The sequence below is a fragment of the Methylobacterium sp. P1-11 genome (assembly GCF_008329595.1).
GTDB lineage: Bacteria > Pseudomonadota > Alphaproteobacteria > Rhizobiales > Beijerinckiaceae > Methylobacterium.
This window is the reverse complement of record NZ_NPKS01000003.1, coordinates 167,962-223,357: the sequence shown is the minus strand read 5'-3', so window position 1 is coordinate 223,357 and position 55,396 is coordinate 167,962. Positions and strand designations below refer to the sequence as shown.

General features: G+C 72.2%; 54 protein-coding genes (2 of these 54 running past the window's edge). 29 read left to right on the top strand and 25 right to left on the bottom strand.

Annotated elements, in window-relative coordinates; genetic code table 11:
- The 4 genes in view from CIW48_RS05105 to bchF are tightly spaced (at most 4 nt apart) and all read right to left on the bottom strand, a layout consistent with a single transcriptional unit that may run on beyond the window.
- Positions 1-358, bottom strand: the beginning of a protein-coding gene (locus CIW48_RS05105; protein WP_149309633.1) for a magnesium chelatase subunit H. Its footprint begins 3,347 nt before the window's first position; 358 of the gene's 3,705 nt are visible here — the first part of the coding sequence; it begins with the start codon at positions 356-358; its stop codon lies off the left edge, out of view.
- The gene (gene bchB / locus CIW48_RS05100) at positions 333-1,931 is read right to left on the bottom strand and encodes a ferredoxin:protochlorophyllide reductase (ATP-dependent) subunit B (protein ID WP_149309630.1); all 1,599 of its coding nucleotides are present in this window, start codon (positions 1,929-1,931) and stop codon (positions 333-335) included. Before bchB ends, CIW48_RS05105 begins: the two co-directional genes overlap by 26 nt.
- Before the next feature lie 4 nt (positions 1,932-1,935).
- On the bottom strand, positions 1,936-3,210 hold the full coding sequence (locus CIW48_RS05095; RefSeq protein WP_149309627.1) for a ferredoxin:protochlorophyllide reductase (ATP-dependent) subunit N: 1,275 nt from the start codon (positions 3,208-3,210) through the stop codon (positions 1,936-1,938).
- Positions 3,207-3,713 (bottom strand): 2-vinyl bacteriochlorophyllide hydratase, encoded by a 507-nt coding sequence (gene bchF / locus CIW48_RS05090; protein ID WP_149309625.1) that lies wholly within the window; start codon positions 3,711-3,713, stop codon positions 3,207-3,209. The genes CIW48_RS05095 and bchF overlap by 4 nt, the downstream gene beginning before the upstream one ends.
- A gap of 315 nt (positions 3,714-4,028) precedes the next feature.
- On the opposite strand from bchF, the gene CIW48_RS05085 reads away from it, so the two are divergent.
- The 9 genes from CIW48_RS05085 to CIW48_RS05045 all read left to right on the top strand — a co-directional run bounded on the left by CIW48_RS05085 (position 4,029) and on the right by CIW48_RS05045 (position 13,163).
- Positions 4,029-4,919 (top strand): cobalamin B12-binding domain-containing protein, encoded by an 891-nt coding sequence (locus CIW48_RS05085; protein ID WP_149309623.1) that lies wholly within the window; start codon positions 4,029-4,031, stop codon positions 4,917-4,919.
- A gap of 29 nt (positions 4,920-4,948) precedes the next feature.
- On the top strand, positions 4,949-6,394 hold the full coding sequence (ppsR, locus tag CIW48_RS05080) for a transcriptional regulator PpsR (RefSeq protein WP_149309621.1): 1,446 nt from the start codon (positions 4,949-4,951) through the stop codon (positions 6,392-6,394).
- Between the two features lie 511 nt (positions 6,395-6,905).
- Positions 6,906-7,790, top strand: a complete 885-nt coding sequence (gene chlG / locus CIW48_RS05075; RefSeq protein WP_149309619.1) for a chlorophyll synthase ChlG — start codon at positions 6,906-6,908, stop codon at positions 7,788-7,790.
- Positions 7,790-9,121 (top strand): BCD family MFS transporter, encoded by a 1,332-nt coding sequence (locus CIW48_RS05070; RefSeq protein WP_149309617.1) that lies wholly within the window; start codon positions 7,790-7,792, stop codon positions 9,119-9,121. The genes chlG and CIW48_RS05070 overlap by 1 nt, the downstream gene beginning before the upstream one ends.
- Before the next feature lie 4 nt (positions 9,122-9,125).
- Positions 9,126-10,352, top strand: coding sequence for a geranylgeranyl diphosphate reductase (locus tag CIW48_RS05065; RefSeq protein ID WP_149309615.1), 1,227 nt, complete (start codon positions 9,126-9,128; stop codon positions 10,350-10,352).
- A 5-nt stretch (positions 10,353-10,357) separates the two neighbouring features.
- Positions 10,358-10,849 (top strand): TspO/MBR family protein, encoded by a 492-nt coding sequence (locus CIW48_RS05060; RefSeq protein WP_149309734.1) that lies wholly within the window; start codon positions 10,358-10,360, stop codon positions 10,847-10,849.
- On the top strand, positions 10,849-11,199 hold the full coding sequence (locus tag CIW48_RS05055) for a hypothetical protein (protein ID WP_149309732.1): 351 nt from the start codon (positions 10,849-10,851) through the stop codon (positions 11,197-11,199). The genes CIW48_RS05060 and CIW48_RS05055 overlap by 1 nt, the downstream gene beginning before the upstream one ends.
- Before the next feature lie 31 nt (positions 11,200-11,230).
- Complete coding sequence (locus tag CIW48_RS05050) at positions 11,231-12,832, top strand: c-type cytochrome (protein ID WP_149309613.1); 1,602 nt, start codon at positions 11,231-11,233, stop codon at positions 12,830-12,832.
- A gap of 157 nt (positions 12,833-12,989) precedes the next feature.
- Positions 12,990-13,163, top strand: a complete 174-nt coding sequence (locus CIW48_RS05045; protein WP_012318839.1) for a YqaE/Pmp3 family membrane protein — start codon at positions 12,990-12,992, stop codon at positions 13,161-13,163.
- A 4-nt stretch (positions 13,164-13,167) separates the two neighbouring features.
- Here CIW48_RS05045 and CIW48_RS05040 read toward each other — a convergent pair whose 3' ends face one another.
- Together CIW48_RS05040 and CIW48_RS05035 are read right to left on the bottom strand one after the other, a co-directional pair.
- Positions 13,168-14,661, bottom strand: a complete 1,494-nt coding sequence (locus CIW48_RS05040) for a murein L,D-transpeptidase family protein (protein WP_149309611.1) — start codon at positions 14,659-14,661, stop codon at positions 13,168-13,170.
- A 160-nt stretch (positions 14,662-14,821) separates the two neighbouring features.
- Positions 14,822-15,997, bottom strand: a complete 1,176-nt coding sequence (locus CIW48_RS05035; protein WP_149309609.1) for an MFS transporter — start codon at positions 15,995-15,997, stop codon at positions 14,822-14,824.
- Positions 15,998-16,389: 392 nt separating this feature from the next.
- Between CIW48_RS05035 and CIW48_RS05025 the strand changes: the two genes are divergently transcribed.
- Positions 16,390-17,310, top strand: coding sequence for a LysR family transcriptional regulator (locus CIW48_RS05025; RefSeq protein ID WP_149309605.1), 921 nt, complete (start codon positions 16,390-16,392; stop codon positions 17,308-17,310).
- Positions 17,311-17,404: 94 nt separating this feature from the next.
- Here CIW48_RS05025 and CIW48_RS05020 read toward each other — a convergent pair whose 3' ends face one another.
- The 5 genes from CIW48_RS05020 to CIW48_RS05000 form a co-directional block, all read right to left on the bottom strand.
- Positions 17,405-18,136 (bottom strand): DUF1796 family putative cysteine peptidase, encoded by a 732-nt coding sequence (locus CIW48_RS05020; RefSeq protein ID WP_149309603.1) that lies wholly within the window; start codon positions 18,134-18,136, stop codon positions 17,405-17,407.
- Entirely contained in the window at positions 18,133-19,095 is a 963-nt protein-coding gene (locus CIW48_RS05015; protein WP_091775941.1) for an acetyl-CoA carboxylase carboxyltransferase subunit alpha, read from the bottom strand. The genes CIW48_RS05020 and CIW48_RS05015 overlap by 4 nt, the downstream gene beginning before the upstream one ends.
- A 126-nt stretch (positions 19,096-19,221) precedes the next feature.
- Entirely contained in the window at positions 19,222-20,430 is a 1,209-nt protein-coding gene (locus CIW48_RS05010) for a DUF2252 family protein (protein WP_149309601.1), read from the bottom strand.
- Between the two features lie 136 nt (positions 20,431-20,566).
- Positions 20,567-21,940, bottom strand: a complete 1,374-nt coding sequence (locus CIW48_RS05005; RefSeq protein WP_149309600.1) for a PleD family two-component system response regulator — start codon at positions 21,938-21,940, stop codon at positions 20,567-20,569.
- Between the two features lie 170 nt (positions 21,941-22,110).
- Positions 22,111-22,482 (bottom strand): response regulator, encoded by a 372-nt coding sequence (locus tag CIW48_RS05000; protein WP_007560977.1) that lies wholly within the window; start codon positions 22,480-22,482, stop codon positions 22,111-22,113.
- 74 nt (positions 22,483-22,556) lie between these two features.
- On the opposite strand from CIW48_RS05000, the gene CIW48_RS04995 reads away from it, so the two are divergent.
- The gene (locus CIW48_RS04995) at positions 22,557-22,859 is read left to right on the top strand and encodes a DUF3572 domain-containing protein (RefSeq protein ID WP_348645121.1); all 303 of its coding nucleotides are present in this window, start codon (positions 22,557-22,559) and stop codon (positions 22,857-22,859) included.
- 57 nt (positions 22,860-22,916) lie between these two features.
- Here the strand turns inward: CIW48_RS04995 and CIW48_RS04990 are convergent, their stop codons facing one another.
- Positions 22,917-23,816, bottom strand: a complete 900-nt coding sequence (locus tag CIW48_RS04990) for a cell envelope integrity EipB family protein (RefSeq protein ID WP_149309597.1) — start codon at positions 23,814-23,816, stop codon at positions 22,917-22,919.
- A 312-nt stretch (positions 23,817-24,128) separates the two neighbouring features.
- Entirely contained in the window at positions 24,129-25,985 is a 1,857-nt protein-coding gene (locus tag CIW48_RS04985) for an ABC transporter ATP-binding protein (protein WP_149309730.1), read from the bottom strand.
- 359 nt (positions 25,986-26,344) lie between these two features.
- On the opposite strand from CIW48_RS04985, the gene CIW48_RS04980 reads away from it, so the two are divergent.
- Positions 26,345-26,659, top strand: coding sequence for a helix-hairpin-helix domain-containing protein (locus CIW48_RS04980; protein WP_149309595.1), 315 nt, complete (start codon positions 26,345-26,347; stop codon positions 26,657-26,659).
- A 123-nt stretch (positions 26,660-26,782) separates the two neighbouring features.
- On the opposite strand, the gene trpB is transcribed toward CIW48_RS04980, so the two are convergent.
- Positions 26,783-28,024 (bottom strand): tryptophan synthase subunit beta, encoded by a 1,242-nt coding sequence (gene trpB / locus CIW48_RS04975; protein ID WP_149309593.1) that lies wholly within the window; start codon positions 28,022-28,024, stop codon positions 26,783-26,785.
- 139 nt (positions 28,025-28,163) lie between these two features.
- On the opposite strand from trpB, the gene msrA reads away from it, so the two are divergent.
- Positions 28,164-28,880: a peptide-methionine (S)-S-oxide reductase MsrA gene (msrA, locus tag CIW48_RS04970; protein ID WP_149309591.1), complete on the top strand. Its 717-nt coding sequence runs from the start codon at positions 28,164-28,166 to the stop codon at positions 28,878-28,880.
- 168 nt (positions 28,881-29,048) lie between these two features.
- On the opposite strand, the gene CIW48_RS04965 is transcribed toward msrA, so the two are convergent.
- Positions 29,049-29,993 carry a prephenate/arogenate dehydrogenase family protein gene (locus tag CIW48_RS04965; protein WP_149309589.1) on the bottom strand — a complete coding sequence of 315 codons (945 nt, stop codon included), beginning with the start codon at positions 29,991-29,993 and terminating at the stop codon, positions 29,049-29,051.
- On the bottom strand, positions 29,986-31,101 hold the full coding sequence (locus tag CIW48_RS04960; RefSeq protein ID WP_149309587.1) for a histidinol-phosphate transaminase: 1,116 nt from the start codon (positions 31,099-31,101) through the stop codon (positions 29,986-29,988). The genes CIW48_RS04965 and CIW48_RS04960 overlap by 8 nt, the downstream gene beginning before the upstream one ends.
- A gap of 327 nt (positions 31,102-31,428) precedes the next feature.
- Between CIW48_RS04960 and CIW48_RS04955 the strand changes: the two genes are divergently transcribed.
- The 7 genes from CIW48_RS04955 (at position 31,429) to cysC (ending at position 37,140) form a co-directional block, all read left to right on the top strand.
- Positions 31,429-31,725 (top strand): hypothetical protein, encoded by a 297-nt coding sequence (locus CIW48_RS04955; protein ID WP_149309585.1) that lies wholly within the window; start codon positions 31,429-31,431, stop codon positions 31,723-31,725.
- Positions 31,726-31,882: 157 nt separating this feature from the next.
- Positions 31,883-32,050, top strand: coding sequence for a hypothetical protein (locus CIW48_RS33115; protein ID WP_173009179.1), 168 nt, complete (start codon positions 31,883-31,885; stop codon positions 32,048-32,050).
- A gap of 81 nt (positions 32,051-32,131) precedes the next feature.
- Positions 32,132-32,311, top strand: coding sequence for a hypothetical protein (locus CIW48_RS04950; RefSeq protein ID WP_012318859.1), 180 nt, complete (start codon positions 32,132-32,134; stop codon positions 32,309-32,311).
- A gap of 440 nt (positions 32,312-32,751) precedes the next feature.
- Positions 32,752-33,957 carry a homoserine O-acetyltransferase gene (locus CIW48_RS04945; RefSeq protein WP_091775909.1) on the top strand — a complete coding sequence of 402 codons (1,206 nt, stop codon included), beginning with the start codon at positions 32,752-32,754 and terminating at the stop codon, positions 33,955-33,957.
- Between the two features lie 5 nt (positions 33,958-33,962).
- Positions 33,963-34,667 (top strand): methionine biosynthesis protein MetW, encoded by a 705-nt coding sequence (gene metW, locus CIW48_RS04940; protein WP_091775906.1) that lies wholly within the window; start codon positions 33,963-33,965, stop codon positions 34,665-34,667.
- 621 nt (positions 34,668-35,288) lie between these two features.
- Positions 35,289-36,410, top strand: coding sequence for a hypothetical protein (locus CIW48_RS04935; protein WP_173009178.1), 1,122 nt, complete (start codon positions 35,289-35,291; stop codon positions 36,408-36,410).
- Positions 36,411-36,480: 70 nt separating this feature from the next.
- A complete protein-coding gene (gene cysC / locus CIW48_RS04930; protein ID WP_149309726.1) occupies positions 36,481-37,140 on the top strand; it encodes an adenylyl-sulfate kinase in 660 nt (219 codons plus the stop codon).
- 70 nt (positions 37,141-37,210) lie between these two features.
- Here the strand turns inward: cysC and CIW48_RS04925 are convergent, their stop codons facing one another.
- From CIW48_RS04925 to CIW48_RS04915, 3 genes are read right to left on the bottom strand one after another with little or no spacing between them, the layout of a single operon-like run.
- Complete coding sequence (locus tag CIW48_RS04925) at positions 37,211-38,572, bottom strand: sensor histidine kinase (RefSeq protein WP_149309583.1); 1,362 nt, start codon at positions 38,570-38,572, stop codon at positions 37,211-37,213.
- Positions 38,569-39,237 carry a response regulator transcription factor gene (locus tag CIW48_RS04920; protein WP_149309580.1) on the bottom strand — a complete coding sequence of 223 codons (669 nt, stop codon included), beginning with the start codon at positions 39,235-39,237 and terminating at the stop codon, positions 38,569-38,571. The genes CIW48_RS04925 and CIW48_RS04920 overlap by 4 nt, the downstream gene beginning before the upstream one ends.
- 12 nt (positions 39,238-39,249) lie before the next feature.
- Positions 39,250-39,567, bottom strand: a complete 318-nt coding sequence (locus tag CIW48_RS04915) for a PepSY domain-containing protein (RefSeq protein WP_149309578.1) — start codon at positions 39,565-39,567, stop codon at positions 39,250-39,252.
- Between the two features lie 112 nt (positions 39,568-39,679).
- Between CIW48_RS04915 and CIW48_RS04910 the strand changes: the two genes are divergently transcribed.
- Positions 39,680-40,258, top strand: a complete 579-nt coding sequence (locus tag CIW48_RS04910) for a thermonuclease family protein (protein ID WP_149309576.1) — start codon at positions 39,680-39,682, stop codon at positions 40,256-40,258.
- A gap of 85 nt (positions 40,259-40,343) precedes the next feature.
- Positions 40,344-40,598 carry a hypothetical protein gene (locus CIW48_RS04905; protein WP_149309574.1) on the top strand — a complete coding sequence of 85 codons (255 nt, stop codon included), beginning with the start codon at positions 40,344-40,346 and terminating at the stop codon, positions 40,596-40,598.
- Positions 40,599-40,784: 186 nt separating this feature from the next.
- Here CIW48_RS04905 and CIW48_RS04895 read toward each other — a convergent pair whose 3' ends face one another.
- Together CIW48_RS04895 and CIW48_RS04890 are read right to left on the bottom strand one after the other, a co-directional pair.
- Complete coding sequence (locus CIW48_RS04895; protein ID WP_149309572.1) at positions 40,785-41,771, bottom strand: catalase family peroxidase; 987 nt, start codon at positions 41,769-41,771, stop codon at positions 40,785-40,787.
- Positions 41,772-42,172: 401 nt separating this feature from the next.
- A complete protein-coding gene (locus CIW48_RS04890; protein WP_149309569.1) occupies positions 42,173-44,512 on the bottom strand; it encodes a lytic transglycosylase domain-containing protein in 2,340 nt (779 codons plus the stop codon).
- Positions 44,513-44,712: 200 nt separating this feature from the next.
- On the opposite strand from CIW48_RS04890, the gene dapA reads away from it, so the two are divergent.
- The 3 genes from dapA to CIW48_RS04875 all read left to right on the top strand — a co-directional run bounded on the left by dapA (position 44,713) and on the right by CIW48_RS04875 (position 46,770).
- A complete protein-coding gene (dapA, locus tag CIW48_RS04885; protein ID WP_149309567.1) occupies positions 44,713-45,612 on the top strand; it encodes a 4-hydroxy-tetrahydrodipicolinate synthase in 900 nt (299 codons plus the stop codon).
- A 15-nt stretch (positions 45,613-45,627) separates the two neighbouring features.
- A complete protein-coding gene (gene smpB / locus CIW48_RS04880; RefSeq protein ID WP_020095208.1) occupies positions 45,628-46,101 on the top strand; it encodes an SsrA-binding protein SmpB in 474 nt (157 codons plus the stop codon).
- Between the two features lie 99 nt (positions 46,102-46,200).
- Positions 46,201-46,770 (top strand): peroxiredoxin, encoded by a 570-nt coding sequence (locus CIW48_RS04875; protein WP_149309565.1) that lies wholly within the window; start codon positions 46,201-46,203, stop codon positions 46,768-46,770.
- A 4-nt stretch (positions 46,771-46,774) separates the two neighbouring features.
- Here the strand turns inward: CIW48_RS04875 and CIW48_RS04870 are convergent, their stop codons facing one another.
- The 3 genes from CIW48_RS04870 to rpoZ all read right to left on the bottom strand — a co-directional run bounded on the left by CIW48_RS04870 (position 46,775) and on the right by rpoZ (position 50,632).
- Positions 46,775-47,416, bottom strand: coding sequence for an NYN domain-containing protein (locus tag CIW48_RS04870; protein ID WP_149309563.1), 642 nt, complete (start codon positions 47,414-47,416; stop codon positions 46,775-46,777).
- A 341-nt stretch (positions 47,417-47,757) separates the two neighbouring features.
- The gene (locus CIW48_RS04865) at positions 47,758-50,016 is read right to left on the bottom strand and encodes a bifunctional (p)ppGpp synthetase/guanosine-3',5'-bis(diphosphate) 3'-pyrophosphohydrolase (RefSeq protein WP_091775869.1); all 2,259 of its coding nucleotides are present in this window, start codon (positions 50,014-50,016) and stop codon (positions 47,758-47,760) included.
- A gap of 205 nt (positions 50,017-50,221) precedes the next feature.
- Positions 50,222-50,632, bottom strand: coding sequence for a DNA-directed RNA polymerase subunit omega (gene rpoZ, locus CIW48_RS04860; protein ID WP_010685409.1), 411 nt, complete (start codon positions 50,630-50,632; stop codon positions 50,222-50,224).
- 283 nt (positions 50,633-50,915) lie between these two features.
- Here rpoZ and fabD point away from each other — a divergent pair, with 283 nt between their 5' ends.
- The 4 genes from fabD to fabF all read left to right on the top strand — a co-directional run bounded on the left by fabD (position 50,916) and on the right by fabF (position 54,632).
- The gene (gene fabD, locus CIW48_RS04855; RefSeq protein ID WP_149309561.1) at positions 50,916-51,860 is read left to right on the top strand and encodes an ACP S-malonyltransferase; all 945 of its coding nucleotides are present in this window, start codon (positions 50,916-50,918) and stop codon (positions 51,858-51,860) included.
- A 17-nt stretch (positions 51,861-51,877) separates the two neighbouring features.
- Positions 51,878-52,615 (top strand): 3-oxoacyl-[acyl-carrier-protein] reductase, encoded by a 738-nt coding sequence (gene fabG, locus CIW48_RS04850; RefSeq protein WP_149309559.1) that lies wholly within the window; start codon positions 51,878-51,880, stop codon positions 52,613-52,615.
- Positions 52,616-52,947: 332 nt separating this feature from the next.
- Entirely contained in the window at positions 52,948-53,187 is a 240-nt protein-coding gene (locus CIW48_RS04845; protein WP_007559070.1) for an acyl carrier protein, read from the top strand.
- A 182-nt stretch (positions 53,188-53,369) separates the two neighbouring features.
- Positions 53,370-54,632, top strand: a complete 1,263-nt coding sequence (fabF, locus tag CIW48_RS04840) for a beta-ketoacyl-ACP synthase II (protein ID WP_149309724.1) — start codon at positions 53,370-53,372, stop codon at positions 54,630-54,632.
- Between the two features lie 676 nt (positions 54,633-55,308).
- Here the strand turns inward: fabF and CIW48_RS04835 are convergent.
- On the bottom strand, positions 55,309-55,396 hold the 3' portion of the coding sequence (locus tag CIW48_RS04835; RefSeq protein WP_149309557.1) for a YidB family protein. It continues 623 nt past the right edge of the window; only the last 88 of its 711 coding nucleotides appear in the window; its start codon lies off the right edge, out of view; it ends in the stop codon at positions 55,309-55,311.

The window sequence follows — 55,396 nt, the reverse complement described above, 5'->3', positions numbered from 1 at the left end:
TCATGTCGAAGCGGCCGAGCCGCGTCGTCTTCACCACGTCGCTCGCCGAGAGGCAGCCGATCATCGCGTCGCAGGCCTCGCGCCGGGCCGCGAGCGCCGGCAGGATCGCCCGGACATGCTCGTCCATGAACAGCATGGCAGAGAGCACGATGTCGGCCTGCGCGATGTCGGCCCGGCAGGCTTCCAGCGTCGACGGGTCGGTCTCCCACTCGGCCGCCGCGTGGAAGCCCAGTACCAGTCCGGGCATCTCGGACCGGAGGCGCAGGCGCGCCCGTTCCACCGCGCTCGCCAAGTGATTGTCGAGCGTGACGATGACGATGCGGATCGGCGGCCTAGCGGCCGTAATGCGCTTTGGCATCGTAGAGGGTCTCGATCGTGATGAGCGGCAGGTGCCGCTCCCGGGCGAAGGTCTCGGTGTTGGTGCGCGCCTTCCCGCGCACGAAGAACGGGATCTTCTTCAGCTCCTTCTCGGCCTCGGGCGACCACGCGGTCGCGGCCGGCCGCTCAAGCAGGATCGGACCGGGCGCCGGCGTCGGAGGGGTGTCGGCCCGCGCCCGGTCCGCGGCCTCGAACGCCTCGTCCGCCGGAGTCCCGAAGGACTTGCCGCCGAGATGCGAGGGGCCGACACCGTCGTGGAATTCGGGATCCTCCCGGAACATTCCGAGGAGGTGCTCTTCGAGGCCCATCATCAGCGGATGGACCAGGGTGTCGAACAGGACGTTGGCGCCCTCGAAGCCCATCTGCGGGGCGTAGCGGGCCGGGAAGTCCTGGACGTGGACCGGGGCAGAGATCACCGCGCAGGGGATGCCGAGTCGCTTGGCGACGTGGCGCTCCATCTGGGTGCCGAGCACCAGTTCCGGCGCGGCCGCGCGGATCGCCGCCTCGACGTCGAGGTAATCGTCGGTGATCAGCGCCTCGATGCCGTGCTCGGCCGCCTCGGCGCGGACCTCGCGGGCAAATTCCCGGCCGTAGGTGCCGAGTCCGACGAGTGTGAAGCCGAGTTCCTTGGCGGCGACCCGGGCGATGCCGATGGCGTGCGTGGCGTCGCCGAACACGAAGACGCGCTTGGCCGTCAGGTAGGTCGAATCGACCGAGCGCGAGTACCAGGGCAGCCGCGAGCCGGGGCCGTCGAGCACCGGTGCCGCATCGATCCCGGCGAGGCCTGCGACCTCCTCGACGAACCGGCGGGTGCCGCCGACGCCGATCGGCAGCTCTTTCGTGAACGGCTGCCCAAAGGACTTCTTTAGGTACTCCGCGGCCGAGCGGGCGGTCTCGGGATAGAGCACCACGTTGAAGTCGGCGTCCCGGAGGCGGCCGAGATCGGCGGGCGTGGCGCCGAGCGGCGCGACGACATTCACGGCCACGCCGAGGGTGTCGAGCAGGCGGCGGATCTCGATCAGGTCGTCCCGGTGGCGGAAGCCCAAAGCCGTCGGCCCGAGGATGTTGCAGAGCGGGCGCCCGCTTGGCTCCCGCGCGGGGCGCGCGCCAGGTGCTCCGGCGAGCGCCCGGACGAGTCGATAAAAAGTCTCTGACGCGCCCCAGTTCTCCTTCTTCTGGTAGGCAGGCAGCTCCAGCGGGATCACCGGGATCGGCAGGTCGAGGGCCTTGGCGAGGCCGCCCGGATCGTCCTGGATCAGCTCCGCGGTGCAGGACGCGCCGACGATCATCGCCTGGGGCTGGAAGCGCGCATGCGCGGCGGCGACCGCCGTCTTGAACAGCTCGGCCGTGTCGCGGCCGAGATCCTGGGCGCGGAAGGTGGTGTAGGTGACGGGCGGGCGGGCATCCCGCCGCTCGATCATCGTGAACAGCAGGTCCGCGTAGGTGTCGCCCTGCGGCGCGTGCAGCACGTAGTGCAGCCCGGACATCGCCGTGGCGACGCGCATTGCGCCGATATGGGGAGGACCCTCGTAGGTCCAGAGGGTGAGCTGCATAGCGCTACACCTCCAGCAGGGCGCGGCGGCGGAGCGGGCGCACGAACAGCTCGGCGAGGTCGCCGGCCTGCTCGTAGCCCTGCACGGGCGTGAACAGCAGCTCGATCGACCACTTCGTCGAGAGCCCCTCGGCCTCGAGCGGGTTGGCCAGCCCGAGGCCGCAGATCGTGAGATCCGGCCGCGCCGCCCGGCAGCGATCCATCTGGTCGTCGAGGCTCTGGCCCTCGGTGACTCGCGTACCCAGGGGCAGCCACTCGATCTCGGCGGCGAGATGCCCCCGGTGCAGGTAGGGCGTCCCGACCTCCACGAGCTCCGCGCCGAGCTCCCGGGCGAGGAAGCGGGCGAGCGGCACCTCCAATTGCGAATCGGGGAAGAAGAACACGCGCTTGCCGGCGAGGCGGTCGCGGTGGGGCGCGACGGCGGTGCCGGCGCGGGCGCGGCCCGGCGCGGTCGCGGCCTCAAAGGCTTCGTCGGAGACGCCGAACGCCTCGGCCGCCGCCCGCAGCCAGCCGGTGGTGCCCTCGGCGCCCAGCGGGAACGGCGCGGGGAGCCGGCGGGCGCCGCGCTCCTCGAGGGCGCGCGCCGTGTCGGTCAGGAAGGGCTGGGCCAGCAGGTAGCGGGTGCCGCGCCCGATGGCCGGCATCGCGCCGGACCGGCGGGCGGGCAGGAACCGGACGTCCACGATGCCCATCGCGGCGAAGATCCGAAGAAACTGGTCCTCCACCACGTCGGCCAGCGCACCGACCACGAGGAGAGAGGGCACCGCCGCGTCGGCCTCGCGGGGCAGGTCCGGAACCAATGCGGCGAGGCAGGCATCCTCGCCCTGCGTGAAAGTCGTCTCAATGCCGGATCCCGAATAGTTCAGCACCCGCACCGGGTTCAGGCGCCCCGACAGGCGCTGCGCGGCCCGGGACAGGTCGAGCTTGATCACCTCGGACGGGCAGGAGCCCACCAGGAACAGGAGCTTGATGTCCGGCCGCCGCTCGATCAGCCGGGTGACGACCCGGTCCAGTTCCTCGTTGGCGTCGGCGAGGCCGGCCAGGTCGCGCTCGTCGATGATCGCGGTGGCGAAGCGCGGCTCGGCGAAGATCATCACGCCGGCGGCGGACTGGATCAGGTGCGCGCAGGTGCGCGAGCCGACTACGAGGAAGAACGCGTCCTGGATCTTCCGGTGAAGCCAGACGATGCCGGTGAGGCCACAGAACACGGCCCGCTGACCCTGCTCCTGGCGCAGATCGATGCCGCCGCAGGGCGGCTGGTGAGCCACAGGAGCGTTCATGGCAGCGCTTCCGCGAGACGCGGCGCGTGGCCACCAGCACTCTCCAGCCGCGCTGCCCGGAGCTTCAGAAGGAACTGGGCGGCGTTGACCACGTAGGCCACGTAGGCCGCCAGCGCGAGGAGCAGCAGCGCCTGCCCGCTCATGGCGCCCGTGGCGAGGGCCGCGAGATAGGCGGTGTGGAGGGCCAGCACGAGCATGCTGACCACGTCCTCCCAGAAAAAGGCCGGGGCAAACAGCCAGCGGCCGAACACGACTTTTTCCCAGATCGAGCCGGTGACCATGATCGCGTAGAGCGCCAAGGTCTTCACGACGACCGAGATCTCGGCCGCGAACTGACCTTCGCCGGTGACCAGAGCACGGAGCACCAGGACAAGACTGATCAGGAAAATCGCGAACTGCACCGGTGCCAGCACCCCTTGGACCAGGGTCCAGGGTGAGGAATCACGCCGGCGCCGTTCGGCGAACGTGTAGAGCGGTTGTGCCGGTCGGCCCTCGGGGCCCATGCATCCGCTCCCTCGTGCTCGGCGCCACCGGTGGCTCCGTCGTTGACAGAGGCTAGGGCGGAGGTGCCAGAAGTGTCAAGTGTACTTGACGGTTTTGGGACATGACAGCGCGTGAGACATTTTTTCTTTCAATAAGATCATTGCCAAGATCGCCAGGAAGCGTATCGTCGGCTCTACGGCAGAGATTGCCGCAGTTTGGCTTGTCAGCCCCAGGAACTGACGGACACGAAGAATAGGCAGGCGAGCAACGCCTCACCGAATGCACGCACGGTGCTGCCGGTCCTTCCGGGCCGGGATCGTCTCAGGGAGGGGCCGATGGGAAACTGGAGGCATTTCGGTCACCGCCTGGATTACGATGCGCCGGCGGCCGGCTGCAGCCCGGTGAGCGATGGTCTGGCCGTGTTCCGCAACGCTCCCCTCGGCTGGTCCGAGCCCAGGCGGCCTGTTCCGGATACGCTCGCCAAGGTCGTTGAGGCGGAGATCCTGCCCCGGCTGATGCTCGCCCACCGGCCTGCCGGGCGCCGCGTCCAGGCGGACCGTGCGCCGAGCCCGCAGGAAATCGCCGATTTCAGCACCCTGCTCCTGACGGCCGGTCCGGTCGATCTCGACGCCCGGGTGGAGGCGTTGCGCAACGGCGGCCTGCCCCTGGCGCGCCTGCTCCTCGACCTGCTCGCCCCGGCCGCCCGGCATCTCGGCGCGCTCTGGGAGGAGGATGCCTGCGACTTCCTGGCGGTGACGGAGGCGCTCGGGCGCCTCCACGCCATCAGCCGCCGCCTCTGCGCCGAGCTGGAGAACGAATCGGTTCCGGCCAACGGGCGCAGCGTGCTGCTGCTGCCCTGCCCCGGCGAGGCCCATGTGTTCGGCCTGTCGCTCGTCGCGAGCTTCTTCCGGGAGACCGGCTGGGACGTGACCACGGCGGTGCCGGGGCCGGGGGTCGATCCCCTGGACCTGCTCCGCATCGACTGGTTCGACGTGGTCGGCCTGTCGCTCTCCTGCGATGTCCTGCTGCCCGCCCTGGCGACGACGGTGGCGGAGGTGCGCCGCCACTCCCGCAACCGGGAGATTCGCGTGCTGGTTGGCGGTCCCTTTTTCGCCCGCTACGGCGGCGAGGCAGGGATCGTCGGAGCCGATGCCTGCGCGTCGGATGCGTGCCTGGCGCCCGCCGCGGCGGAAGCTTTGCTGGACAGACAGGCATTGGCCTGCTGAAAGGGGCCTAACCCGATTTTCACATTGCGGTGACCGTGACGCCTCAGCCTCGCCCCTCCCCGCAGCAGCCGCCCGCGGCCCTGCAGCAGGTGGCCGGCCTCCTCCAGGGCGAGGCGGTCGGACGCATCGTCGCGGCGTCCGCGGATCTGTCGCTCGTCATCGATGCCGACGGTGTGATTCGGGACGCCGTGGTCGGCGCCGAACTCGAGGCGGAGACCGTGGCGGGCTGGCTGGGCCGCCGCTGGATCGACACCGTGACGGTGGAGAGCCGCCCGAAGATCGACGCCCTCCTGCGCGACGCCCGGGCCGAGGGCGTCACCCGATGGCGTCAGGTGAACCACCCCTCGCCCGACGGCGCCGACCTGCCGATCCGGTACGCCTCGATCCGCCCGTCGGAGGATGGCCCGATCCTCGTGCTCGGTCGCGACATGCGGGCCGTGGCGGCCCTGCAGCGCCGCCTGCTGGAGACCCAGCAGGCCCTGGAGCGGGATTACGAGCGGCTGCGCGCCGCCGAGACCCGCTATCGGCTGCTGTTCCAGATCTCCGGCGAGCCGGTGCTGGTGGTCGATGCCGGGACGCGCCGGGTGGCCGAGGTCAATCCCGCCGCGGCGCGGCTGATCGGGCGGCCCGCCAAGCGGATCACCGGTCAGGACGCCGTCGACCTGTTCGATGCCGGCAGCGCCCGGGCCCTGGAGGCGCAGTTCGCTGCCCTGCGGGCGACCGGGCAGGCCGCGGAGATCCGGGCGACCCTGCCCCACGGGCGCGGAGAGGTCACGGTCTCGGCCTCGCTGTTCCGGGGCGAGGGCGGCGCGAGCGTCCTGCTGCAGCTGGTCGCCGACCCCGTGGCCGCAATGGCCGGGCCCGATCAGGAGGCCCCCACCGCCGCCGTGCTGGAGGCGATGCCGGAGGGATTCGTGGTCACCGACACGTCGCGGCGCGTCCTCATGGCCAATGCCGCCTTCCTGGAACTGGCGCAGCTCGCCACCGCCGGGCAGGCCCGTGGCCGTACCCTCGACCAGTGGCTCGGCCGCGACGAGACGGAGGCGCAGGCGCTGTTCGCGACGCTCGTGGACCACGGCGCCGTGCGCCGCTTCGCCACCGTCATCCGCGGCGCCTATGGCGGCGTGGAGGATGTGGAGGTCGCCGCGGTCTCGGTGGCCGGCCCCCGCCCCTGTCTCGGCTTCGCCATCCGGCCCGCCCCGCGGCGGATCCCCGAGGGGCGCCCGGGTGTCGGGCGGGAGGTGCCGCGCTCGGTGGAGCAGATGACCGAGCTGGTGGGCCGGGTTTCGATGAAGACCCTGGTGCGCGAGACAACGGACCTGATCGAGAAGCTCTGCATCGAGGCGGCCCTGCGGATTACCCGGGACAACCGAGCCTCGGCGGCCGAGATGCTCGGCCTCAGCCGGCAGGGCCTCTACGTCAAGATGCGCCGCTACGGCGTCGGCGATCTGGACGATCCGGTCGAGGACGTCTGAGGCGGGGCGATCGGGACCGGGCAGGCGGCTGCCCTGTCCTGCCCTGCCCACGGGTTAAGGCGCTGCGCCCGTTCGACGATTCGGCGCCGCGCCGAGCCGCGCCGTCCCTGATCCAGGCGCTCCCTCCAGAACCCGCAAGGCGCGCTCGCCATCCGGTGCCGCCGGCGCTTCGGCGCTTCGGCGCTCCTGGACCCCGGGCTCCGCTGCGCGCCCCCGGGATGACGGGCCGGGGCTGTCCCGGCGGCCTGCTTCGTCCGGGTGCGTGCGTCAGGCTGCGCCGCGCCGGCTCCCCCTGCATCCGGCCGCGCATCAGGGCGGATGGGACGCAGCGCCGCCGTCGCCTGCGTGCCGGATCCGTCCGCCGCGGAGGCGCGAACCGGTATAGTTGTCCCGGGAGTCGGATAATGTATTTTCGTCCTGCCGTTGTATTCGTCCGACAAGCGCCGCGCACATTCTACCGCCCGGTGTAAATCTGTCTTGACACTCGGGCGGAGCTCGGTAGCCTCCTGCCATGACCGCCACGCCCGCCCCGAGCGCCGTCATCGAGCTGCTGAAGCCGCTGACATGGTTCGCGCCGATGTGGGCCTTCGCCTGCGGGGTGATCTCCTCGGGCCAGCCGGCGAGCGGCCAATGGCCGGTGATCGCCGCCGGGGTGCTGCTGGCCGGCCCTCTGGTCTGCGCCACCAGCCAGGCCGCCAACGACTGGTTCGACCGCCACGTCGACGCGATCAACGAGCCGGACCGGCCGATTCCCTCCGGGCGCATCCCGGGCCGCTGGGGCCTCTACCTCGCGCTCGGCTGGACGCTGCTGTCGCTGGTGGTGGCCGCCGCCCTCGGACCGTGGATCCTCGGAGCCGCCCTGTTCGGGCTGGTGCTCGCCTGGATCTACTCGGCCCCGCCGGTGCGGCTGAAGCGGAACGGCTGGTGGGGCAACGCCGCGGTGGCGCTCTGCTACGAGGGGCTGCCCTGGTTCACCGGCGCCGCCGTCATGGCCGCCGCCCTGCCCGACCGGCGGGTGCTCCTGGTGGCCCTGCTCTACGCCGCCGGCGCCCACGGCATCATGACGCTCAACGATTTCAAGTCGGTGGAGGGCGACCGGCGCATGGGCCTGCTGTCCCTGCCGGTGCAGATGGGCTCGGAGCGCGCCGCGCGCTTCGCCTGCCTGGTCATGGCCCTGCCGCAGGTGGCGGTGATCGCGCTCCTCGTCGGCTGGGAGCGGTACTGGCATGCCGGCCTCGTCGCGGCGCTGCTCGCCGGCCAATTCGCCCTCATGGCCCGGTTCCTCGAGAATCCCCGGGAGCGGGCGATCTGGTACAACGGCACCGGCACCACCCTCTACGTCCTCGGCATGCTGGTCGCGGCCTTCGCGCTGCGCCCGCTGGTGGGAGGGGCGTGATGGCACCGGACCCGAGCGCAGGCCTCGGCTGGCCCCAGATCGTCCGCCTCGGCCTCGTCCAGACCGCGCTCGGCAGCGTCGTCGTGCTGATGACCGCCACCCTCAACCGGGTAATGGTGGTGGAGCTGGCGCTCCCCGCCGTCGTGCCGGGCCTGCTGGTCGCCCTGCACTATGCGGTCCAGGTCCTGCGCCCGCGCTGGGGCTACGGGTCCGACCGCAGCGGCCGGCGCACCCCCTGGATCGTCGGCGGCATGGCGGCCCTCTGCCTCGGCGGATTCGGCGCCGCCTGCGGCACCGCGCTGGCCGCCGAGAACCTCGCTCTGGGGCTGGCGCTGGCCGCCCTCTCCTTCCTGTGCGTCGGGATGGGCGTCGGCGCGGCCGGGACCTCGCTCCTCGTCCTCCTGTCGGGGGGCGTCGCGCCGTCCCGGCGGGGTGCGGCCGCCACCATCGTCTGGGTGATGATGATCGTCGGCTTCGCCGTCACGGCGCCGCTCGCCGGACATTTCCTGGATCCGTTCTCCGGCCTGCGGCTCGTCGCGGTCTCGGGCACGGTCTCGCTCGTCGCCTTCGGCGTGGCGGCGCTCGCGGTCGCCGGCATCGAGCGCCGCCTGCCGGTCCGGGCCCCCGAGGCCGCGGAGGCGCGCCGCCCGTTCCTCGCCGTGCTGGGCCAGGTGCTGGCCGACCCCGTGGCCCGGACCTTCACGATCTTCGTCTTCGTCTCGATGCTGGCCTACAGCGCCCAGGAGCTGATCCTGGAGCCCTATGCCGGCCTCGTCTTCGCGATGAGCCCCGGCGCCACCACCAAGCTCGCCGGCCTCCAGCACGGCGGCGTGCTCGCCGGCATGCTGCTGGTGGCGGCGGTGACGCTCGCCGCCCGCGGGACCGCCCTCGCCTCCCTGCGGCTCTGGATCGGGATCGGCTGCGCCGGCTCGGCCGCCGCCCTGTTCGCCCTGGCGAGCGGCGCGGCGTCGGGATCGGACGTCCCCCTGCGCGCGACGGTGTTCGCGCTCGGCGTCGCCAACGGTGCCTACGCGGTCGCCGCCATCGGCTCGATGATGGCGCTCGCCGGCCGCGGCGACGCGCGGGAGCGCGGCACCCGGATGGGCGTCTGGGGCGCCGCGCAGGGGGTCGCCTTCGGCGCCGGCGGCTTCCTCGGGGCCGTGGCGGTCGACGCCGTCCGGCTCGTCACCGCCGAACCCGTCCAGGCCTACGCGGCCGTCTTCGCCGCGGAAGGGCTGCTGTTCCTCGTCGCGGTCGTCCTGGCGGCGCGGCTCGAACCCGCTCCGGCACCTGATTCGGTGCCGCTCGAACCTGCCTTCAGCGCGAGGTGAGGCCATGGCCCGGTTGGACGATGGCGGCTCCGGCCGCGACAGCTACGACGTCGTCGTGGTCGGCGGCGGGCCGGCCGGCGCCACGGCGGCGACCGACCTGGCCCGGGCCGGCCACGCGGTGCTGCTCCTCGACAAGCCCGGCCGGATCAAGCCCTGCGGCGGCGCGATCCCGCCGCGGCTGATCCGCGACTTCGCGATCCCCGATGCGCTCCTAGTCGCGAAGATCCGGTCCGCCCGGATGGTGGCGCCGAGCGGCAAGGCCGTCGACATGCCGGTTGGCGAGGGCTTCGTCGGCATGGTCGACCGCGAGCATTTCGATCCCTGGCTGCGCGCCCGCGCGGAGGAGGCCGGCGCCGAGTTGCGCGCGGCCGCCTATGACCGCATCACCCGGCCCGATGACGGGCTGCCGCTCGTCCACTTCACCACCGGGACCGGGGCGGACCTCGCCCACCATGCCGTCCGGGCCTGCCTCGTCGTCGGGGCCGACGGGGCCTGCTCGCCGGTCGGCCGGGCGGAGGTGCCGGGCCACGCCAAGATGCGGCAGGTCTTCGCCTATCACGAGATCCTGCGGGTGCCGGAGGCCGGCACCCCCGGGGCTGCTTCGGTCGAGCCGACACGCTGCGACGTCTATTACCAGGGCCGCCACTCGCCGGATTTCTACAGCTGGATCTTCCCCCACGGAGACACGCTGAGCATCGGCACCGGCAGCGCCAAGAAGGGCTTCTCGCTGCGCTCCTCGATCCGGGCCCTGCGCGCCGCCACCGGCCTCGATCACGCCGAGACCGTGCGCCGCGAGGGGGCACCGCTGCCGCTCAAGCCCCTGAAGCGCTGGGACAACGGCCGGGACGTGCTGCTCGCGGGCGACGCCGCGGGTGTGGTCGCGCCGGCCTCCGGCGAGGGGATCTACTACGCGATGCTCGGCGGCCGGCTTTCGGCCGAAGCGGCCCGGGCCTTCCTGACCTCCGGGGACGCGCGCGCCCTCGCGGGCGCGCGGAAGCAGTTCATGAAGCTGCACGGCCGCGTGTTCTGGATCCTCGGGATGATGCAGTGGGTCTGGTACCGCAGCGACGGGTTGCGGGAGCGCTTCGTCTCGATCTGCCGGGACAAGGATGTCCAGCAGCTCACCTGGGACAGCTACATGAACAAGGAGCTGGTCCGGGCGAAGCCCGCCGCCCACGCGCGGATCTTGTTCAAGGACCTCGCCCACCTGTTCCGCTGGGTCTCGCCGTGAGCGTCCTGGCCGGCGCCGGCTGGGGGCCCCCCGCGGTCGCGGCCGTGGCTGCCGTGCTGGTGGCGGTGGCCGGTGCCTTCGCGACCACCACGGACGGCTGGTACCGGGGCCTGCGCGTGCCGGCCTGGAAGCCGCCGGACTGGGCGTTCGGGCCGGTCTGGACCGTGATCTTCGCGCTCACCGCCACCTCCGGGGTGCTCGCCTGGACCGGCAATGCCGACCCCGTCGCCCGGGGCGTGCTGCTCGCCGCCTTCGTGGCGAACGGCGTGCTCAACATCGCCTGGAGCGTGCTGTTCTTCCGGTTCCGCCGGCCGGACTGGGCGCTGGCCGAGGTGGCGGCCCTGTGGCTGTCGATCCTCGTGCTGGTGCTGGTCACCGGCCGGGTTTCGGGTGCGGCGGGGCTGATGAACCTGCCCTACCTCGCCTGGGTCAGCGTCGCCGCCTGCCTGAACCTGCGGATCGTGCGCCTCAACGCACCCTTCGGGGAGGCCGCGTGATGGAGGGCGTGTTCGCCTCGGGACGGATCGTCGACGGCATCCTGCTGCTGGTCGCCCTGGAGGCGCTGCTGCTGCTCTGGCTGAGCCGGCGCACGGCCCCGTTCGCGGGCCTGTCCCGGCCGGCGCTGCTCGCCACCCTCGCCTCCGGGGCGGCCCTGATGCTGGCCCTGCGCGCCGCCCTGGCCGGTTCCCCCTGGAGCGTCATCGCCGCCTGGATGCTCGCTGGGCTCGTCGCCCATCTCGTCGATCTCGGCCTGCGGATCCGCACCGCCATGGCGCATCGCCGCAGGTCTCCGGCACCAGGAACAACGCCGAGAACGGATGCGTTCACGCGCGTCACTACTTTCTAATGACTGTAATGTTCGCTGGGGAGACGTGATCATGCAGCGCACGAGGCAGCGCACGAATTCCCCCGCATCCGGCTGGGCCTCGGCCCCGTTCCTGGCGGGCCTCCTCCTGACCGTTCCGGCCCACGGGCAGGACGGGTCGGCCGACCAGATCGAGCGCGGCCAGTACCTCGTCACGATGGGCGATTGCGCGGCCTGCCACACGGCGCCGGGCGGCAAGTACCTCGCCGGCAATTACGCGCTGAACATGCCCTTCGGCGTGATCATGACCCCCAACCTCACCCCCGACAAGGAGACCGGGCTCGGCAACTGGAGCTACGACGACTTCGATAAGGCGTTCCGGCACGGCTACAGCAAGAATGTCGGCTACCTCTACCCGGCCTTCCCGTTCGGCTGGTTCACCAAGGTCACCGACGACGACACCCAGGCGATCTGGGCCTACCTGCGATCGGTCCCGGCGGTGAGCGAGAAGCGGCAGGAGAGCCAGATCCCGTTCCCGTTCAGCGTCCGCACCGCGCTGGTGACGTGGCGGACGGCCTTCTTCACCGACGAGCGCTTCAAGCCCGACCCGAAGGCCAGCGCCGAGGTGAATCGCGGCGCCTACCTCGTGGAGGGGCTCGGCCATTGCGCCATGTGCCACAACGAGAACAAGCTCGTCGGCAATTCGAGCTTCGCGGGCCGGTTCGGCGGCGGCGTGATCGACGGCTGGTACGCCCCCAACATCACCCCCGACGGGCACCAGGGCATCGGCGCCTGGACCGACGAGCAGGTGGTCACCTACCTGAAGACCGGCACCGCCCCCGGCGACCGGCCGGGCGTCGCCGCCGGCCCGATGCGCCAGACCATCATGGAATCCCTCTCCAAGGTGAAGGAGGAGGACCTGAAGGCCATGGTCGCGTATCTCCGCACCGTGCCGGCCAAGCAGACCTACAAGCCCAAGGACCTCGCGGTCTTCGACGCGGCCGGCGCGCCCGGCGCCTCGACCTACCTGACCTACTGCTCCTCCTGCCACCAGCCCGACGGCAAGGGCATCGAGGGCGCGGTTCCGGCGCTCGCCGGCAACACCTCGGTGATGTCGGAGGGGCCCGAGACGGTGCTGCGGGTGATCTACGGGGGGCTCGCCGCCCAGAGCGGGCTCGCCCCGATGGTGGCGATCGGTCAGCAGATGACCGATGTCGAGGTGAAGAACGTCACCGACTACATCCGCAATTCCTGGGGCAACAAGGCGCCGCCGGTGACCGGCGACAAGGCCTCGGAGGCGCGTGCCGCCACCAAGACCATGCTGGCCGGCACCGCGCCCTGCGCGGAGATCGAGCAGGACAAGCTCAAGGCCGCCTTCGACAGGATCGGCATCCAGGCGAGCCTGACCGGGTTGAAGCAGCAGGATTTCGTGCCGACGCTCGTCCGGCTGGTGCAGCAGGTGAAGGCGGAGCCGACCGGCGTCACCGACGACGACATCGTCAACGGCCTGACCACGGCCTTCTGCAAGGTCGGCCGCGACGACCCGCAATACGGCAAGCCGAGCTGGCCCGCGGTGATCGGCACCTTCGCCAACGTCGCCTACAGCCAGGTGAAGCACCCGGAGAAGCAGGCGGCCAACGTCCCCTCCGCAACCACGCCGCCGGCGAAGAACTGAGGGGCTGCCGGTCCGCTCGGGCGCGCCCGAATGGACCGGCGCGTCCGGGCTCCGCTGCGCGGCCCCGGAATGACGGCCCGGGCTCGGCCTTGTCGGGAACGGATAAAAACGTGTTTCGTTGGAGCGGGGACGTGCCTACCTCACGCTCGGAGTACCCGTGTCCAGCCTCGTCCGCATCCTGCTCGCGATCTTCTTCCCACCGATCGCGGTTCTCGTGACCACCGGCTTCGGCCTGCAATTCCTGCTGAACATCCTGCTCTGGATCCTCGGCTGGCTGCCCGGCACGGTCCACGCCCTGTGGCTGATGAACCGCGACCGGCCGCTGGTCTGAGCCGTCAGGGCTTCCGGCCCTCGGGCTCGCCCTTCCGGAGGGCGGGCTTCGCCTCCGCCTTCGCGTCGCCCTTGCTGTCGACCTTGGCGGTCTTCACCGCATGGGTCTTGGCGACCTTCGGGGCGACCGTCTCGGCGGCGTGGGCGAGCTTCACCGGCTCGGGCACGACCGCGGCGTCGACTGCCGGGGTCGGGGGCGCTGCCGGGGCTGGCTTGTCCTTGGCGAAGAGCTGGCCGAACAGCTTCTGGTAGCTGCTCGAATCGCCGTCCGCGTCCGCGACCGCGATCCGGGCGGGCTTGTCGGGCAGGGCCGCCGTGGTCTCGACCTGCGGGACCGGATCGGCGCGGTTCGCCATGAGCGTCGCGGGCGCCGGCTTGGCGGGCTCCCGCCCATGCCCCTTGCCGCCGGCCTTCGCGGCCTTCAGCGGCGCCGCCGGCTCGGCGCCGGCCATCATCACCGGCTGCCCCTTCGGCGTGACCTCGATCTCCTGCGGACCCGCCGCCAGGGTCTCGGGCCGGCTCACGTCGCCGAGATTGTGCCGGCCGTATTCCTTGGCATCGTAGGGCAGAACCGTCTCGGTGCCGCCGAGGCTCGCGAAGGCGCTGGCGTTCTGCGGGCGGAAGACCGGGTTCTGGCCGCCATCCTGGTAGACGACCCGCACCGCCGGCGTGCCCTTGGCGACGAGTTCGGCGACCGCGCGCGTGTCGCGCTCGCTCTTCTCCGCCACCAGCGGATCGACCCGCGGCTTGCACGAGCCCGCCGCCGCGTCGGCCCCGCCGAACACGTACTTGGTCCCGCACTGGCCGACCTTCGGCTCCTCGCGCAGGGCCTCGAAATAGTCCGACCCCTCCTTGAGGTTCTGCCAGAAGGCGATGTTCGGGTCGTTGCGGAACTTGGCCATGTTCTCGGCCGTCATCCGGAACGGGTAGGACTGGAACTGGAAGCTGCGCTGGCCGCCGATGAACGCGTCGCGGGCGACGGCGTAGATCTCCGCGATGGTGGCGTCGGTCATGGCGAAGCAGCCCGCCGACGAGCAGGTGCCGTGCACCATCAGGTACTTGCCGGTGCGCCCGTTGGCCCGGTCGACGGCGTTCGGGAAGCCCGTGTCGAACGAGAGGTAGTACGCGGAGTTCGGGTTCATCAGGCCCGGGGTGATCGTGTAGAAGCCCTCCGGCGCCTGCCGGTCGCCCTCGCGGGACTTGGGGCCGAGCTGGCCGGACCAGCGGCAGATCGGGTAGGTCTTCAGCAGGGCGTAGCGGCCGTCGTTCCCCCGCTTCCAGATCTCCATCTCCGCCTCCTTCTTGAAGGTGCGGATCAGGATCGGGTCGGAGGGCTGCATCCCCTTGGACTGCATCAACGCGACGGTCTGGGGGGCGATCGGCGCGAGGCTGCGCGCGCTCGGCCCGTTGATCCCGGAACCGTCCTGGCAGGCGGCGAGCGACAGGGCCAGCAGGGACGCTGCCGCCAGCAGTCGCGCGGTCGCGAGACGCGCCGTCATGGGGAACCTCGATCGTCTTACGCGCGCCCGCGGGCCTTGCCGGCCGCGTCGGGTGCCACTCCCCAACCCAATAGGCTCGTTAAGCTTGCGCCTTCCTTACCGCAAGGACCCGGCTGCAACACTGGATTGTTCTCTGGTGTGGAGAGCCCGCGGACGAGCCCTATCCACAGGCCGCCGCGATCGCGGCGGCCCGCGCCCTGCCGCGGCCGAGCCCCAGGACGAGGACGAGCCCGGCCAGCGCCAGGGCGGCCCCGGCCAGGGACACCGCCGGGTAGCCGAGCCCGGCATCGATCACGGCGCCGCCGACGGCCGCCCCGACCGCGTTGCCGAGGTTGAAGGCGCCGATATTCATCGCGGAGGCGAGGTTCGGCGCGTCCGCCGCCTGCTCCATCACCCGCATCTGGAGCGGGGCCACGCTGGCGAAGCTCGCCACGCCCCAGAGGACGATCAGCAAAGCCGCGGCGGCCGCACCGTGCATGCCCCAGGCGAACAGGGCGAGGATGACGAGCTGCGCCGCCAGCGCGCCGATGATCGTGCCGTCCACCGAGCGGTCCGCGAGCCGGCCGCCAAGCCAGTTGCCCGCGGTCAGGCCGAGCCCGAACAGGACCAGCATCGCCGTGACGTAGGGCGCCGGCGCGCCCGTCTCGGTCCGCAGGATCGGCGCGATGTAGGTGAACACCGTGAACATCGCGCTGAACCCGACCGTGGTCAGCGCCAGGGCCGCCAGGACGGGGCCGCGGCGGAGGACGCGCAGCTCGGCCCACAGGTCGGCCCCCGCCTCGGCCTTCAGCTCCGGCAGGGCGAGGCGCAGCGCCAGCATGGCGACGGCGCCGATCGCGGCGATTCCCCAGAAGGCCGCGCGCCAGCCGAGTATCGCGCCGGTCCAGGCGGCGAGCGGCATGCCGCCGATCGTCGCGATGGCGAGGCCCGAGAACATGGCCGCCACCGCGGCGGCGCGGCGCTCCGGCGGCACGAGGCCGGCGGCCACCACCGCGCCGACGCCGAAGAAGGCGCCGTGGTTCAGCGCGGTCACGAGCCGGCCGGCGACCAGCATGGCGTAGCTGTCGGCCAGGGCCGCCATCAGGTTGCCGAGGGTGAAGATCGCCATCAGCCCGACCAGCAGGCGCCGCCGGGACACGCGCGCGGTGGCGAGGGTCACGAGCGGCGCGCCGATCAGCACGCCCAGCGCGTAGGCGCTGACGACGAGGCCCGCCGCCGGGATCGACACGTTCAGATCGCCCGCGATTAGGGGCAGCATGCCCATCGGGGTGAACTCGGTCACGCCGATGCCGAAGGCGCCGACCGCGAGGGCCAGCAGGGGTGGGTTGAGCGCCATGGGATCCGCCTCTCCGTTCGTTCCGCGGAAGCAGGTGGCGGATTCGTCTTCAGGGCAGTAGTCCCCGCAGCGGACCAGGATCTGTGCGCCTGCGGCACGAATGCGGGCTTGCCGAAAGACGGGAGACCGGGGCAGAGTCTCGGCCGGAATGGCCCGCGGGACCCGCCGACCGGACGGGAGGGAGCGCAGGTCCCCTCTCCCGTGCGGGAGAGGGACAGGGCGAGGGGCGTGGCCTGTCCGGAGAGTTCTCCTCCCTCACCCCAACCCTCTCCCGAACGGGAGAGGGGGCAGGTTGCGTTCCGAAGAGTGGTGCGCGGGCTCGGACGCGCGCACCGCCTTCAAGCGGCCGCTGACCGCCGGGAGCGCCTCCGGCTCTCGAGAGGACGGGCACCATGCTGCGCGACAAGGTCGACCGGGCGGGCGAGATGGCGGTGTTCGTGGCGGTGGCGGAGGCCGGCAGCCTGTCGGGGGCGGCGCGCCGGCTCGGGCTGACGCCCTCCGCGGTCAGCCGGATCGTCGCCCGGACCGAGGCGCGGCTCGGCGCGCAGCTCCTCGTGCGGACCACCCGGACCCTCCGGCTCACCGCGGAGGGCGAGACCTACGGGCGCGCCGCGCGCCGCATCCTGGCGGATCTCGACGAGACCGAAGCCGCTCTGGCCGACCGGGGCTGCCCGCGCGGGCGGGTCCGGGTCAGCGCCGCCACCGCCCATGGCCGGCTCGTGATCGTGCCGCTGCTCGCCGCATTCGTCGAGCGCCATCCCGGCATCACGGTGGAGATCGACCTCAGCGACGAGCTCGCCGACGTGGCCGGCGGCCGGGCCGACGTGGCGATCCGGTTCGGGCCGCTCGCCGACAGCCCGCTCACCGCCCGCCGCCTTGGAGAGACCGGCCGGACCGTCGTGGCCTCGCCCGCCTACCTCGCCCGGGCCGGCACGCCGCGGCGGCCCGCCGACCTTGCCGGCCACAACTGCCTGGATTTCAGCTTCCGCCGCTCCGAGCCCGGATGGCCGTTCCGGATCGACGGGCACGACAGCGTCCTGCCGGTCGGCGGCAACGTCGCCGCCAACAACGGCGAGACCCTGGTCCAGCTCGCCCTGCGGGGCACCGGCATCACCCGGGTGGGCCATTTCCACATCGCCGAGGACCTCGCCGCCGGCCGGCTGGTGCCCCTGCTGGAGCCGTTCAACCCGCAGGACCGCGAGGCGATCCACGCGGTGTTCGTGGGCGGCCCCGCCATGCCGGCCCGGGTGCGCGTGCTGGTGGATTTCCTGGCAGAGCGCATGCGCGGGGCCGCGCCGGGCGCCCAATTTTGAGCGGCCTGCCTTCGCGGGATGGCGGCGCCACGTTCGCGGAGGCGGCCCTCGCGCGACACGCACTGACGGCCGCGTCGCCCCCGGGTCCGCCCGCTCAGCCGAACAGGACCGGCCGCCGCGCCGCCTCGGTGCGGATGATCGCCACCAGCGCGGCGTCGTCGGCCGGATCGGCCAGCCGCAGGCCGACCGGCTCCGAGGGCGTGTGCACGGTCAGCCAGCGCAGGGTGGGCCGGAGGTCGACCGCCTCGACCACCGCCATGTGCGGATGCCCGGTCTCGAGCTGCACGAAGGTCAGGTGGTTGCGGCTGGCGCGCTGCCCGAGCAGGTCGTCGATCGCCTCGACCACGTTCCGGGGCGTGTGGAGATGGGTCATCATCCACAGCCGGTTGTCGGTGCCCTGCGTGTCGAGGGCCGTGCGGATCCGGCGCACCCCCTCGGTCAGGAAGGCGTAATCCGCCTCGTTCGTCGCCGGGTCGTGGTGGTTGAACACGCATTCGAGCCCGTGCCGCTCCCGGTAGAGGCGGTGGCGCCCGCGCCAGATGTCGGGGCCGCGCCGCTCGGCCTCCGGGATGCTCTCCAGCTGGCTCCGGTCGATGAGCGCGGCGAAATCGTCGGCGAGGCAGTCCCGGGCCATGCCGGGCATGGAGAAGATCCAGTCCAGCGGACCCGACCAATGGCGCAGGTCCAGGGTCTTGAGCACGTGCGCCATCTGGCAATTGCAGCCGAGGGAGACGTGGTTGTGACGGCCCGGCTCCCGTGCGTCGCGCCGCCCCAGCAGCCGCCCGATCGCGCCGAACAGGCCGCCCGTCGCCCCGGGCTCGCTCACAGGGTCCGGCCGATCGCCAGGAACTTCTCCGCGCGCCGGTCGCGGACCTCGACGGGGGAGAGGCCGTCGAACTGGGCGAGGGCGTCCGCGACGGCGTCGCCCGCGGCCCGGATCGCCGCCTCACGGTCGCGGTGCGCCCCGCCGGTGGCCTCCGGGATGATCCCGTCGATGACGCCGAGCCGCAGCAGGTCCTGGGCGGTGATCTTCATGGCGGTGGCGGCGTCGGAGGCGCGGCCCTGGTCGCGCCACAGGATCGAGGCGGCGCCCTCCGGCGAGATCACCCCGTAGATCGCGTGCTCCAGCATGAGCACCCGGTTGGCGGTGGCGAGCGCGATGGCGCCGCCCGAGCCGCCCTCCCCGATCACCACGGCGACGTTGGGCACGCCCAGCGCGAGGCAGGCCTCGGTCGAGCGGGCGATGGCCTCGGCCTGGCCGCGCTCCTCCGCCTCGATGCCCGGATAGGCGCCGGCCGTGTCTACGAAGGCGAGGACCGGCAGGCCGAACCGGTCGGCGGTCTCCATGAGGCGGACCGCCTTGCGGTAGCCCTCGGGCCGGGCCATCCCGAAATTGTGGCGCAGCCGCGCCTCGGTGGTGGCGCCCTTCTCCTGGCCGAGCACCAGAACCGGGCGGCCGCGGAACCGGCCGAACCCGCCCAGGATCGCCTCGTCCTCGCCGAAGCTGCGGTCGCCGGCCAGCGGCGTGAACTCGGTGATGAGCCCGCCGCAATAATCCACGAAATGCGGCCGCTGCGGGTGGCGCGCCACCTGGGTCTTCTGCCAGGGGGTGAGATTCGCGTAGATCTCGGCGAGCGCCTGGCCGGCCTTGGCCTCGAGCCGGCCGACCTCTTCGGCGATGGAGACCGCGCCGTCGCGCGCGCTCACGGCGCGCAGTTCCTCGAGCTTGGCCTCCAGCTCGGCGACCGGCTTCTCGAAGTCGAGGTAGGTGCGCGTCACCGCCATCGTATCTCAGGTCTTCCCGGAATCCGCCGCGCGGGGGCGGCGGGCGCGAGGTGTTGGCGATGGCGGGGGTGGTGTCAACCGGCGTCGTGGCGGAAGCGCCCCGCTTCCGGAGCGGCTGAGCCTGCCTCAGGCGGCCTCCAGCTCCTCCCGGGCGATCCGGTGGCAATGCTCCAGGTAGCCGCGCTGGTGCGCGCCCATCAGGTCGGTGACCGCGGACCAGAGCCAGCCGGGGGCGTCGGGGCCCGGTCCGGGCGTCCGCACGGCGTCGATCCAGGTCCGGCGGTCGGCCTCGCCCATCTGGCGGCCATGGGCCCGTCCCAGGATGGCGGCGAGGTGGCGGGAGACCCGCACTGCCTCGCCGCGGGAGAATTGCTCGGCATCGATCTTGAGATCCTGCGGCATCAGTTCCCGGACCGTGACGGGCGTGCCGCGGATATGACCGGCGACCATCCGGTCGCCGAGATTGGGCGACAGCGCCCGGGCGCCGGCGACCACCCGCTCGGCATGGTCGTCCGGCACGGCGATCCCGGCGGCGGCCGGCGCGAGGTGGGGCACCGCCTCCTTGACGTCGAGGAGGGCGAGCTGCGGACGGTCCCCGCCCAGAACCTCCACGAGGCCGGCGTAGCGCAGCCGTCCGAGGGAGCTGCAGCCCTTGATCCAGTAGGCGGCGTCGAGCAGCCGGATCTCGGCATCGGTCGCGGCGCCGCCCAGCGCCAGGACGAGGCGGCGGACCTCCGGGTCGCGGGTCAGCGCCGCGACGGCATCCAGCTCCTCGGCGTCGAGGTCGAAGAACCGGCTGCCCCGCGGCAGCCGGGCGGCCTTGCCCTTCAGGCGCTCGCGCGAGAGATGGCGCCAGCGCCGGCCGAGCGCCCGGCGCTTGGTCGTGACGACGATCTCGGACGGGTCGAGGTCCCGCTCGGCGCCCTCGGGATCGGCGATCCCGTCGGCATAGCCGTCGGCCATGGCGTCCATCATCCGGGCGGTGACGATGCCGGGCAGCGTCGCGTTGAGCGCCGCGGTGACCAGGGAGAGCGCGAGCCGGACGAGGTCGAAGGCCGGGTTCGCCACCACGGTCTGGTCGAGGTCGCGGATCTGGATGTCGATCCGGCCGTCCGGGGCGGCAACCGCGCCGAGGTTGCCGAGATGGGCGTCGCCGCAGATCCAGACCGGCGGACCTTCGGGCAGGGCGCCGGCCGGCATCCCGGCGATCAGTTCGTAGAACCGCGCCGTGCTGCCGCGGACATAGGCGTGCGGCGAGGAGGCGATCTTGCACAGGCGACGGTGGTTGAGCACGCTCGCGTCGCGACCGGATCGTGCCGGCACCTGCATCTCCATCCGCCCTGTCCGATTCCCTGAAGCGCTCCGCCGGCCCCGGCGGGCCGGCCCTGTCGGATAACACGCCGAGCTTGGGGTTTTCATCCTTGCCGGCATGCGCGCGTTTTGACGCGGGGACGGCCCGCGGATCGGGGCCTCAGGCCGCCTGCGACTCGACCCGGTTCCGCCCGGCCGCCTTGGCCCGGTAGAGGGCGAGGTCGGCGCGCCGGAGCATGTCGGCGGGGTCGAGATCCTCGATCCGGCGGACCGCGACGCCGATCGAGACGGTGACCGACACCGTCCGGCTGGCCCGCAGCACCGAGAACGGTACCGCCTCGACGCGCTCGCGGATGCGCTCGGCAATGCCCTGCGCCTCGACGAGCCCCGCCTCCGGCAGGATCACCACCACCTCCTCGCCGCCGTAGCGCGCCACGATGTCGATGGGCCGCGTGTGCTGCCGGACTCGCTCGGCGAAGCCGCGCAGCACCTCGTCGCCGGCCTCGTGGCCGAAGCTGTCGTTGATGCCCTTGAAGTGGTCGATGTCGAGGATCAGCGCGGCGAGCGTCGAGCGGCGGGCGGCCTCGTCGCCGAACAGCGTGCCGAGATGGTTGTCGAGGTAGCGCCGGTTGTGCAGGCCGGTGAGCGCGTCGGTCACGGCCATCTTCAGCGAGGCCTGCATCGCCCCGCGGAGCGCCTCCGTGAAGCGCTTGCGCTTCACCTGGGTGCGGACCCGCGCCATCAGCTCGTTGCGGTCGACCGGCCGCATCAGGAAGTCGTGCACGCCGAAATCCAGGCCGCGGACCACCCGGGCGCGGTCGTATTCCTCGGCGAGCATGATCAGCGGCATCGCCCGCGTCCGGTCGAGGGACCGGAGCTGGCTGCACAGGCGCAGGCCGTCGAAGCCCGCCAGGTCGAGGCTCACCAGGGCGAGGTCGAAGGGCTCGTCGGCGGCGAGGTGCAGGGCCTCCTGCGGGTCGGGCTCGACCGTGACGACATGGTGCTGGCGCAGGGCCCCGGCGAGGCGCTCGGCCGATCCGGGGCGGTCCTCGATCAGCAGGATCCTTGCGTCGAGGCCGGTCTCGGCGGTGGCCAGCGCCAGGGGATCGCCGATCCCGAACTCGCGCGAGGCGAGCGCGCGCTGGCGCAGCTCGTCCGTCACCGCCTTGAGGCGCACGAGGCTGCGCACCCGGGAGAACAGGGCCGTGTCGTCCACGGGCTTGGTCAGGAAGTCGTCGGCCCCGGCATCGAGGCCGCGCAGGCGGTCCGCGGGCTGGTCGAGGGCCGTGACCATCACCACCGGGATATGGGCCGTGAGCGGGTTGTTCTTGAGGTGCCGGCAGACTTCGAACCCGTCCATGCCGGGCATCATCACGTCGAGCAGGACGAGGTCGCAGAGGCCCTTCTCGCAGATCGCGATCGCGTCCCGGCCGTTCATGGCCGCGAGGGTGTCGAAATATTCCAGCCCGAGCTTCGTCTCGAGAAGCCTGACGTTCGGGAAGAGATCGTCGACGATCAGGACACGGGCCGACATGCTTCCTCGTCAGGGCGCGGCAGAGCGGCCCGAACCGGGCACCGTGGGCCATGGGTGCGCGCCGCCGGGCAGCCGCAGGGGCCTTGGCGGACACGACGGGGCGGACGGTTGAACCGGTCACCCGCCCCGGCGCGGCCGGGGGACCGGTTCAACGGCACGCCTCGCCGGCGTCATCGCGGTTCAAGATAGGCCCGAACCGTTGCCAAAAACTTCGCGACCGAGATCGGCTTCGACAGGTAGGCCTCGCAGCCGCCCTCGCGGATCCGCTCCTCGTCGCCCTTCATGGCGAAGGCCGTGATGGCGATCACCGGAATGCTCTTGAGGTCGTCGTCCTCCTTGAGCCATTTCGTCACCTCGAGTCCGGAGACCTCGGGGAGCTGGATGTCCATGAGGATCAGGTCGGGATGATGGGCGCGCGCCAGCTCGATCGCCTCGATGCCGTGGGCGGTCTTGAGCGTCGCGTAGCCGTTCGCCTCCAGGAGATCGTTGAACAGCTTCATGTTCAACTCGTTGTCCTCGACGATCAGCACCGTTTTCTTCATGATCCGTTGTCCCGGTGCGCGCCGATCATGATTAGCGGGCCCTGAAGCCCCTCCGTCACCTTTGTAGCGTTCACATGTTGATGAATGGCAAACCTGTTCAAGGGGATGATTCGGCCGAGAGGCTCGCCCTGGACGTTCTTTTGTGGATCGCGGGGGACGAGGACCGTCTGCTGCCCTTCCTGGCGGCGAGCGGACTCAGCCCCGACACGCTCCGCGAGAGTGCCCGGGAGCCGGCCTTCCTGGTGGGCGTCCTCGACCACGTGATGGGCGACGAGAACGTGCTCGTCGCCTGCGCGAGTGGCCTCGGCATCAAGCCCGAGCGGATCGCGGCGGCCTGGCAGCGCCTGTCGCCGCGGCCGGACGACGAGTGGGTGTGAGGCGGGCCTCGTCCGGGCGGTCGGACGCGATCCGAGACCCGGCAGGGAGCCTGGCCCTCAGGGCGTGCAGCCCTTGCCCGCCTCCTTGTCGGACCGCCCGGCCTTGGTGTCGATGTCGAGGGCGGTCATGTCGCCCAGAATGGCGAAGTCGCCGTAATCGAGCTTGAGCGCGCCGCTGACGCCGTTCTCGTAGAGGTCGAAGCCGAGGGTGTAGATCGGCGTCCGCTCCCCGGCGCCCTCCGTGTAGTAGCTCAGGCGGACCGGCCAGTGGGGCATGGCGGCGAGCGACCCCTCGCGCAGGGGCTTGTCCCGGGTCGAGCCGGACGCCGCGGCCGGGCCGGTCTCGGTGTGACCGATCACCGCGAAGGTGTCGTAGATCTTCTTGCCGTCGTCCGAGCCGTCGTAGACCTTGACCGAGAGGGTCGACTGTCCGGCCCGCGCCGCCTCGATCAGGCGGCGCATATGCTCGCTCGGGAACAGGACCGGCCCGTCGACGGAGAAGGGTTTCGGGCCGCCCTTCAGCTTCACCGTGAGGGCATTGCCCTGCTCGGAGGCGGTGCCGTCCACGGGGGCGGCGGGCTGGTTGTTGGTGAGCGTCGTCGTCTTGAACCGGAACTCGCGGCCCTCCCCGCCCTCGAAGGTGGTGCTGCGCATGTCGGACAGGCGGGTGCCGGTCTCGCCGGAGGAGAGTTCCGTCACCTGCCGGGTCAGCATCGTGTAGCCGCGGCAGGCATCGCCCCGAAAGTCGATGACGATGCGTCCGCGGGCGCTCTCCACCGAGCGGGTGCCGCCGCCCTCGGCGAGCGACAGGTCGTAGACGGCGCGGTGATTGGCCAGCACGATCGCCGGTGCCTGCGCCTTGGCCTCCGGTTCGGGCGCGGCGGGCGGGGCCGCCTGCGCGCTCCAGGCGGAGACGAGAAGGCCGGCGGTCAGCATTCGGGAGAGGCGCAGGCGCATGGACAACCTCGGTTCAGTCCGCCGCAGATAGCAGGCTCAGGGAATCGGGCAATGCTTGGGCGACGGCGCGGGACATTCCGCCTTCGGGATGCACCGGCCGCGCGCTCCCCGTTCCATCGTGGAACGGTCGAAGCCGGCGGCCTCTCCGGCATCCCGGGGCCGCCCAGCGGCGCCCGGGATCCACGCATGCCGGCGCGCCAGCGATGGCACGGGCGGCTCGGGATTGCCTGCCTCCGGCGTGCCCCCCCGGCGCCGGGCTCGCCTGCGGCGCCCCGGGATGACGCGGGGGAGGACATCCCGTCCGCGGCCGCCCTACCGGTAACCCTCCGCCTGCAGGGTGAACAGCTCCGCGTAGCGCCCGCCCCGCGCCATCAGGGCGGCGTGGCTCCCCTCCTCCAGCACCCGGCCGCCCTCCAGCACCAGGATGCGGTCGGCCATGCGCACCGTGGAGAAGCGGTGCGAGATCAGCACCGCCGTCCGCCCGGCCGACAATTCCCGGAACCGCGCGAACACGTCGTGCTCGGCCCGGGCGTCGAGGGCCGCGGTCGGCTCGTCGAGGATCAGGATCTCGGCCTCGCGCATGTAGGCCCGGGACAGCGCGACCTTCTGCCACTCGCCCCCGGAGAGGTCGAGGCCGCCGGCGAAGCGCTTGCCGAGCGGCTGGGCGTAACCCTCGGGCAGGCGCTCGATCACCGGCGCGGCGAGCCCCCGGGCGGCCGCGGCCGCGATGCGCGCCGCGTCCCCGGCGGCCTCGATCCGGCCGACTGCGACGTTCTCGCCCGCGGTGAGGTCGAAGCGGACGAAATCCTGGAAGATCGCCCCGATCCGCGCGCGCAGGTCGTCGAGGTCGTAGGCGGTGAGCGGCACCCCGTCGAGGAGCACCCGGCCCTCCTGCGGGTCGTAGAGCCGGGTCATCAGCTTGACGATCGTGGTCTTGCCGGCGCCGTTGCCGCCGACCAGCGCCACGGTCTCCCCGGCCCGCACCGCGAAGGACAGGCCGCGCAGCGCCCAGGTCTCCGTACCCGGATAGCGGTAGCCGACCGCCTCGAAGACCAGCCCCGTGCGGAGCGGGCTCGGCACCGGAACCGGTCGCGCCGGCGCGCGGATCTGCGGCCGGATCGCGAAGAAGGAGTAGAAATCGTCGAGATACTGCGCCTGGCCGGTGATCTGCGTCAGCCCGAGGAGCAGCCCCTCCAGGCCGCCGCGCAGGCGCTGGAAGGCGCCCGCCAGGAAGGCGAGGTCGCCCACCGAGAAGGATCCCGCTACCGTCCGCCAGACGATCACCGCGTAGGCGGCGTAATAGGCGAGCGTGCCCAGGCTCGCGAAGGCGAAGCCCCAGCCGGCCCGGGCGGTGGCGAGGCTGCGGTTCTCGGCGAGCAGCCGGCGTGCCACGGTGGCGTAGAGCCCGGTCACGTAGCCCGAGAGGCCGAACAGCTTGACCTCCTTGGCGGTCTCGACGCTGGCACCGAGATAGCGCAGGTAGTCGATCCGCCGCCGCTCCGGGCTGCGGATCCAGGCGAGGCGGTAGCCGGCCTTGGTGAAGTGCCATTCGTTGAGGATGGCCGGGACCAGGGCGGCGGCGATCAGGACCACGAGCCAGGGCGTGAAGGCCGCGACGCCGACCGCCAGGGTCGCGAGGGTCAGGAGCCCCTGCAACTGGCCGAACACCGTCCCGATGAGGCCGGTGCGGCCGCTGACCTGCCGGCGCGCCCGCTCCAGCCGGTCCTGCTGGGCGCTGTCCTCGAATTGCGCGAGGTCGAGGGCGGCGGCATGCGCCATCAGCCGCAGGGAGGCCGCGTTGGCGTAGAGATCGCCGATCAGCGTCTCGATGAGGCTCGTGAGCCGGCCGGTGAGGTCGGCGACCAGGGCGAGGCCGAACTCGGCGGCGACGAGGCCGGCGAGCCGCGCCCGGCCGGGATCGGCGAGCCACTCCGCGAGCCCCGCCTCCGGCGCCGGCCGGGCGTGCTCGGCCACGATCCCGTCGAGGATCAGCTTGGCGAGGTAGAGGGTCAGGACCGGCAGGCAGGCCGCCACGAGGCGTAAGGACAGGCTCGCGGCCAGCAGGCGCGGGCTCGCGGCGGCGATCTCGCGGAACAGGGTCGGCAGGTAGCGCAGGGCGCCCAGGCGCTCGCCCAGGCGCTCACCCAGCCTCGGCGCCCGCCCGGTCATCCCTCGGGGATTGCTCACCGGATCTCGGGTGTGGATTGGACGACGCGCAAGAACAGCATTAACTGTAGATGCATATAGTTTTAATCCTCGTCGAGTGGTGCGTGCTCAGCGGTCCTGCAATCCTCAGAGTTTCGGTCCTTCTTATCATTGCCGGCCTACTCGCGGCGGTGGTGCAGGTCCTGTTGCCGAGCCCTGTGCCCGGACCGGCGTCTCCGCCCGCCTCCGCTCCGTCGGCGCCGGCGGTCCCCGAAGTCGCGCCGCCGGTCGCGCGGCTCGAGCCGGCCCCCGCCCCCTCCGCGGCGGTCGAGCCCGCCCCTTCGTCGGCCGGCAAGAGTCCGGCGCCGGCCGGGCCGACGCAGATGCCGTCCGACGCGATGGCGTTCCCCGCCGATCCGCCGGCGCCTCCGGAGTCGCACGATCAGGCCCAGGGGCAGGAGGCGGCTGGTCAGGCGGAGGTCGAGCGGGCGGAGGATAGCGCCGGCCCACGGGCCCTGGCGGTGGTCGACTTGAACACCGCCTCGGTGGCGGATCTCAACCGCCTGCGCGGCGGCGGTTCCATCGGCCGGGCGATCGTCGCCAAGCGGCCCTACACGTCGGTGGAGCAATTGCTGTCGAAGCGGGTGCTCAGCCGGTCGGTCTACGAGAAGATCAAGGATCAGGTGACGGTGCGGTGAGGCCGGGCTCGCGCCCCGTCCGGACGCGGGCGATCTCCGGCCCAGGCCCAGGCCCAGGCCGGGCGGGACGGACCCCGCCCGCCATCCCGCGGGGCCGCGCGGCGCGGCCCCGGAGCGGAGGTCTCAGAGCTTCGTGTCGAAGATCTCGGCGACCTGCGGGATGTCCTTGTCGCCCCGGCCCGACATGTTCATCACCATCAGGTGCTCGGCCGGGCGCTGGGGCGCGAGTTCCAGCACCTTGGAGAGCGCATGGGCCGGCTCCAGGGCGGGGATGATCCCCTCCAGCATCGAGCAGAGCTTGAACGCCTCCAGCGTCTCGGAATCGGTCGCCGACAGGTAGGTGACCCGGCCCATCTCGTGGAGCCACGCGTGCTCGGGGCCGATGCCCGGATAGTCGAGGCCCGCCGAGATCGAGTGCGCGTCGGCGATCTGGCCGTCGCCGTCCATCAGCAGGTAGGTGCGGTTGCCGTGGAGCACCCCCGGCTTGCCGCCCGTGAGCGAGGCCGCGTGCAGGCCCGACTGGACGCCGTGACCCGCCGCCTCGACGCCGAAGATCTCGATCTCGCGGTCGTCGAGGAATGGGTGGAACAGACCCATGGCGTTCGAGCCGCCGCCGATGCAGGCGACGAGCGAGTCCGGGAGCCGGCCCTCCTGGGCGATCATCTGCTCGCGGGTCTCACGGCCGATCACCGACTGGAAGTCGCGGACCATGGCGGGGTACGGGTGCGGTCCCGCCACCGTGCCGATGCAGTAGAACGTGTCGGCGACGTTGGTGACCCAGTCGCGCAGGGCCTCGTTCATGGCGTCCTTGAGGGTCTTGGTGCCGGATTCCACCGGGATCACCTCGGCGCCGAGCATCTTCATGCGGAAGACGTTGGGCGCCTGCCGGGCGACGTCGACCGCGCCCATGTAGACGACGCATTTGAGGCCGAAGCGCGCGCAGAGGGTCGCGGTGGCGACGCCGTGCTGGCCGGCGCCGGTCTCGGCGATGATCCGCGGCTTGCCCATGCGGCGGGCCAGCAGGATCTGGCCCAGCACGTTGTTCACCTTGTGGGAGCCGGTATGGTTCAGCTCCTCGCGCTTGAAATAGACCTTGGCCCCCTGCCCCGCCGGCGCCTTGGCGCGCAGGTGCTCGGTGATGCGCTCGGCGTAGTAGAGCGGGCTCGGCCGGCCGATATAGTGGGTGCCGTAGCTCTCCATGTCGGCCTGGAAGGTCGGGTCCGTCTTGGCCGCCTCGTAGGCCGCCTCAAGCTCGAGGATCAGCGGCATCAGCGTCTCGGCGACGAAGCGGCCGCCAAAGATGCCGAAGCGGCCGCGCTCGTCGGGGCCGGTGCGGAAGGAGTTGGGCTCGGGGGCGATGGTCACGGGATGAGTCCTGGCGCGCGAGTCGATGGTTTGCCGGGTGCCTAGACCCATGTGGTCGCCGCTGCAATGCGGCCTGGTGCGCGTAACCGGATCGGGTGCCGGGGCGAACAGGCTGTCAGCATCCGGCAGGAGACTGGCCATGGCTCTTCGCGACACGATCCGCCCGCTCCTCGGGGCGGCCCTGGGGCTCGGCCTCGCCGGGGCGCTCCTGCTGCCCCGGCTGCCGGCCTTCGCCGAGGAGGCGCCCCGGCGCCTGCCGGAGGCGGCGGCCCGCGCGACCGAGCCGCCCGGATCGCGCGTGGCCGTGTTCGCCGGCGGCTGCTTCTGGGGCGTGCAGGGCGTGTTCCAGCACGTGCGCGGGGTGAGCAACGCGGTGTCGGGCTATGCCGGCGGCGCACGCGCGGAGGCGGATTACCGGAGCGTGAGCGGCGGCGGGACCGGTCATGCCGAGGCCGTGGCGGTCACCTACGACCCGGCCGCGATCCGCTACGACGAGCTCCTGCGGATCTTCTTCTCGGTGGCGCTCGACCCGACCCAGGTGGACCGCCAGGGACCCGATGCCGGGCGCCAGTATCGCTCGGCCCTGTTCCCGCAGGATGCCGAGCAGGCCCGGGTCGCGCGGGCCTACATCGCCCAGCTCGACGGGGCGAAGGCCTATGCGCGGCCGGTCGCCACCCGGATCGAGCCCGGCGCCGCGTTCTTCCCGGCGGAGGGCTACCACCAGGACTTCATGGCGCTGCACCCGGACCACCCGTACATCGCCGCCAACGACGCGCCGAAGCTCGAAGCCCTGAAGCAGCTGTTCCCGGAGCGGACGGCGGCGCAGCCGGTCCTGGTCAAAAGCCCGCCGGCGTGAGGCTGCAAGCCGCTGCTGTCTCACCTGCTCCGTCAACACGAGCGTAGCGAAGTGACCCAGGGCAGCGCGACATCGCCCGGCGTAGAGGTCCCCTGGATTGCTTCGCTGCGCTCGCAAAGACGGCGCTGCGGGATCCAGTCCGCGTGCGGGTCGGTCCGCCGCCTTCCCCTATTCCTCCGGCGGCCGCGGCCGGCCGAAATCCGGGGCCGCGGTCTCCTGGCCCTGCGCCACGATGCTGCGCCGGATCGCGCGGGTGCGGGTGAACATCGCGTGGAGCGCGTCGCCGTCGCCCCAGCGCACCGCCTTGGCGAGCGCCGACAGGTCCTCGTTGAACCGGCCGAGCATCTCCAGCACCGCGTCGCGGTTGTTGAGGAAGATGTCCCGCCACATGGTCGGGTCGGACGCCGCGATGCGGGTGAAATCGCGGAATCCGCTCGCCGAGAACTTGATCACCTCGGATTGCGTCGCCGATTCGAGGTCGGCGGCGGTGCCGACGATATTGTAGGCGATCAGGTGCGGGAGGTGGCTGGTGATGGCCAGCACGTGGTCGTGGTGCTCGGCGCTCATCGCCTCGACATTGGCGCCCATCCCCTCCCACAGGGTCCGCACGCAGGCCACCGCCGCCGGATCGGTGCCCTCGGGCGGGGTCAGGATGCACCAGCGGCCCTGGAACAGGGTCGCGAAGCCGGCATCCGGCCCCGAGAACTCGGTCCCGGCGATCGGGTGGCCGGGGACCAGGGCGACGCCCTCGGGCAGGTGCGGCCGGATCGCCGCCACCACAGCGCCCTTCACCGAGCCGACATCCGACACGATCGCGCCGGGCTTGAGATGCGGCGCCATCTCGGCCGCCGCCGCGCCGATGGCGCCGACCGGCACGCACAGGATGACGAGGTCGGTATCGGCCGCGCCCTCCGCCGGGTCGTCGGTGACCACGTCGGCGATGCCGAGCGCGCGCACCCGGTCGCGCACGGCCTCGTCGCGGTCCACCGCCACGATCGTGCGGGCGAGATTGTAGCGGCGCGCCGCCCGGGCGATCGAGGATCCGATCAGCCCGAGGCCGACGATGGCGAGGCGGCCGACAGCCGGCGTCTCGGCCCTGGGCGTCTCAGGCATGGGTGCCCCGCACGAAGTCGCCGAGCGCCGCCAGGAACGCCGTGTTGGCCTCGGCGCCGGCCACCGTCACCCGCAGGGCGTTGGGCAGGCCGTAGGCGGTGACGCGGCGGGTGATGAGGCCGCGCTCGGTGAGGAACGCGTCCGCGTCCTCCGCCGAGCGGCCCGGTGCGTCGGGGAAGTGGATCAGCAGGAAGTTCGCGACGCTCGGCGTGACCTGCAGGCCGAGCGCCCGGGCGCCCTCGGTCAGCTTGGGCAGCCACTCCGCATTGTGGGCGGCGGCGGCCGCCATATGCGCCTCGTCGGCGATCGCCGCCGAGCCCGCGGCGATCGCCGGCCCCGAGACGTTGAACGGGCCCCGGATGCGGTTGACCGCGTCCGCCACGTGCGACGGCGCGACCATCCAGCCGATCCGCACGGCGGCGAGGCCGTGGATCTTCGAGAAGGTGCGGGTCATCACGACGTTCTCGGCCTCGAGCGCCAGCTCGAGCCCGGCCGAGTAGTCGTTCGCCCGGACGTACTCGGCGTAGGCGCCGTCGATCACCAGCAGCACGTGCGCTGGCAGGCCGGCGTGGAGGCGGCGGATCTCGTCGAAGGGCAGGTAGGTGCCGGTCGGGTTGTTGGGATTCGTGACGTAGACGATCCGGGTCCGGTCCGTGACCCGCGCCAGGATCGCGTCGACGTCGACGGTGAGGTCGCGCTCGGGCGCGACCACCGGCTCGCCCCCCGAGGCCAGGATGGCGATCCGGTAGACCAGGAATCCGTGCTCCGAGTAGATCCCCTCGGTGCCCGGCCCGCCATACGCATAGGCGAGCAGCGAGAGCAGCTCGTCCGAGCCCGCGCCGCAGACGATCCGCTCGGGATCGAGCCCGTAGCGCCGGGCGATGGCGGTGCGCAGCACGGTGGCGCGCCCGTCCGGGTAGGTCTCGAGCTTGGCGGTCGCGTCGTGGAGCGCGGCCAGCGCCGCGGGGCTGGGGCCGAGCGGCGTCTCGTTGGAGGACAGCTTGTAGACCGTGCCGCCGCCGGGCCGACTGCTCTTGCCGGGTACGTAGGTGTCGATCGCCAGGACGCCGGGGCGCGGTTCCGGACGGGCGGGTCGGGGGGCGGACATTGCAGTGCGACTCGGGATGCGCGGGGTTCGGTCGGTTCCGCGTCCGTCTACAGCATTTCCTTTGCCGGTGAACCCGGGCTCTCCTCAGGAGGTGGCGGCCGGGTCCGGGCGGGCCGAAGCCGCCGCGTTGCAGGGCCGCCGCGCCGCGCATTCCCTCGGCAACACGCGTCCCTGCCGATCCCGGGCGTCCCCGACCGCGAAGACGATTCAGGATGCATCCCATTCGAGATGGATCGGACGGCGCCGGGGCGTCTTGTACGCCCGCACGGAGTCATGGCTGTATGCCGGAGCTACGCCGGCAGGCGCCCGATGCGAAGGACCGATCTCATGCCCCTCGAACGTTACCTGGATGGCGGCGCCCATCTCCTCCCCGCCGACGAGACCCTGATCCGCTTCGGCATGACCAACGGCCAGCGGGTGATCGCGGTGGAAGTTCCGGTCCCCGTGCTGCGTCAGCACTTCGGCGGCGGCGCTGACCTCGCGCCCCTGGAACTGTTCGCCCGCAATCAGGCTGTGATCGAGGCCGCGGCGAGTCAGGCCTATGACCGGACCGCGACCCCGAACGACCTCCTGGATCTGGGGCCGGAGGATTTCGACACGCGGCCTGCTTCGGCCAAGCCCTGACGGGCAGGTTGCGACCGGTCGGGCCGGTTCGGGCGCGCCGCGGCAAATCGGCGACGCGCAAATGCCGCGGGGCACTCGCCACGTTTCGGCCTGTTGAACCGGCAGAACAGGGGCGCGTCGGGCGCGCCCCGCCCCGCAACCCCTGGATGGATCGACGATGCCCGGTGACCTGATCCCCTGCAGCCTGTTCCTGATCGGGATCCTCGTGTCGGTCGCCGCGGATTGCCGCCTGCGCCGTGCCGAGGCGGCCCCGTGGGCCAATGGCTGCATCACGGCCGCCGGCGCCGCCCTGGTCTTCGCGGCCTGCGCGGCTGCGATGCTCTGAGGAACCGTCAGACATCGGACGGATTTTCCCAGCGGCAGCCGGGCACGCGCCCGGAGGCGCGGCTGGCTGGGCGGGGTTTCCATGGTTTCGATGCAGGCGCTGATCGGCTGCGGTCTCGTGCTCACCGGCATCCTGATCGAGAGCGCGGCGAGCCGGCACTGGCGGGCGGGCGTCCGCGCGGACCGGCTGGATGTCCGGGCCGCCCTCGCGCTCGGCCTGCCCGCCCTGGGGCTCGCCGTGATGGCCGCACCGATCGCGTGAGTGACCTGCCGGACACCGGATCGCGCCCGATCGGCCGTGGAGGAGCGCCGAGGCCCGTGTTCCGCGGCACCTCGGGCGCCGTGCTCCGATCGTAGAGGTCCATCTCGAAAGGCGGAGCCTCGAGATGAGCATCGTAGCGGATATCGTTTTCTTCTTCCTGATCGACGCGATCGAGGCCGCTTGGCGGTACGGGAGGCGGCGTCTCTTCGGGGCAGCCCCCTCGCCCGGCCGGTCCCCGGGCGCGGAGACAGACCCCGACGCGCGGGATCGTCCGGGCCGCTCGACCCGGCCCGCGCCGGACGGAGAGGGCGCGCGTTGACGCTCGGCCCCCCGCGCATTACCTCCGCAACGCTGGCCGCGTCGGGCGAGTGCGGCGCGTCAGGCGGCACCGTGCTCTCCCGGTCCGGATCCGAACGGATACACGGTCGTCAAGACCCGCCATGGATACCCAAACGGACACGGCCCTGAGGCCGGACCCGATCGACGAGCCGGCACGGCGCGCGTCCGAGCGCTCGCAGGCGCTCGACCCGAAGAGCCCGGTGGCCTGCTTCTCCACGGAGAGGCCGCTGCTCACCGATGCCGGCGTCGAACTCGCGCCCTTCCAGATCGCCTACCAGACCGCCGGCACGCTCAACGCCGCGCGTTCGAACGCGGTGCTGATCTGCCACGCGCTCACCGGCGACCAGTACTTCGCCCACACCCATCCGGTCACCGGCAAGCCCGGCTGGTGGGAGACACTGGTCGGCCCCGGCAAGCCGATCGACACCGACCGCTACTTCGTCGTCTGCTCGAACGTCATCGGCTCCTGCATGGGCTCCACCGGCCCGGCCTCGATCGATCCGGCCACGGGACGGCCCTACGGGCTGAACTTCCCGCTGGTGACGATCCGCGACATGGTGCGGGCCCAGGCGATGCTGCTGGAGCATCTCGGCATCCAGGACCTGTTCCTGTGCATCGGCGGCTCGATGGGCGGGATGCAGGTGCTGCAATGGGCGGCGCTCTATCCCGAGCGCGTCTTCGCCGCGATGCCGATCGCCACCGGCGCCCGCCATTCCGCGCAGAACATCGCCTTCCACGAGGTCGGCCGGCAGGCGATCATGGCCGATCCCGCCTGGGCCGACGGGCGCTACCTCGAGGCGGGCACGCGGCCGGCCAAGGGCTTGGGCGTCGCCCGGATGGGCGCGCACATCACCTACCTGTCCGAGCCGGCCCTGCACCGGAAGTTCGGCCGGCGCTTCCAGGGCGGCACGGCGCCGACCTTCTCGTTCAACGCCGATTTCCAGATCGAGAGCTACCTGCGCCACCAGGGCCTGAGCTTCGTCGAGCGGTTCGACGCCAACGCCTACCTCTACCTGACCCGGGCGATGGACTATTTCGACCTCGCCGAGGACCATGGCGGCGTGCTCGCCAACGCCTTCCGGGGCACCAAGACCCGCTTCTGCGTGATCTCGTTCACCTCGGACTGGCTGTTCCCGACCCGCGATTCTCGGGCGATCGTGCACGCGCTCAACGCCGCCGCTGCGCCGGTGGCCTTCGTGGAGGTCGAGAGCGACAAGGGCCACGACGCCTTCCTGCTCGACGAGCCGGCGATGTTCTCCGCGGCCCGCGGCTTCATCGACGCCGCTGCCCGGGCGCGCGGGCTGTGACGCGGATGGCGAGCGGCAAGCTGCCCCTGGGCAAGACGCAGCACGCCGCGCCCTGGGAGAGCGCGGAGGCCCTCCCCCATACGGCCGAGGGCAACGGCGCCCGCGTCGACCACCTCGTCGTGCTCGGCCTCGTCCCGGCTGGCGCCCGGGTCCTCGATATCGGTTGCGGCGACGGCTCGCTGCTGGCGCTGCTGCGCGACCGCCGCGGCATCGACGGGCGCGGGATCGAGCTGTCCCGGGAGGGCGTGAACGCCTGCCTCGCCCGCGGCCTGTCGGTGATCCAGGGCGACGCCGACACCGACCTCGCCAACTACCCGGACGGCGCCTTCGACGTGGTGGTCCTGTCCCAGACCATCCAGGCGACCCGCAATCCCCGGGTCGTGCTGGAGCACCTGCTGCGCATCGGCCGGCAGGTGATCATCTCGTTCCCGAATTTCGGGCACTGGCGCGTGCGCTCCGAGCTGGCGTTCCGCGGGCGGATGCCGGTCACCGAGATCATGCCGGACGCGTGGTGGGAGACGCCCAACATCCACCACTGCACGATCCGCGACTTCGTCGGCCTGTGCCGCCTGATCGGCGCCCGGATCGAGCACGCCACGGCGCTCGACGCCCGCGGCCGGCCGATGCGGTTCTCCATGCCCTGGTGGGTCTGGAACCTGTTCGGCGCGCAGGGCGTGTTCCTGCTCCGGCGCGCGGAGGCCGGGCCCTAGCGCCGCTCCCGGTCGTGTCGCGACGGTTCGGAAGGACGGCGACCCCGGTCGTGACAGTCACACCATGCCCCCTCTCTCGTGCGGGAGAGGGTTGGGGTGAGGGACCGGACGCTTCAGGACGGAGCGCGCCGCTGACGCGCAAGGACGGCGTGCCTCGTCCGGACAGACCTGATCCCTCACCCTGTCCCTCTCCCGACGGATCTCGGGCCTGCCCGAGATGCGCCCGAGGAGCCCAAGTCGGGTAAGCCCGACTTGGGTGGAGTGGGGACCCGCGCCTCGTGCGGCACGGGCTCGGCGATTGCTTCCGTCCCAACTCGATCGGGAGCGGCTCCAGCGTCGCGCCATTGTCCGGGCCCTGAGGGCGGCGCCCGGCGCCTCTCTCCTGGGAACACCGGCCTCGGGCGCGCCCGCCGCGCACCGGCCGGGCAGTGCCGGCGACAGTCTGAAATAGAACAGAAACGGAGCTTGGCTATTTCTGATCGCGTTCCCGTGATCGGACCGTGATTACGGATTCGTCTGGCGTTTTCCCGAGACGTGCGCGTCCACGAGGGGTCGTGGATTGTGTCCGGCTGCGCGGAAGACTTGCCGCAACCGCGAATTCCAGCAGGGTCGACAGGACACGTGCGCCGCGCGATCGTTCACATCGGGATGCCGCGAACCGGCTCCACCGCGTTTCAGGAGGTGCTGGCCCGCCTGCGCCCCCGCCTCGTCTCGGTCGGGATCTGCTACCCGAACCTCGCGTCGCCGGGCGCCCCCGGCAGCGACGACGTCAATCACTACCGGCTCGGCCAGGCGCTGGACCGCCGCCGCGGCGCCGCGGAGCGCCGCGAGGCCCTCGCGCGGCTCGACGCGGTCCTGGCCGCCACGCGGGCCGACACGGTCCTGCTCTCCTACGAGGATTTCGCCGTCCAGCGGCCGTTCTGGCGCGTTCCCGAGATCCTGGCAGATCTCTTTGCGCGCCGCGGCTTCGCCCTGGAGGCGGCGCTGGTGGTCAAGCCGCAGGCTGAGCAGCTGGCCTCGGCCTACGCCCTGCGGACGCAGGTCGTCGCCGAGGGCCGCACGTTCCGGGGCTTCCTGCGCTCCGAGGGCGCGTCCCGGCGCTACGATTACGCGGAAAGGCTCGAGCCCTGGCGCCGCGCCGCCGCGGGGCGCGTCACCGCCCTGCCGTACCGCGACCGGCGGTCCGACGCGCCGCTGCTGGCGCGGCTCGTCGACGGGCTCGGCCTGGGCGAGCGCCTCGCGCCGCTCCTCGGCCCGGCCGACCTCGCCTACCGCACGAACCGGAGTTCCGGGCCGGTCGCGGTCGAGGCGTCGCGCCGCCTGTACCGGCTCGGCGTGCACCGGCAGGTGACGGGGCATCGCCGGCTGCTCGGCCATATCCTCGACGACTGGGCCTGGGCGCGGGGGCTCGACGCGGAGCGGTTCCGCGGCGACGCGCCGGAGGGGCTGGCCCGCGTCGCGGCGCGCTACGCGGCCGGCAACGCGCGCTTCGCCGCCGCCTGCTGGGGGCAGTCCTGGGACGCGGTCATCGCGCCCGCGCCCGCCGCGCCGCCGAACGAGCTCGCCGCCGGGCCGGTCGCGCCGGAGACGGAGGCCGCGGTCGAGGCGCTGGTGCGCGCGGCGGCGGCGCAGGCCGCCTTCCGGTCCCCGCCCGCGTGGCGGCGGCGGACGGCCCACATCCTGGAGGAGTGCCGGGAGCGCCTCGGCGAGGCCGTCGGCTACCCGGTCTGGCGCGTGCCCTAGGGGCCGCGCGCCCGTGTCGATGTCCGAGAACCGGCAGCCGCCTCCGCGGACGCTGTCCCAGGTGGTGGATATGTGCGTCGTGCAGAAGATCCCGCAGACGATCCCAGCTGGCCTCCCTCCGGGTCCCGTGACCTGGCACCCCCTCCAGGCGCGGGAGGCGCGCTGGGCGCGCCTCGGCCAGGTGCCGGTGATCGCGTGGCTGACCGGCCTGTCGGGGGCCGGCAAGTCGACCCTGGCGGCGGAGGCCGACCGCACCCTGGTCGCGGGCGGCCGGCACAGCGCGGTCCTCGACGGCGACAACCTGCGCCACGGGCTGAACGCCGACCTCGCCTTCTCGCCGGCGGACCGCGCCGAGAACGTCCGGCGGACCGCCGAGGTGGCGCGGCTGATGGCCGAGGCGGGGACGGTGGTGATCGTCTCGCTGATCTCGCCCTACCGGGCCGACCGGGCGCTGGCACGCCGGATCGCCGGCGACATCCCGTTCCTGGAGGTGTTCGTCGACACGCCGCTGGGCCTGTGCGAGGCGCGGGACCCGAAGGGCCTCTACCGTCTGGCCCGCGCCGGCCGCATCCCCGGCTTCACCGGCATTTCGGCGCCCTACGAGCCGCCGGAGCGGCCGGACCTGACGATCGCCACCGAGGGCCGCGGCACCGCGGCCTGCGCCCGTGCCCTGAGCGCGCGGCTGATGCGGCTGAGCCGGGCGGCTGCGGGGACGAAGCCGGGGCGGTGAGCGGCGCGACCTGCCCCCTCTCCCGAACGTGAGAGGGGCAGGTCGCGCGCGCCAGCGGCTCCGGGTGCCCCTACCCGCCCGGCCAGCGCAGGTCCGCCCGCAGGCCGCCCAGCTCCGAGCGGCCGAATTCGAGCTGGGCGCCGGCGGCCTCGGCGACGTCGCGGGCGATAGCGATGCCGAAGCCGGTGCCCGGCCGGCTCTCGTCCCAGCGCTGGCCGCGCCCGATCCCCGCGATGGCCGAGGCGCTCATGCCGGGGCCGTCATCCTCGACGGCGAGGCCCGGACGGCCGGCATCGGACGTCGCGGTGATCCTCACCGTCCGGTGCGCCCACTTGCGGGCATTGTCGAGGAGGTTGCCCAGCACCTCCATCAGCTCGCCCGCCTCGCCCGGATAGGCGAGGGTCTCGGGCACCGCCACGGTCCATTCCAGGGAGTCGCCCTCCGGCAGCCGCCGCAGGGTCGCGACGAGGCGCTCCGCCACCGGGGCGACCCGGCAGGACCGCCGCCGCAGGTCGCCCGCGGCCGCGACCCGTGCCCGGGCCAGCGCCCGCTCCACCTGACCGCCCATGGCCCGCGCTTGCTCGGCGATCTCGGCCGCCAGGGCCGGGTCGGCCGGACCGGTCCGGCGCGCCAGGGCGTCCAGCACCGCCAGCGGCGTCTTGAGGCCGTGGGCCATGTCGGCGGCCGCGTCCCGGGCGCGGATCAGGGCCCGCTCCTGCGCGTCGAGCAGCCGGTTGAGGTCGGCGACCAGTGGCCGGACCTCGTCGGGGAAGTGCTCCGGCAGCCGCGCCCGCCGCCCGGAATGGACCGCCAGGAGTTCCGCCTGCAGCACCCGGAACGGGCCGAGCGCCCGGTGCACGAACAGGCCCATCGCCAGGGTCAGGACGACGAACAGGGCGACGAGCGCCGGGACGAGCAGGCGCAGGAAGGTGGCCCGGCTCGCCGCGAGGCTGCGGCGGTCCTCCGCCACCGCGACGCGCAGCGCGGTCTCGGAGCCCTGCGCGCCGATCTGCAGCGGCCGCACCACCGCGATGAGCCGGCCGCCATCGGGCCCGGCGGTGTCGAGGGTGGCGGCGGCCTGCGCGCCCGTGCCGGCGTGTCTGAGGTCGAGGCTGCCGAGGTCGAGGCTCTTGTCCCAGAGGGAGCGCGAGCGCAGCAGGTGCGACCCCGCCTCGACCTGCCAGTACAGGCCGCCATAGGGCGTGGCGAAGCGCGGGTCCGGCAGGTCTCGCGAGAGCGTCGGCACCCCGTCCGGTCCGAGTCCGACCCGCCCGGCGATGAGCTTGGCGGTCCGGTCCAGATCCTCGACGGTGCGGGCGTCCAGCACGCGGTCGAGGATCACCGTGAGGCCGATCCCGGCCAGCACCAGCGCCAGCGCGATCAGCGCGGCCGCCGCGAGGCCGAGCCGCAGGCGCAGGGAATCGCGCCTCACGACCCGCTGGGTCCGGGAACCCGGTAGCCGTGGCCGCGCCGAGTCTCGATCACCCCCGGCCCGAGCTTGCGGCGCAGGCGCGTCAGGAGCGCCTCCAGGGCGTTGGCCTCGCGCTCGGTCCCGACCCCGTGGAGATGGTCGAGCAGCTCGCCCGCCGGCACGACCTGCCCCTGCCGGTGCAGCAGGAAGGCCAGCAGCCGGTATTCCAGGGCGGTCAGCTCCGTGGGCCTTCCGTCGACGCTGACCGCGCGGGTGCGGGTGTCGAGCTCCACCGCGCCGACGCGCAGCACCGGCGAGGCGTGGCCGGCGGTGCGCCGCAGGATCGCCCGGAGCCGTGCCACCAGCTCCTCCATGCGGAACGGCTTGGCGAGGTAGTCGTCGGCGCCGGCGTCGATGCCCTCGACGCGCTCGCGCCAGCCGTCCCGGGCGGTGAGGATCAGGACCGGCAGGGCGACGTCGGCGGCGCGCAGGCGGCGCAGCACGCCGAGCCCGTCGAGGCGCGGCAGGCCGAGATCCAGCACCATGGCGTCGTACGTCTCGGTCTCGGCCCGGAACCACGCCGCCTCGCCGTCCGCCACCACGTCGGCGACGTAGCCGGCCCTCTCCAGCCCCTGCCGGATGTCGGCGGCGATGCGCGGCTCGTCCTCGACGATCAGGACGCGCACGGCCCGGCCTCCTCAATCATCGTCGTCTTCGTCCAGGATCCTGAGCGTGCCGGCATCGACCTTGACGGTCCGGCGCTTCCCGTCGGGCCCGAGGATGCGCAGCTTGTACAGCCAGTGCCCGTCGTCGTGCTTGAGATCGACCGACACGACGTCCCCCGGCACCGCCGCCCGGGCCGCCGCCAGCACCGCGTCGAGGGGGCGGATCTCGCCGCTCTCCAGGGCCCGGCGGGCGCGGTCGGCATCCTCGGAGGCGTGCAGGGGCCTGCCCGCCAGGGCGGCCAGCAGGCCGAGGGCGAGAACGAAGACGCGGCGGGACGGGAACGGGCTCATGCGGGCGCAGGCTAATCGGCGCCGCCTGACGGGACGCTGACAGGCGGCGTCAGGGTCGCGGGGCGGGGCTTCGGCACAAGGGCGGCCATAGCCCTTCCGGAGACCTGAGACCATGTCGCTGTTCATCGGTATCCTCCTCGCCTGCGCGGCCGGCCTCGCCGGCACCCTCCTCTGCCCGGACGACAGGGGCGGTCGCTCGCGCCTGCCGCTCCTCGCCGCGCTGCTGATCGGCGGCCTATCCTGGCAGGCTCCCGCCCGGGCCGGCGAGATCCTGCGCGGCCCCGCCCGGGTGATCGACGGCGGCACGCTGCGCCTCGGCGCGCGGCAGGTCAGCCTGTTCGGGATCGCCGCGCCGGAGGCGGACGCGACCTGCGCGGACGCCCAGGACCGGCCCTACCCGTGCGGCCGGGACGCCGCCCGGGCGCTCGCCGACCGGATCGGCGGGGCGGCCGTCGCCTGCGAGACGCGGGGCGAGGCCGGCGCGGCGCTCTGCCGGGTCGGGGACGCGGATCTCGGGGCCTGGATGGTGGCGCAGGGGCTCGCCCTGCCCGATCGCGCGGTCGCGCCGGACTACGCGCCCGCGGCGGACCGGGCCTGGGGGCGACGCCTCGGCCTGTGGTCGGGGGTGTTCCAGGATCCCGCGGAGCGGCGGGGCCGCCGCGCCGCCGCGAGCCTCCGCGCGGACGGGTGACGTCCCTCGGCGCGGGAACGCTCCCGGGCGCGCCCGGTTGGACCGGCAAGCCCGTTCGGGGCGCAGGTGGAACCGCGGAGGCCCCATGAGGATCCTGACCCGTACGATGCTGCTCGCTGCCCTCCTCGCCGGCGCGGCAGGGGGCGCGCACGCCGCCGAGCGCCAGGGCAAGGCCGAGGGGCGCCAGGATGCCGGCGCGCCCACGACCAGCATGGGCGCCGGCGGCCTCAGCGGCACCGGCGCCACCCAGGACGGCGCCCGCACGGGCCCGGTCGAGGGCAAGGGGCAGCCGGGCGGCGCGCGGGCGCCGTCCGCCCCGAAGGCCGGGACGGGCCGCTGATCCGTTCCGGCTCAAGGTACGGCCGTCGCACCCGCTCCCTCAGCCTGAGGCGCCCGCGTCAGCGGGCCTCGAAGGCGGGCTCCAGGGATCGCGGGGCCGGCTGGAGGCTTCCTTCGAGGTCTCCGCCGCGCTCTGGCTCCTCAGGATGAGGGCGCGGGTCGGAGATCCCCGTCCGACCGAACCGTGCTACTGCGAGCGGCGGCTGAACGAGACCGCGTAGGCCTGGACGCGGGCGTCGATCAGCGGGTCGTCCGAGACCTCGATTCCGTCGGTCAGGTTGTTGGGCATGAACAGCAGCGCCTTCTCGGCCTCGGCGCTGTCGGGCACGACCTTGCTCACCGTCACGGTGCCGAGGTCGACGGTCTTGCGGTCGTCCGGCCAGGGCTTGGTGGCGTCGTTGGTCGGGTCGCCCGGCTCGGCGAGCTGGGCCAGCATCCTGAACTTCGCTGGAGTCTTGGCGACCCGCGGGCCGATCTCGGCCATCAGGAAGTTCGGATCGCGCTTGGCCGCCTCCTCGGGAGCGAGGATCTCCTCGCCCTCCACGGGCACGAAGCGGAACCGGAACGGCTGCCGCTTGCCGGCGGCATCCACGAGGATGAAGGCGTTGACGCCGTTATAGGTCTGCCGGGCGAGGCTCGACGGGGTCTTGGCGGTTCCGCCCGCGGTGGCGGCGGCCGGGTGGGCGGCGGCGAAGCGCTCCAGCGCGGTCGGATGGGCGGCCTTCGGGCCGCTCTCGGCGGCGGCCTTGAGGAGGTCGCGGAACTCCTCGCCCGTGGCGACGGGGAAGTACTTCAGCGCGTTGGTGACGACGTCCATCTCCGAGCCGTCGCTCAGCTTGAACTTGAGCGAGAGGCCATGCGGGTTGGCGTCGGCGACGCCGTCCGGGATGGTGGGCACGCCGGTGGCGTCCGAGAACCGGATCGTCACCGGCACCGCCGGCCCCTTGAACAGGGAGGCCTTGCTGAGCCTGGCCGCCTCGGGCGACGGGGTGAAGCTGCCCTCGGCGACCACGCCCTTGGCGTGGTTGGCCCGCGCCCCCGGATGCTTGCCGAACAGCGTGTTCATCACGTCGACCGTCTGCTCGGCGGTGGAGGCCTCCTGGGCCAGGGCCGGCGCGGCCGCCGCGAGCGCGGTGCTCAGCAGGAGGGCGAAACTCGATCTCGAACGCAGCATGGGGAACCTCTCGGCAGCGCGGGCTCTCAGGCCCCGGTCAATGCGGACAGGCCCATCTTCTAGGGAGCCCGGCGCCGGAGGCACAACCAAAAGCTATGTCGCTGCGGAGCGGGGTGTGGGAAAATCGGGTGTCGGTATCGGAGACTGCGGCGCGAACGGAGGGGTCTCGCGCGTCGATGCGGGTGGATGCCGACCCTCTGCGCGCCGTGATGGTCCGCAGCGTGTCGGAAGGGTGTTCCATGCCCCCTCTCCCGTGCGGGAGAGGGTTGGGGTGAGGGATGGGACGGATCAGGATCAAGCGCGCCCGGACCGGGCGGCCAGGAGAGCCTCTTCCGGAGAGGCGTGATCCCTCCCCGTCCCTCTCCGCACGGGAGAGGGGACCCGCGCCTCATTGCGAGGGCCTACCGCGCGCCGCGGTGGAGGTCGCCGTCGATCAGCAGGGCGCTGCGGCTGTCGAGCCGCGAGCGGTATACCTGCAGGTTCTCCATCACCCGCTGCACGTAGTTGCGCGTCTCCGTGAACGGGATGCGCTCCACCCAGTCGATCACGTCGACGTCGCCCTTGCGCGGGTCGCCGTAGGCGTCGATCCACTTCTTCACGTTGCCGCCGCCGGCATTGTAGGAGGCGAAGGCCAGCACGTAGGAGCCGCGCCAATCCTCCATCAGTTCGCCGAGATGGGCCTGGCCGAGCTTGGCGCAGTAGGCGGGATCGCTGGTCAGACGGTCGACGTCGAACGCGGCCGAGACCCGGCGGGCGGTGCGCTGGGCGGTGGCCGGCATCATCTGCATCAGGCCGCGGGCGCCGACGCCCGACTGCGCCCGCGGGTCGAACTGGCTCTCCTGGCGGGCGATGGCGTAGACCATGGCCCGCTCCACCTGCGGGACCGCCGTGAAGGTCTCGTAGGTGGGGATCCCGATCGTCGGGTAGGCGTGGGCGTCGAGCGGCAGGCCGCGCTGGACCGCGAGCTTGCCGATCGCCACCAGGGCGCGCGGATCCTTCATGTCGGTGGCGAGGTCGCCGAGCGCCTGGATCTCGCGCGGGTCGGAGAGGTCCCGGGCGGCGTCGATGTAGAGCGGCAGGGCCAGCTCCTTGATCCCGGCCTCGCCGAGCAGGCGCAGGGCGCGGATGTAGAGCCGTCCGTCGAAGGCCTGCCGCTCCGTGCCCTCGAGGTCCGCGGGTGCGCGGAGCGGCAGGCTGGTCTGGCCGAGCCGCGCCCGCGCCACCTGGCCGTAATAGGCGATCGGCTGGAGGGCCGCCCGCTCGTAGAAGCGCTTGGCCTCCTCCGCCTGACCCAAAGCCTCGGCCGCCCGGCCCTGCCAGTACGCGGCCCGCGCCACCGAGATCGGGCTCTCCGCGACGGTGGCCATCCGGGCGAAATGCTGCGCGGCGCTCGCCGGATCGCCGGCGAAGCGCAGGGCGATCCAGCCGGCGTGGAACTCGGCCTCGATCCGCTTCTCGGGCGTGCGTGCCGCCTGCCCGCTCGCCACCGCGTAGGCGATCCTGGCGTCGCCGAGGTCGAGGAGCTTGCGCGCCACGATCCGGCGCTCGACCCACCACTCGTCGCCGTCGACCAGCACGTCCGGGTTGCTCGGCGCCGCGGCGAGCACGGCGGCGGCGGCTTCGGGCTTGTCGGCCCGGCGGAAATACTGCGCCCGGGAGAAGATGTAGGAGGCGTCGCTGCGCAGCGACGGCGGCACCGCGGCGAGCGCGGCCGCGGCGCCGGAGGACTTGTCCTCCACGGCCCGGCGGGCGCGCACGAGGCTGGCATAGGCGCCGCCGGCGTAGCCGGCCGCCCGGCCGGCGCTCTCCCAATCGTCCTTCAGGAGCGCCCGCTCCATCCGGTAGCGGTGGTCGACCCGGGTGAGCGTGTCCGGGAAGGCGTCGAGCACCTTGGCCTCCAGGCTCCGGCCGAAGCTCTCGGTGCGCCAGAGGTCGCGCACCATCTCGGCGGCGTCGGCCTCGCAGCCGTCCGCGCGGAGCGCGAGCGCCAGGGCGAACTTGCCCGGCGCGCTCGACGGCTTCGCCGTGGCGAAGAAGGCCCGCACCGTCGCGGGGGATTTCCGCTCGGAGAGCAGCGCCTCCTCGGCCCGGCGGCGCAGCAGCGGGCCGGCCGGCCAGTCCGGATTGGCCCGGACGAAGGCGATCGTGCGGTTGAAGCCGATGCCGGCGCCCGCGCGGATCGCCACCCATTCGAGCAGCGCCTTCGCGGCCGGATCGGTGAAGGTGTCGCGCATCCGGTCGCCGTCGGCGACCCGGCCCTTGCGGTAGAGGTCGATGGCGCCGCGCAGCAGCGTCGGGTCGGTGTCGCCGGAGATCTTCGGCCGCGCCGGATCCGGCACCTCGGGCACCGGCGCCGCCGGGGTGACGGCGGCGTCGGGCAGCGGGAAGGCCACCGGGGCATCGGGATCGGCGGAGGCGTAGGCCGAGGCCGCGGCCGGCAGCGTCCGTGCGGGCTCCTCGCCCTTGTCGTCGCCGCCGGAGGCATGGACCGGATCGAGCTTCAGGGCGTCGGCGGCGACCGGGTCGGCGGCCTTGACGGCCTGCGCGCCCCGGACCTGCGCGGTGGAGAGGGCGGCGTCGCTCGCCGGCGGGGTCGGCTGCGAGGCTGGCGGAGTCGCGGACGCCTCGGGGCCGGCTTGGCCGGCCGGGCCGGCCAGCGCGACGCCGACGGTGGCGAGGAGCGCGGCGGCGGTGAGGGACGTGCGCTTCGGGGCCGGATGCGAGGCCGCGGATCGGGTCACGAATTCCCCCTGCTGATCATCGAAGCGGGAAAGGTCGAGGTTGCGGCGGCGACCATTAAGATCGCGTTAACCGTCGCCACGATCTGTTTGCGCGCCGTGGCGCGACCGCCTATGTCTGCCCGTCCGCGCCCGTCAGGTGCGGACCCTGCGCGGCGCCGAGAACGCCGATTTCCCAATTGGGACCCTTTGGGACGCCTGAGATGACCGAGATGACCGGGAGCCGCCTGCGGGGCTCGCTCACCGCGCTTGTGACGCCCTTCCGCGACGGGGCCTTCGACGAGGCCGCCTTCCGGAAATTCGTGCGCTGGCAGATCGAGCAGGGCAGCCACGGCCTCGTGCCCACCGGTACCACCGGCGAGAGTCCGACCCTGACCCATTCCGAGCACGACCGGGTGGTCGAGGCCTGCATCGACGAGGCGGGCGGGCGCGTGCCGGTCGTGGCGGGCGCGGGGTCCAATTCCACCGCCGAGGCGGTCGAGCGGGCGCAGCACGCCGAGCGCGCGGGTGCCGACGCCGTCCTGGTGGTGACGCCGTACTACAACAAGCCGACGCAGGCGGGCCTCTACGCTCACTTCAAGGCCGTCAACGATGCGGTCGGCATTCCGATCATCATCTACAACATCCCGCCGCGCTCCGTCGTCGACATGAGCGTCGAGACGATGGCCCGGCTCTTCGAGTTGAAGAACATCGCCGGCGTGAAGGATGCGACCGCCAAGATCGACCGCGTCAGCCAGCAGCGTCAGGCCATGGGGCCGAACTTCCTCCAGCTTTCGGGCGAAGATGCGACGGCGCTCGGCTACAACGCCCAGGGCGGCCACGGCTGCATCTCGGTGGTGGCGAACGTCGCGCCCCGCCTCTGCGCCGACCTGCAGGAGGCGACGCTCGCGGGCGACTACGCCAAGGCGCTGACCCTCCAGGACCGGCTGTTCCCGCTCCAGACGGGGCTGTTCGCCGAGGCCAACCCGGCGCCGGTGAAGTACGCGCTGTCCCGGCTCGGCCACATGAAAGACGAGCTGCGCCTGCCGCTGGTGCCGGTGACCGAGCCCACGAAGCGGATCGTGGACGACGCCCTGCGCCACGCCGGCCTGCTGGTGGACTGAGGGAAGTCACGCATCATGGCCCCGAAACCGGAGCCCAGTCGGCGCATCGTCGCCGACAACCGCGCCGCGCGCTATCACTACACGATCGAGGACACGCTCGAGGCCGGCATCGCGCTGACCGGCACCGAGGTGAAGTCCCTGCGCGGCGGCAAGGCGACGATCGGCGAGGCCTATGCGGGCCCCTCCGGCAACGACCTGATGCTGTTCAACGCCTATATCCCGGAATACCTGGAGGCGAACCGCTTCAACCACGACACCAAGCGCCCGCGCCGGCTGCTGCTGCACCGCCGCCAGATCAACAAGCTGATCGGCGCGACCCAGCGCCAGGGCTACACGGTGGTGCCGCTGAAGATCTACTTCAACGACAAGGGGCGCGCGAAGGTCGAGCTCGGCCTCGGCAAGGGCAAGCAGGCCCACGACAAGCGCGAGGCGGTCAAGGAGCGCGACTGGCAGCGCGACCGGGCGCGCCTGCTGCGGGACCGAGGCTGAGGCCGGCCCGTCATCGCGAGCGGTGCGCTTCCGGATGGCTTCGCTCCGCGCGCAAAGACCGATAGCGAGGCGCGGGCGCCGAGCCGGGAGGAGCCATCCATGCCAGCCACCCACGACGTCCTGCCCGACGGCCTGCCCGTGCCGGTCGACGACGGCGCGGCCGATCATCTCCGCGGGATGCGCCTGCCCGACGTGGCGCTCACCGCCACGGACGGCCGCACGGTCTCGCTGGCGCGGCTGCCCGGCCGCACCGTGGCCTACGCCTATCCGCGCACCGGCGAGCCGGGGCAGCCCGGCCTCACGCCCGACTGGGACGCGATCCCCGGCGCCCGAGGCTGCACGCCCCAGGCCTGCGATTTCCGCGACCATCACGCCGAGCTCAAGGCGCGCGGGGTGGCGCAGGTCTACGGCCTCTCGACCCAGACGAGCGCCTACCAGCAGGAGGCGGCCGAGCGCCTGCGCCTGCCCTTCCCGCTGCTGGCCGATCCGCACCGGGCCTTCGCGATGGCGGCGCGCCTGCCGGTCTTCGAGGCCGGCGGGCAGGTTCTGCTGCGTCGGCTCACACTGGTGATCGACGACGGCGTGGTCAGCCAGCTGTTCTACCCGGTCTTCCCGCCGGACCGGAGCGCCCGGCAGGTCCTCGACTGGCTCGACGGGACCGGCGCCTGAGGCGCTACTCCTCCTCGGCCTCCGGCTGGCGGATGCCGTAGCGGTTCTCCAGGCCGGGATTCCCGCGGCCCTCCCCGCGGTAACGGCTCGGTGCCTCGCCGGAGGTGCGGGCCGGACGCTCGCTGGGCTCCCGGCCGATCCGCCCCGCGAGGCTCGCGAGGTCCACGAACTCGTCGGCCTGCCGCCGCAACTCGTCGGAGATCATCGCCGGCTGGGTCTGGATGGTGGAGATCACCGTCACCTTGACCCCGCGCCGCTGCATCGCCTCGACCAGCGAGCGGAAATCGCCGTCGCCCGAGAACAGGATCATGTGGTCGATATGCGGGCTGAGCTCGAGGGCGTCGATCGCCAGCTCGATATCCATGTTGCCCTTGTACTTCCGCCGCCCCATCGAGTCCGTGAATTCCTTCACGGGCTTGGTCACGACGCGGTAGCCGTTGTAGTCGAGCCAGTCGATCAGCGGCCGGATCGAGGAATATTCCTGATCCTCGATCATGGCTGTGTAGTAGAACGCGCGCAGGAGGTTCTCGCGCGACTGAAATTCCTTGAGCAGCTTCTTGTAATCGATATCGAAACCGAGGGCCTTGGTGGTGGCGTAGAGGTTGGCGCCGTCGATGAAGACGGCGCTGCGTTGGGTGGCTGGCATGAACAGGTCAAATCCCGAAAAATCGTGGGTGACAGAAATCGTCTGAACAAACGGCCAGGTCCGCCCGGGGGCGGAGGGCCAGGCGTGCGCCGCGGTCGCGGTTGTCACGCTCTGCAATCCGGGGTGGCACAGCGCGGCCCTCGATCCGCGCCCGCCACCCTGGCTGCCGGACCATTCGTTTCAAACGCGCCCGTGTCAAGCAGAGCACGGACGCGTGCAGCCCCGAAGACCTGGAGCAAGGGGTCGGAAAGATTGATCGACACAGGCTTTTGCGACGAACAACGAGAGTTAGGGAAGTTGATCCCGTAAACCTCAGATGCATGGCGCCGGGGCGCCCGGCCTCACCCGTTCACGCGCTCGACGCTGTTGACCGGGCGCTTGCCGCGCAACTCGGCGATGATGGCGTTGAGATGCTGGAGGTCCCAGACCGAGAGGTCGATGGTGATGTCGGTGAAGTCCTGCGTGCGCCGCTTCATCGAGATGTTGTCGATGTTGCCGTCGTGGTCGGCGATCACCTGGGCGATCTGGGCGAACACGCCCGGCTCGTTGATCGACTTGAGCGCGAGGCGCGCGGGGAAGCGCTCGCCGCCGAGCGCCTCCGTGTCCCAGCGGACATCGAGCCAGCGCTCCGGCTCGTTGTCGAAGGCGGCGAGCGCCGCCGACTGGATCGGGTAGACGGTGACGCCGACCCCGGGCGTCAGGATGCCGACGATCCGGTCGCCCGGGACCGCGCCGCCGTTCGGCGCGAAGGTCACCGGGAGGTCGCCCGCAAGACCCCGGATCGGGATCGCGTCGCTCCGGTCCTCGGCCTGTCCCTCCTTGCCCTCGGCGCCCGGGAAGGTGAGCCGCATGGTCTGGTCGGCCGAGCGGACGAGGCGGCCCGCCCCGCTGGCGGCCCCTTGCGCGGCAGAGGGCCGGCGCTCGTCGCGATGGTCGGGATAGACGGCGCGGACGACGTCGCCCGAGAACATCTCGCCGCGCCCCACGGCGGCGAACACGTCCTCGGTGGTGGCGCGGGCGAGCCGCGGCAGGGCGCCCCGGAGCTTGTCCTCCGAGAAGGTCTTGGCCGCGCGCTCGAAGGCCCGGTCCAGGATCTGGCGTCCGAGCCCGGCATATTGCCGTCGCACGGCCGCCCGAGTCGCCCGCCGGATCGCCGCGCGGGCCTTGCCGGTCACCACCAGGGATTCCCAGGCCGCCGGGGGCGATGCCCCGTCCGAGCGGCTGATTTCGACCTCGTCGCCGTTGGCGAGTTCGTGCAACAGCGGCGCCATCCGGCCGTTGATCTTGGCGCCGACCGCGGTGTTGCCGACATCGGTGTGGACCGCGTACGCGAAGTCGATCGGCGTCGCGCCCCGCGGCAGGGCGATCAGCCGGCCCTTCGGGGTGAAGCAGAACACCTGGTCCTGGAACAGCTCCAGCTTGGTGTGCTCCAGGAATTCTTCCGGACTGTCGCCCTCGGCGAGCAGCTCGATGGTCCGGCGGAGCCACTGATAGGCGCCACTCTCGGCCGCCAGCCGCGGATGGACGCTGCCCTCGGTCCGCCCGGCCTCCTTGGCGAGGTCCTTGCCGAGTTCCTTGTAATGAGCGTGGGCCGCGATGCCGTATTCGGCGATGTCGTCCATGGCGCGGGTCCGGATCTGCAGCTCGACGCGCTGGCTCTTCGGCCCGATCACTGTGGTGTGGATCGAGCGATAATCGTTCTGCTTCGGCGTCGAGATGTAGTCCTTGTACCGGCCCGGGACCATCGGCCAGCTGGTATGGACGATGCCGAGCGCCGCGTAGCAATCCTGCACGGTGTCGACGACCACGCGGAAGCCGAAGATGTCGGAGAGCTGCTCGAAGGCGACGGATTTCCGCTCCATCTTCGACCAGATCGAGAACGGGCGCTTCTGCCGGCCGCTCACCTCGGCGGTGATCCCCTGCGCGCCGAGCTTGTCGGTGAGCACCTGCGCGATGGTCTCGACCACGCTCTCGGATTTGGCGGTGAGCCGGGTCAGGCGCTGGGTGATGGTGGCGTAGACGTCGGGCTCCAGGTTGCGGAAGGCCAGATCCTCCAGCTCCTCGCGCAGCTCCTGCATGCCCATGCGGCCGGCGAGCGGCGCGTAGATGTCGAGCGTCTCCTGCGCGATGCGGTGGCGCTTGTCCTCCCGCATGTGCTGGAGGGTGCGCATGTTGTGCAGGCGGTCGGCAAGCTTGACGAGGAGCACCCGCACATCGGCGGCCACGGCGAGCAGCAGCTTGCGGAAGTTCTCGCCCTGCGCCGCCTGCTTGGAGACGAGATCGAGGCGCTTCAGCTTGGTCAGGCCGTCGACCAGCGCGCCGATCTCCGATCCGAACAGCCGGCGGATCTCTTCCAGCGTCGCCTCGGTGTCCTCCACGGTGTCGTGCAGGACCGCCGCCACGATGGTGGCGTCGTCGAGATGCAGGTCCGTGAGGATGGCGGCGACTTCGAGCGGGTGGGCGAAGAACAGGTCGCCCGAGGCGCGCTTCTGCGTGCCGTGCGCCTGCATGGCGTACACGTAGGCGCGGTTGAGCAGCGCCTCGTCGGCGGCCGGGTTGTAGCGCTTGACCCGCTCCACGAGTTCGTACTGGCGCATCATCCGCCGGGACGGAGCGGGCGCTTCCTGGGTCGTGCGTGGGGTCGGGATCACGCGCGATTGTTCCGCAACAGCCGTGCCGGCGCCAGTCCCCGGCGTCGGAGGGGTGCCGGCTGCGGACGGGCCGGCCGCGGAACGAGAGAACCCGGCGTCTCCGCCGGGTCCGGTCTCGGTCAGGTCCTGCGCATCCAGGCCCACGCCGTCAGGCTCACTCGCCCTCGTCGTCGGTCTCGACCGGCGGGGCGAGGTTCTCGAGACCGCGCAGGAGGTCCTCCTCGCTCATGCGGTCGAACTGGACCGCCGCATCGTCGCTGGAGGATTGGGGCGCCACCGCGGCGGCGGCCGGCGAGCTCGACAGCAGCGGCACGGTCTCGGCCTCCGGCTCGTCCACCTCGACGTATTTCTGCATCGAGTGGATCAGCTGCTCCTTGAGATCGTCGGCCGTGATCGTCTCGTCGCCGATCTCGCGCAGGGCGACGACCGGGTTCTTGTCGCGGTCGCGGTCGATCGTCAGCGGGGCGCCGGCGGCCAGGAGGCGGGCCCGGTGGCTCGCCAGCAGCACCAGCTCGAAGCGGTTCTCGACCTTCTCGATGCAGTCTTCGACGGTGACGCGCGCCATGCGGGGCGGCTCCTTAGGCTTGAGCGACGGATGATGTCGGGTATGGGGTCACTCTACACCGGATGCCGTTGTGCAACAAGCACAGCGGGTTGCGCAGGGCGCGCGTCCGGCGAGCGTGCCGGTCCGGTCGACCCGGCGCCCGTGTGGCACGTCGATGCGGCGCCATGGTGCGGCGCATTGTTGACACCCGCGGCCGCGGGTGCGAGTGCGCGCGCCATTCCAGAGTTTCGGCCGACACGGGCGGCGTTCGCGCGCCGACCGATGGCGGCGATCAGGACGCAACATGCGCGCACTCATTTTTCCCGGCCAGGGCAGCCAGGCGGTCGGCATGGCGCGGGACCTTGCGGAGGCCTTCCCGCAGGCCAGGGCCGTGCTCGACGAGGTCGATGCCGCCCTGAGCCAGAACCTGTCGCGGCTGATGTTCGAGGGGCCGGCCGAGGAGCTGACCCTCACCACCAATGCCCAGCCGGCGCTGATGGCGGCCAGCCTCGCGGTGCTGCGCGTGCTGGAGGCCGAGCGCGGGCTCGACCTTGAGCGCGACGTCGCCTGCGTCGCCGGCCATTCGCTCGGCGAATACGCGGCGCTCGCGGCCGCCGGAAGCCTCACCGTGGCGGATGCCGCCAGGCTGCTGCGCCTGCGGGGCGAGGCCATGCAGGAGGCGGTGGCGCCGGGCGCGGGCGCCATGGCGGCGCTGATCGGCACCGACCTCGAGGCCGCCCGGTCCGTCGCCGAGGCGGCGGCCGACGAGGCCGGCGGCGGCGCGGTCTGCGACGTCGCCAACGACAATGGCGGCGGGCAGGTGGTGCTCTCCGGCGACCGCCCGGCCGTCGAGCGCGCCATCGGCATCGCCACCAGCCGCGGGATCAAGCGCGCCGTGATGCTCAACGTCTCGGCACCGTTCCATTGCCGCCTGATGGCCCCGGCCGCCGAGGCCATGGCCCGGGCGCTGGCCGGCGTCACCCTGAAGGCCCCGCGCGTCACCCTCTACGCCAATGTCGCGGCCGCCCCGGTCGCCGATCCGGAGGCGGTCCGCGCGGCCCTGGTCGAGCAGGTCACCGGCACCGTGCGCTGGCGCGAGAGCGTCGCCACCATGGCGGGATCGGGCGTCGACCGGTTCTATGAACTCGGCGCCGGCAAGGTCCTGACCGGCCTCGTCAAGCGCATCGCGCCCCAGGCGTCGGCCACCGCGATCGGCACCCCCGCGGACGTCGCCGCCTTCGCGCTCTGATCCCACAGGAGCCCCGCATGTTCGATCTCACCGGCCGCAAGGCCCTCGTCACCGGCGCGACCGGCGGTCTCGGCCAGGCGATCGCCCGGGCGCTGCACGCCCAGGGCGCCACCGTGGCGCTGTCGGGCACGCGCCCGCAGGCCCTGGAGGCGCTGGCGGCCGAACTCGGCGAGCGCGCGAGTCCCGTCGCGGCCGACCTCTCCGACAAGGACTCGGTCGAGGGACTCGTGCCGGCCGCGGAGGCCGCGATCGGCCCGCTGGACATCCTCGTGAACAATGCCGGCATCACCCGCGACAACCTCTTCATGCGGATGAAGGACGAGGAGTGGGAGCAGGTGATCGCCGTCAACCTCACCGCCGCCTTCCGGCTGTCGCGGGCCGCCGTGAAGGGCATGATGCGCCGCCGCTCCGGGCGGATCGTCAATATCGGCTCGGTGGTCGGCTCGACCGGCAATCCCGGCCAGGGCAACTACGCCGCCGCCAAGGCCGGCCTCGTCGGCATGACCAAGGCGCTCGCCGCCGAGGTCGCCTCCCGCGGGATCACGGTCAACTGTATCGCGCCGGGCTTCATCAGCTCGCCCATGACCGACTCCCTCAACGAGAAGCAGCGCGAAGGTATCCTCGCCCGCGTGCCCGCCGGGCGCCTCGGCGAGGGGTCGGAGGTCGCGGCGGCCTGCATCTACCTCGCCTCCGCGGAAGCCGCCTACGTCACCGGCCACACGCTGCACGTGAATGGCGGGATGGCCATGTACTAGAGAGCGTATACCGGTCCTGGACTTGCGAAGACTGCTTGCGAATCACCCCCGCCGACACGCAAGTGCCACACCCATGAAGGCTTTCTGAACGGGCCCTCGCCAGGGCGGGAACCCTGTGCTACCACGCCCCGCAGCCGTACAGGGGGTTGACGGTTCAGCGGGTTTTCAGTCCAAGGCCTTCCGGCGGGGGCGTCCCGGCTCACGCGCCGGTTCACCTCAGAAGCACGCGCGATCGGACACCGGCCCGTCACAACAAGCCCGCAAGGGCGCGACGCGGCCACGGCACCACCCCGAGAAGACTGACAGACCAAAAGGACGAGGACGGAAGACCGATGAGCGATATCGCTGAGCGCGTGAAGAAGATCGTCGTCGAGCACCTGGGCGTGGAGCCCGAGAAGGTGGTCGAGAGCGCCAACTTCATCGACGACCTCGGTGCCGACAGCCTCGACACGGTCGAGCTGGTCATGGCCTTCGAGGAGGAGTTCAACGTCGAGATCCCGGACGACGCTGCCGAGACGATCCAGACGGTCGGCGACGCCGTGAAGTTCCTGGAAAAGAACTCCGCCGCCTGAGGCGCCGGGGACCGGGTTTGACGCGGCGCGGGTGAGGCGAAACAGCCCCCGCGCCGTTATGCGTTTCAAGGCTCGGAGTCGTGACGGGTCCCGGCGGGACCGATTCCGTCTCCGAGGACGTTAGGACGATGCGCGACCGCGGCGGTGCCGGCGGGGCGGCGCCTCAAGACGGGACAGGGCACATGCGGCGGGTGGTGGTCACGGGTCTGGGGATGGTCACGCCGCTCGGCAGCGGGGTGGCGCACACCTGGAGCCGGCTGATCGCGGGCGACAGCGGCGCCGGCCCGATCCGCGGCTTCGAATCCGCCGACCTGCCCTGCCGGATCGCCGCGCAGGTCCCCTTCGGCGACGGCACCGACGGCACCTTCAACCCCGACGCGGTGATGGAGCCCAAGGAGCAGCGCAAGGTCGATCCGTTCATCGTCTACGCGATGGCGGCGGCCGACGAGGCGCTGAAGGACGCCGGCTGGGCGCCCAAGAGCCACGAGGACCAATGCGCCACCGGCGTGCTGATCGGCTCCGGCATCGGTGGCATCGGCGGCATCTACGACGCCTCCGTGACCCTGCACGAGAAGGGTCCGCGCCGCATCTCGCCGTTCTTCATCCCGGGCCGGATCATCAACCTCGCCTCGGGCCAGGTCTCGATCGCGTACGGCCTCAAGGGCCCCAACAACGCCGTGGTCACGGCCTGCTCCACGGGCGCCCACGCCATCGGCGATGCGAGCCGCCTCATCGCGCTCGGCGACGCCGACGTGATGGTGGCGGGCGGCGCCGAGTCCCCGGTGAACCGCCTCTCGATCGCGGGCTTCTCCGCCTGCCGGGCGCTGACCACGGGCTTCAACGACACGCCGGAGAAGGCGTCGCGCCCCTACGACCGGGACCGCGACGGCTTCCTCATGGGCGAGGGCGCCGGCATCGTGGTGCTGGAGGAATACGAGCACGCCAAGGCGCGCGGCGCGAAGATCTACGCCGAGGTGGTGGGCTACGGCCTCTCGGGCGACGCCTACCACATCACCTCCCCCTCCCCGGACGGCGACGGCGCCTTCCGCTGCATGAGCGCGGCGGTGAAGCGGGCCGGGATCTCGCCGGCCGAAATCGGCTACATCAACGCCCACGGCACCTCGACGCCCATGGGCGACGAGCTGGAGCTGAAGGCCGTGGAGCGCCTCCTGGGCGACGCCGCCGCGGGAGCGACCATGTCGTCGACCAAGAGCTCGGTGGGCCACCTGCTGGGCGCGGCCGGCTCGGTCGAGGCGATCTTCTCGATCCTCGTCCTGCGCGACGGCGTGATCCCGCCGACGCTCAACCTCGACAACCCCTCGGTCGAGACGAAGATCGATCTGGTGCCGTTCGAGGCGAAGCGGAAGCAGGTGGACGTCGTGCTGTCGAACTCGTTCGGGTTCGGGGGGACGAATGCCAGCTTGGTGATGCGGCGGGTCGCATAAGAGCGTCGCCGGTTCACTCCGATACGCTCTGCAAGTCTTCCAGAAACTCTGGCCGTGATCGGGCGCACGAATACTTCGGCGCTCCTGCAGAGGGCGCCACGTGGAAGGTGACGGGCCGTGCTCGCCCGTGCGGTAGGGGGCCTGGCATGGGCCTGAAGATTGCGGGGCGTGCGCCGATGTGACGAGCCCCGTGGAAGCCGTTGCCCGGAAGGCCGAACGGGTCAGGATCGTCTGGCGCCCCTCGCATTGCCCGCGCCGAGGGCGCGTCCAAGAAGAAATACTTCCGGCCTGCAGCTTTTCAGTCGATCAATGCGAGCGTTTCTTAGACGGCTTGGCAAAATCTGCGGACGGTTACTGAGCTGCGTGCAGAATGCCGCCTCGGATCCGGCACTCGCGCCCGCGTAGACGCTCTTCCCGAAATCCGCGACGCTGGTTGCGCGAAGCTTGTGAGCGATATTCCGATCTCGCTCTCATCCTGGGGTGCTGCGCAGAAATCTCGAAGGAGCCCTCCAGAACGCGCTGTGATCCCCGGAGGCCTCCTTCGGGGCCTCCGCTGCGCTTCGGCACATCAGGATGAGAGAAGGACTTGGATTCTTGTCACATGAACTGTTGTTCTAGAGAAATCCTAGGTTCCAACAGGGTTTCTGGCTGCGGAGAAGCAGCAATAGCTTGATCGCTACCACCCCCGCCGCTCGTCCGCCCCCGGCACCCGCCCCTGCGGGGTGAGCGTGTGCACCACCTCGGGCAGCGCCTGGGCGAGCTGC

Bases quoted from the DNA above. Each gene is read 5' to 3' on its own strand.
- bchB (WP_149309630.1), bottom strand. From the start codon at position 1,931: ATGCAGCTCACCCTCTGGACCTACGAGGGTCCTCCCCATATCGGCGCA.
- CIW48_RS05095 (WP_149309627.1), bottom strand. From the start codon at position 3,210: ATGAACGCTCCTGTGGCTCACCAGCCGCCCTGCGGCGGCATCGATCTG.
- bchF (WP_149309625.1), bottom strand. From the start codon at position 3,713: ATGGGCCCCGAGGGCCGACCGGCACAACCGCTCTACACGTTCGCCGAA.
- CIW48_RS05085 (WP_149309623.1), top strand. From the start codon at position 4,029: ATGGGAAACTGGAGGCATTTCGGTCACCGCCTGGATTACGATGCGCCG.
- chlG (WP_149309619.1), top strand. From the start codon at position 6,906: ATGACCGCCACGCCCGCCCCGAGCGCCGTCATCGAGCTGCTGAAGCCG.
- CIW48_RS05070 (WP_149309617.1), top strand. From the start codon at position 7,790: ATGGCACCGGACCCGAGCGCAGGCCTCGGCTGGCCCCAGATCGTCCGC.
- CIW48_RS05065 (WP_149309615.1), top strand. From the start codon at position 9,126: ATGGCCCGGTTGGACGATGGCGGCTCCGGCCGCGACAGCTACGACGTC.
- CIW48_RS05055 (WP_149309732.1), top strand. From the start codon at position 10,849: ATGGAGGGCGTGTTCGCCTCGGGACGGATCGTCGACGGCATCCTGCTG.
- CIW48_RS05050 (WP_149309613.1), top strand. From the start codon at position 11,231: ATGCAGCGCACGAGGCAGCGCACGAATTCCCCCGCATCCGGCTGGGCC.
- CIW48_RS05040 (WP_149309611.1), bottom strand. From the start codon at position 14,661: ATGACGGCGCGTCTCGCGACCGCGCGACTGCTGGCGGCAGCGTCCCTG.
- CIW48_RS05035 (WP_149309609.1), bottom strand. From the start codon at position 15,997: ATGGCGCTCAACCCACCCCTGCTGGCCCTCGCGGTCGGCGCCTTCGGC.
- CIW48_RS05025 (WP_149309605.1), top strand. From the start codon at position 16,390: ATGCTGCGCGACAAGGTCGACCGGGCGGGCGAGATGGCGGTGTTCGTG.
- CIW48_RS05015 (WP_091775941.1), bottom strand. From the start codon at position 19,095: ATGGCGGTGACGCGCACCTACCTCGACTTCGAGAAGCCGGTCGCCGAG.
- CIW48_RS05010 (WP_149309601.1), bottom strand. From the start codon at position 20,430: ATGGAGATGCAGGTGCCGGCACGATCCGGTCGCGACGCGAGCGTGCTC.
- CIW48_RS05005 (WP_149309600.1), bottom strand. From the start codon at position 21,940: ATGTCGGCCCGTGTCCTGATCGTCGACGATCTCTTCCCGAACGTCAGG.
- CIW48_RS05000 (WP_007560977.1), bottom strand. From the start codon at position 22,482: ATGAAGAAAACGGTGCTGATCGTCGAGGACAACGAGTTGAACATGAAG.
- CIW48_RS04995 (WP_348645121.1), top strand. From the start codon at position 22,557: ATGTTGATGAATGGCAAACCTGTTCAAGGGGATGATTCGGCCGAGAGG.
- CIW48_RS04990 (WP_149309597.1), bottom strand. From the start codon at position 23,816: ATGCGCCTGCGCCTCTCCCGAATGCTGACCGCCGGCCTTCTCGTCTCC.
- CIW48_RS04985 (WP_149309730.1), bottom strand. From the start codon at position 25,985: ATGACCGGGCGGGCGCCGAGGCTGGGTGAGCGCCTGGGCGAGCGCCTG.
- CIW48_RS04980 (WP_149309595.1), top strand. From the start codon at position 26,345: ATGCCGTCCGACGCGATGGCGTTCCCCGCCGATCCGCCGGCGCCTCCG.
- msrA (WP_149309591.1), top strand. From the start codon at position 28,164: ATGGCTCTTCGCGACACGATCCGCCCGCTCCTCGGGGCGGCCCTGGGG.
- CIW48_RS04965 (WP_149309589.1), bottom strand. From the start codon at position 29,993: ATGCCTGAGACGCCCAGGGCCGAGACGCCGGCTGTCGGCCGCCTCGCC.
- CIW48_RS04960 (WP_149309587.1), bottom strand. From the start codon at position 31,101: ATGTCCGCCCCCCGACCCGCCCGTCCGGAACCGCGCCCCGGCGTCCTG.
- CIW48_RS04955 (WP_149309585.1), top strand. From the start codon at position 31,429: ATGCCCCTCGAACGTTACCTGGATGGCGGCGCCCATCTCCTCCCCGCC.
- CIW48_RS33115 (WP_173009179.1), top strand. From the start codon at position 31,883: ATGCCCGGTGACCTGATCCCCTGCAGCCTGTTCCTGATCGGGATCCTC.
- CIW48_RS04950 (WP_012318859.1), top strand. From the start codon at position 32,132: ATGGTTTCGATGCAGGCGCTGATCGGCTGCGGTCTCGTGCTCACCGGC.
- CIW48_RS04945 (WP_091775909.1), top strand. From the start codon at position 32,752: ATGGATACCCAAACGGACACGGCCCTGAGGCCGGACCCGATCGACGAG.
- metW (WP_091775906.1), top strand. From the start codon at position 33,963: ATGGCGAGCGGCAAGCTGCCCCTGGGCAAGACGCAGCACGCCGCGCCC.
- cysC (WP_149309726.1), top strand. From the start codon at position 36,481: ATGTGCGTCGTGCAGAAGATCCCGCAGACGATCCCAGCTGGCCTCCCT.
- CIW48_RS04915 (WP_149309578.1), bottom strand. From the start codon at position 39,567: ATGAGCCCGTTCCCGTCCCGCCGCGTCTTCGTTCTCGCCCTCGGCCTG.
- CIW48_RS04910 (WP_149309576.1), top strand. From the start codon at position 39,680: ATGTCGCTGTTCATCGGTATCCTCCTCGCCTGCGCGGCCGGCCTCGCC.
- CIW48_RS04905 (WP_149309574.1), top strand. From the start codon at position 40,344: ATGAGGATCCTGACCCGTACGATGCTGCTCGCTGCCCTCCTCGCCGGC.
- CIW48_RS04895 (WP_149309572.1), bottom strand. From the start codon at position 41,771: ATGCTGCGTTCGAGATCGAGTTTCGCCCTCCTGCTGAGCACCGCGCTC.
- dapA (WP_149309567.1), top strand. From the start codon at position 44,713: ATGACCGAGATGACCGGGAGCCGCCTGCGGGGCTCGCTCACCGCGCTT.
- smpB (WP_020095208.1), top strand. From the start codon at position 45,628: ATGGCCCCGAAACCGGAGCCCAGTCGGCGCATCGTCGCCGACAACCGC.
- CIW48_RS04875 (WP_149309565.1), top strand. From the start codon at position 46,201: ATGCCAGCCACCCACGACGTCCTGCCCGACGGCCTGCCCGTGCCGGTC.
- CIW48_RS04870 (WP_149309563.1), bottom strand. From the start codon at position 47,416: ATGCCAGCCACCCAACGCAGCGCCGTCTTCATCGACGGCGCCAACCTC.
- CIW48_RS04865 (WP_091775869.1), bottom strand. From the start codon at position 50,016: ATGATGCGCCAGTACGAACTCGTGGAGCGGGTCAAGCGCTACAACCCG.
- rpoZ (WP_010685409.1), bottom strand. From the start codon at position 50,632: ATGGCGCGCGTCACCGTCGAAGACTGCATCGAGAAGGTCGAGAACCGC.
- fabD (WP_149309561.1), top strand. From the start codon at position 50,916: ATGCGCGCACTCATTTTTCCCGGCCAGGGCAGCCAGGCGGTCGGCATG.
- fabG (WP_149309559.1), top strand. From the start codon at position 51,878: ATGTTCGATCTCACCGGCCGCAAGGCCCTCGTCACCGGCGCGACCGGC.
- CIW48_RS04845 (WP_007559070.1), top strand. From the start codon at position 52,948: ATGAGCGATATCGCTGAGCGCGTGAAGAAGATCGTCGTCGAGCACCTG.
- fabF (WP_149309724.1), top strand. From the start codon at position 53,370: ATGCGGCGGGTGGTGGTCACGGGTCTGGGGATGGTCACGCCGCTCGGC.